General features: G+C 38.2%; 46 protein-coding genes (1 of these 46 running past the window's edge). 22 read left to right on the forward strand and 24 right to left on the reverse strand.

Translation table 11 applies throughout. From position 1 onward, the window contains the following. The first annotated feature begins 954 nt into the window (after window positions 1–954). On the forward strand, window positions 955–1377 hold the full coding sequence (locus ACVWYN_RS14725; RefSeq protein ID WP_457289634.1) for a hypothetical protein: 423 nt from the start codon (window positions 955–957) through the stop codon (window positions 1375–1377). Here the strand turns inward: ACVWYN_RS14725 and ACVWYN_RS14730 are convergent. Genes ACVWYN_RS14730 through ACVWYN_RS14745 form a run of 4 tightly spaced genes read right to left on the reverse strand, consistent with a single transcriptional unit; the run spans window position 1374 to window position 4035 of the window. Then, window positions 1374–2444, reverse strand: coding sequence for a carboxypeptidase-like regulatory domain-containing protein (locus tag ACVWYN_RS14730; RefSeq protein ID WP_457289635.1), 1071 nt, complete (start codon window positions 2442–2444; stop codon window positions 1374–1376). The genes ACVWYN_RS14725 and ACVWYN_RS14730 overlap by 4 nt on opposite strands. 2 nt (window positions 2445–2446) lie before the next feature. Next, window positions 2447–3151 carry a DUF92 domain-containing protein gene (locus ACVWYN_RS14735; RefSeq protein WP_457289636.1) on the reverse strand — a complete coding sequence of 235 codons (705 nt, stop codon included), beginning with the start codon at window positions 3149–3151 and terminating at the stop codon, window positions 2447–2449. An 8-nt stretch (window positions 3152–3159) separates the two neighbouring features. Then, complete coding sequence (locus tag ACVWYN_RS14740; RefSeq protein WP_457289637.1) at window positions 3160–3588, reverse strand: DUF6526 family protein; 429 nt, start codon at window positions 3586–3588, stop codon at window positions 3160–3162. Between the two features lie 39 nt (window positions 3589–3627). Continuing rightward, window positions 3628–4035, reverse strand: a complete 408-nt coding sequence (locus ACVWYN_RS14745; protein ID WP_457289638.1) for a hypothetical protein — start codon at window positions 4033–4035, stop codon at window positions 3628–3630. 362 nt (window positions 4036–4397) lie between these two features. Here ACVWYN_RS14745 and ACVWYN_RS14750 point away from each other — a divergent pair, with 362 nt between their 5' ends. The 8 genes from ACVWYN_RS14750 to ACVWYN_RS14785 all read left to right on the forward strand — a co-directional run bounded on the left by ACVWYN_RS14750 (window position 4398) and on the right by ACVWYN_RS14785 (window position 12843). Continuing rightward, window positions 4398–5324 carry an outer membrane protein assembly factor BamD gene (locus ACVWYN_RS14750; protein WP_457289639.1) on the forward strand — a complete coding sequence of 309 codons (927 nt, stop codon included), beginning with the start codon at window positions 4398–4400 and terminating at the stop codon, window positions 5322–5324. Then, a complete protein-coding gene (locus ACVWYN_RS14755; protein WP_457289640.1) occupies window positions 5324–5650 on the forward strand; it encodes a DNA-directed RNA polymerase subunit omega in 327 nt (108 codons plus the stop codon). The genes ACVWYN_RS14750 and ACVWYN_RS14755 overlap by 1 nt, the downstream gene beginning before the upstream one ends. Window positions 5651–5691: 41 nt before the next feature. Next, window positions 5692–6891, forward strand: a complete 1200-nt coding sequence (coaBC, locus tag ACVWYN_RS14760; RefSeq protein ID WP_457289641.1) for a bifunctional phosphopantothenoylcysteine decarboxylase/phosphopantothenate--cysteine ligase CoaBC — start codon at window positions 5692–5694, stop codon at window positions 6889–6891. Continuing rightward, the gene (gene porD / locus ACVWYN_RS14765; protein ID WP_457289642.1) at window positions 6888–7829 is read left to right on the forward strand and encodes a type IX secretion system protein PorD; all 942 of its coding nucleotides are present in this window, start codon (window positions 6888–6890) and stop codon (window positions 7827–7829) included. The genes coaBC and porD overlap by 4 nt, the downstream gene beginning before the upstream one ends. 9 nt (window positions 7830–7838) lie before the next feature. Continuing rightward, a complete protein-coding gene (gene recN / locus ACVWYN_RS14770; protein WP_457289643.1) occupies window positions 7839–9497 on the forward strand; it encodes a DNA repair protein RecN in 1659 nt (552 codons plus the stop codon). 73 nt (window positions 9498–9570) lie between these two features. Beyond that, complete coding sequence (locus tag ACVWYN_RS14775) at window positions 9571–10392, forward strand: enoyl-ACP reductase FabI (RefSeq protein ID WP_457289644.1); 822 nt, start codon at window positions 9571–9573, stop codon at window positions 10390–10392. A 100-nt stretch (window positions 10393–10492) separates the two neighbouring features. Continuing rightward, window positions 10493–11728: a carboxypeptidase-like regulatory domain-containing protein gene (locus tag ACVWYN_RS14780; RefSeq protein WP_457289645.1), complete on the forward strand. Its 1236-nt coding sequence runs from the start codon at window positions 10493–10495 to the stop codon at window positions 11726–11728. Window positions 11729–11769: 41 nt separating this feature from the next. Further along, on the forward strand, window positions 11770–12843 hold the full coding sequence (locus ACVWYN_RS14785) for a PA0069 family radical SAM protein (RefSeq protein ID WP_457289646.1): 1074 nt from the start codon (window positions 11770–11772) through the stop codon (window positions 12841–12843). Between the two features lie 19 nt (window positions 12844–12862). Here ACVWYN_RS14785 and ACVWYN_RS14790 read toward each other — a convergent pair whose 3' ends face one another. Then, entirely contained in the window at window positions 12863–13798 is a 936-nt protein-coding gene (locus tag ACVWYN_RS14790) for a hydroxypyruvate isomerase family protein (protein ID WP_457289647.1), read from the reverse strand. A gap of 507 nt (window positions 13799–14305) precedes the next feature. Then, entirely contained in the window at window positions 14306–16846 is a 2541-nt protein-coding gene (locus tag ACVWYN_RS14795; protein ID WP_457289648.1) for an ATP-dependent Clp protease ATP-binding subunit, read from the reverse strand. Window positions 16847–17030: 184 nt separating this feature from the next. Between ACVWYN_RS14795 and ettA the strand changes: the two genes are divergently transcribed. After that, the gene (gene ettA / locus ACVWYN_RS14800; RefSeq protein ID WP_457289649.1) at window positions 17031–18710 is read left to right on the forward strand and encodes an energy-dependent translational throttle protein EttA; all 1680 of its coding nucleotides are present in this window, start codon (window positions 17031–17033) and stop codon (window positions 18708–18710) included. Between the two features lie 47 nt (window positions 18711–18757). Here the strand turns inward: ettA and ACVWYN_RS14805 are convergent, their stop codons facing one another. The 5 genes from ACVWYN_RS14805 to ACVWYN_RS14825 form a co-directional block, all read right to left on the reverse strand. Then, window positions 18758–19684, reverse strand: a complete 927-nt coding sequence (locus tag ACVWYN_RS14805; RefSeq protein WP_457289650.1) for a TIM barrel protein — start codon at window positions 19682–19684, stop codon at window positions 18758–18760. A gap of 2 nt (window positions 19685–19686) precedes the next feature. Further along, window positions 19687–20505, reverse strand: coding sequence for an alpha/beta hydrolase (locus tag ACVWYN_RS14810; protein ID WP_457289651.1), 819 nt, complete (start codon window positions 20503–20505; stop codon window positions 19687–19689). Between the two features lie 3 nt (window positions 20506–20508). Beyond that, complete coding sequence (locus ACVWYN_RS14815; protein WP_457289652.1) at window positions 20509–21375, reverse strand: ROK family protein; 867 nt, start codon at window positions 21373–21375, stop codon at window positions 20509–20511. A gap of 127 nt (window positions 21376–21502) precedes the next feature. Next, the gene (locus ACVWYN_RS14820) at window positions 21503–21748 is read right to left on the reverse strand and encodes a DUF1456 family protein (RefSeq protein WP_457289653.1); all 246 of its coding nucleotides are present in this window, start codon (window positions 21746–21748) and stop codon (window positions 21503–21505) included. A gap of 1 nt (window position 21749) precedes the next feature. Next, window positions 21750–23057: a DEAD/DEAH box helicase gene (locus tag ACVWYN_RS14825; RefSeq protein ID WP_457289654.1), complete on the reverse strand. Its 1308-nt coding sequence runs from the start codon at window positions 23055–23057 to the stop codon at window positions 21750–21752. A gap of 170 nt (window positions 23058–23227) precedes the next feature. Here ACVWYN_RS14825 and ACVWYN_RS14830 point away from each other — a divergent pair, with 170 nt between their 5' ends. Then, the gene (locus ACVWYN_RS14830; protein ID WP_457289655.1) at window positions 23228–23701 is read left to right on the forward strand and encodes a ribonuclease H-like YkuK family protein; all 474 of its coding nucleotides are present in this window, start codon (window positions 23228–23230) and stop codon (window positions 23699–23701) included. A 23-nt stretch (window positions 23702–23724) separates the two neighbouring features. Here the strand turns inward: ACVWYN_RS14830 and ACVWYN_RS14835 are convergent, their stop codons facing one another. The 3 genes from ACVWYN_RS14835 to ACVWYN_RS14845 all read right to left on the reverse strand — a co-directional run bounded on the left by ACVWYN_RS14835 (window position 23725) and on the right by ACVWYN_RS14845 (window position 26848). Next, window positions 23725–24306, reverse strand: a complete 582-nt coding sequence (locus ACVWYN_RS14835) for a hypothetical protein (RefSeq protein ID WP_457289656.1) — start codon at window positions 24304–24306, stop codon at window positions 23725–23727. Between the two features lie 70 nt (window positions 24307–24376). Then, window positions 24377–25441: a porin gene (locus ACVWYN_RS14840; RefSeq protein WP_457289657.1), complete on the reverse strand. Its 1065-nt coding sequence runs from the start codon at window positions 25439–25441 to the stop codon at window positions 24377–24379. 36 nt (window positions 25442–25477) lie between these two features. Then, the gene (locus ACVWYN_RS14845) at window positions 25478–26848 is read right to left on the reverse strand and encodes an ammonium transporter (protein ID WP_457289658.1); all 1371 of its coding nucleotides are present in this window, start codon (window positions 26846–26848) and stop codon (window positions 25478–25480) included. Between the two features lie 263 nt (window positions 26849–27111). Between ACVWYN_RS14845 and ACVWYN_RS14850 the strand changes: the two genes are divergently transcribed. Beyond that, window positions 27112–27597: an SRPBCC family protein gene (locus ACVWYN_RS14850; protein ID WP_457289659.1), complete on the forward strand. Its 486-nt coding sequence runs from the start codon at window positions 27112–27114 to the stop codon at window positions 27595–27597. On the opposite strand, the gene ACVWYN_RS14855 is transcribed toward ACVWYN_RS14850, so the two are convergent. Together ACVWYN_RS14855 and ACVWYN_RS14860 are read right to left on the reverse strand one after the other, a co-directional pair. Next, the gene (locus tag ACVWYN_RS14855) at window positions 27573–28532 is read right to left on the reverse strand and encodes a TIGR01212 family radical SAM protein (protein WP_457289660.1); all 960 of its coding nucleotides are present in this window, start codon (window positions 28530–28532) and stop codon (window positions 27573–27575) included. The two genes, ACVWYN_RS14850 and ACVWYN_RS14855, sit on opposite strands and share 25 nt — an antisense overlap. A gap of 43 nt (window positions 28533–28575) precedes the next feature. After that, entirely contained in the window at window positions 28576–31230 is a 2655-nt protein-coding gene (locus tag ACVWYN_RS14860; protein ID WP_457289661.1) for an ATP-binding protein, read from the reverse strand. Window positions 31231–31487: 257 nt separating this feature from the next. Between ACVWYN_RS14860 and ACVWYN_RS14865 the strand changes: the two genes are divergently transcribed. From ACVWYN_RS14865 to ACVWYN_RS14890, 6 genes are all read left to right on the forward strand, one after another. After that, the gene (locus tag ACVWYN_RS14865) at window positions 31488–32438 is read left to right on the forward strand and encodes a hypothetical protein (protein WP_457289662.1); all 951 of its coding nucleotides are present in this window, start codon (window positions 31488–31490) and stop codon (window positions 32436–32438) included. A 97-nt stretch (window positions 32439–32535) separates the two neighbouring features. Further along, window positions 32536–34008 (forward strand): PP2C family protein-serine/threonine phosphatase, encoded by a 1473-nt coding sequence (locus ACVWYN_RS14870; protein WP_457289663.1) that lies wholly within the window; start codon window positions 32536–32538, stop codon window positions 34006–34008. Window position 34009: 1 nt separating this feature from the next. Then, window positions 34010–38041, forward strand: coding sequence for an FtsW/RodA/SpoVE family cell cycle protein (locus ACVWYN_RS14875; RefSeq protein WP_457289664.1), 4032 nt, complete (start codon window positions 34010–34012; stop codon window positions 38039–38041). A gap of 22 nt (window positions 38042–38063) precedes the next feature. Further along, window positions 38064–38846 carry an FHA domain-containing protein gene (locus ACVWYN_RS14880; protein WP_457289665.1) on the forward strand — a complete coding sequence of 261 codons (783 nt, stop codon included), beginning with the start codon at window positions 38064–38066 and terminating at the stop codon, window positions 38844–38846. 7 nt (window positions 38847–38853) lie between these two features. Next, the gene (locus ACVWYN_RS14885; protein ID WP_457289666.1) at window positions 38854–40128 is read left to right on the forward strand and encodes a serine/threonine protein kinase; all 1275 of its coding nucleotides are present in this window, start codon (window positions 38854–38856) and stop codon (window positions 40126–40128) included. 12 nt (window positions 40129–40140) lie between these two features. Next, window positions 40141–41727 (forward strand): serine/threonine-protein kinase, encoded by a 1587-nt coding sequence (locus tag ACVWYN_RS14890; RefSeq protein WP_457289667.1) that lies wholly within the window; start codon window positions 40141–40143, stop codon window positions 41725–41727. A 133-nt stretch (window positions 41728–41860) separates the two neighbouring features. Here the strand turns inward: ACVWYN_RS14890 and ACVWYN_RS14895 are convergent, their stop codons facing one another. Next, a complete protein-coding gene (locus ACVWYN_RS14895; protein ID WP_457289668.1) occupies window positions 41861–43276 on the reverse strand; it encodes an APC family permease in 1416 nt (471 codons plus the stop codon). A 242-nt stretch (window positions 43277–43518) separates the two neighbouring features. Between ACVWYN_RS14895 and ACVWYN_RS14900 the strand changes: the two genes are divergently transcribed. The 3 genes from ACVWYN_RS14900 to ACVWYN_RS14910 all read left to right on the forward strand — a co-directional run bounded on the left by ACVWYN_RS14900 (window position 43519) and on the right by ACVWYN_RS14910 (window position 48126). Then, window positions 43519–45807: a sodium-translocating pyrophosphatase gene (locus tag ACVWYN_RS14900; protein ID WP_457289669.1), complete on the forward strand. Its 2289-nt coding sequence runs from the start codon at window positions 43519–43521 to the stop codon at window positions 45805–45807. A gap of 130 nt (window positions 45808–45937) precedes the next feature. Next, window positions 45938–47449: an amino acid permease gene (locus tag ACVWYN_RS14905; RefSeq protein ID WP_457289670.1), complete on the forward strand. Its 1512-nt coding sequence runs from the start codon at window positions 45938–45940 to the stop codon at window positions 47447–47449. 107 nt (window positions 47450–47556) lie between these two features. Beyond that, window positions 47557–48126 (forward strand): MarC family protein, encoded by a 570-nt coding sequence (locus ACVWYN_RS14910; RefSeq protein ID WP_457289671.1) that lies wholly within the window; start codon window positions 47557–47559, stop codon window positions 48124–48126. Window positions 48127–48179: 53 nt separating this feature from the next. Here the strand turns inward: ACVWYN_RS14910 and ACVWYN_RS14915 are convergent, their stop codons facing one another. From ACVWYN_RS14915 to ACVWYN_RS14935, 5 genes are all read right to left on the reverse strand, one after another. Continuing rightward, complete coding sequence (locus ACVWYN_RS14915; protein WP_457289672.1) at window positions 48180–49343, reverse strand: RsmB/NOP family class I SAM-dependent RNA methyltransferase; 1164 nt, start codon at window positions 49341–49343, stop codon at window positions 48180–48182. Beyond that, entirely contained in the window at window positions 49340–50572 is a 1233-nt protein-coding gene (locus ACVWYN_RS14920; protein ID WP_457289673.1) for an ABC transporter substrate-binding protein, read from the reverse strand. Before ACVWYN_RS14920 ends, ACVWYN_RS14915 begins: the two co-directional genes overlap by 4 nt. After that, window positions 50529–52058: a glutamine-hydrolyzing GMP synthase gene (gene guaA, locus ACVWYN_RS14925; protein WP_457289674.1), complete on the reverse strand. Its 1530-nt coding sequence runs from the start codon at window positions 52056–52058 to the stop codon at window positions 50529–50531. Before guaA ends, ACVWYN_RS14920 begins: the two co-directional genes overlap by 44 nt. 8 nt (window positions 52059–52066) lie before the next feature. Next, window positions 52067–52519 carry a deoxycytidylate deaminase gene (locus ACVWYN_RS14930; protein ID WP_457289675.1) on the reverse strand — a complete coding sequence of 151 codons (453 nt, stop codon included), beginning with the start codon at window positions 52517–52519 and terminating at the stop codon, window positions 52067–52069. Window positions 52520–52584: 65 nt separating this feature from the next. Beyond that, window positions 52585–54201, reverse strand: a complete 1617-nt coding sequence (locus tag ACVWYN_RS14935) for an MFS transporter (RefSeq protein ID WP_457289676.1) — start codon at window positions 54199–54201, stop codon at window positions 52585–52587. A gap of 593 nt (window positions 54202–54794) precedes the next feature. On the opposite strand from ACVWYN_RS14935, the gene ACVWYN_RS14940 reads away from it, so the two are divergent. Further along, the gene (locus ACVWYN_RS14940) at window positions 54795–55421 is read left to right on the forward strand and encodes a LysE family translocator (RefSeq protein WP_457289677.1); all 627 of its coding nucleotides are present in this window, start codon (window positions 54795–54797) and stop codon (window positions 55419–55421) included. A 6-nt stretch (window positions 55422–55427) separates the two neighbouring features. On the opposite strand, the gene ACVWYN_RS14945 is transcribed toward ACVWYN_RS14940, so the two are convergent. Together ACVWYN_RS14945 and murI are read right to left on the reverse strand one after the other, a co-directional pair. Then, a complete protein-coding gene (locus ACVWYN_RS14945; protein WP_457289678.1) occupies window positions 55428–57329 on the reverse strand; it encodes an amidophosphoribosyltransferase in 1902 nt (633 codons plus the stop codon). A gap of 92 nt (window positions 57330–57421) precedes the next feature. Then, on the reverse strand, window positions 57422–57671 hold the 3' portion of the coding sequence (murI, locus tag ACVWYN_RS14950; protein WP_457289679.1) for a glutamate racemase. The gene runs 572 nt beyond the window's last position; only the last 250 of its 822 coding nucleotides appear in the window; its start codon lies beyond the right edge, outside the window — the gene reads right to left on this strand; it ends in the stop codon at window positions 57422–57424.

Here is a 57671-nt window from a genome sequence, read left to right on the forward strand (position 1 = left end):
AATCTTTTTATTCTTTATCAAACTCCGTTCGATAAATCCCCGTTTTGTTGGGACTGCAAAGGTAAGAATCTTTTTGAATCTGTCAAGCTTTTTTTTATCTTTTTTTAAAGCCCTAAAACCCTAAAAAATAAAACCTCAACATCTCCATCCTTATCCCCCCAGCTTATCAATGTACTAACCCTAACTACACCCCTTATCCTAATCCCTTTCCTCTGTAGCGGGTTGCAAAAGTAGAAAAAAAATCAACCACACAAAATATTTATAACAACTAATTTGTATCAAAAACTTAAACCCCTAAGAAACAAGTACAAAAAGTTTGAAACGAAACAGTTTAATTTAATGAAAGCCGTTTAAAGAAGGTAAATTGTTAATCCTTGCTTCCATACAAGGAGTGCAAAAAGATCTTGTAGGTGCGGTTGAACCTATATTGAAAATAAATAGAATCAAAAATATCTTTGTCACCGTATTTCAGTGTGATATATATAGTGTAGTGAAATACAAAAATTCAATGCTGCTTTATTCTCAAACCTTTTCTATACACTAGTCCTCCAGCTTTATCAAGCTTGGTTTAACTACTACAGATTCTATAAATAGATATAAATGCTCATCAGTCCGGGTCCAAATGCTAATGACTCTGCAAGGATTCGCTCTTCGTTTACACCTAATATAGCATTAATTGTAATTTAATTAGGAGTTAATAAGGAGTTACCAGGGATTTTGTCCCTGTTACCTCCCTGTTAGGTCCCTGTTACCTCCCTGTTACCTCCCTATTAGTTATTAATCAAATATTAACTATACCCAACCATAGGATTAACTTATGATTATCTTTATCAATTCAGAATAAGTAAATATAAAAGGTTTTTCCTGCTAAATTACCAAAGCTCGCTATTTTTGTACTTTGTATAATCCTGCAATAGTAGCACCGCAATTTTAACAACAATTTTCAATAGTCTCATGAGCATAAAAAAACCGTTCTTTAAAAGCCGCAATGGCATATTTGTGATCATTGTAGTGGTACTAGCCTCCGTTATAATTTGGAAAACGTTTACACAACCGGGTACTGAGAGCTTAAAGGGAAACTTTAAACAGGTAGCCTTTTTACGTAATGAGCAAAATACTGGTCCCGTAATAAGGGTATATGCGGTAACCGTAACAGATACTGTTTGGAAAGAAATGGTAGATTTTGGCAATTATATGCCCTACAATAAGTACGGGAATACTAAGGTTTATTACTTTCTAAACAGCAAGCCCTACCCTACCGCCTTGCAGTTGGGCAAAATAAATTTCAACAAACTATTTAATGTGCATTGCCTGGGTATGTACCAAAAGGATTTTATGAGTCAGGTAACGTTTCTACGTACAGATTCTATAAATTAATCTCCAGGATGGTACTCAAAGGGAAGCTGATCGCCAATTCTCTTTTTGGCCCAATAACCCTGTATATAGAAACTGCGGTAATCTACATAGCTTCCTTTTTCATCTATTACTGCATTTTTCAAATAGAGTTGCATAACAGAGCCATCTTTACCCATTTCTTTGGTTATTGCATCCTGCTTGGAAAAATCATCTGCAACAGCGGCCGCTTTAACGTTATGATAGATATAAAGTCGCTGTTTAAACTTTAGCTCTACAAAACTACTGTCTATAGTAAAAAGAAATTGCTCCATGTTAACCGGATTTGGATCTAGCGTTAAGGGATCAAATCGGTTGGTAATATTATATGTTAAGAATCCTTCTGCTCTTGTTGTATTCAAATAGAGAGATCTAAGGTAATGCATTAAAGATCCGTCGTAAGCTTTCTTTCGGTTAACCTTCCATACTGCCTGCTGGTTTTCATCGCCTTGCATGTTCTCAAAAATAGATTCGCCGTCATAGCTTGTAATACCTGTACCACTGTTGAAACGGAAATTTCTTAACAGGTACCTAATCTTATAACCCAGATTTTTATTCTCGATAATTAAAAAGTCGCTGGTTGTAGCCTCCAATAAAGTTTGTTTGGTACTAAATTCTAGCAAATCCAGATTGGTAATCTTACAATTTCTGGCATTTTGAGATTCGCCAAGAAAATTTTTGATAAAGGTTCTGATTTGAGCAGCGCGCTGCGAACCATTACCAATCACTACCTCGGCAAGGATAATCTGCTTTTCTGACAATGTAATATTTACTGCGGCAGACTTATCCTGGATGAGTACATTCTTTTTAACTGATGCAAAGCCGATCATATTGACCACTACCTGGTAAGTACCCGGACTGAGTTTTGGAAAACTAAAACTACCCAAACTATCCGTCTTGGTTATCCTTTTAGAGCCATTTAAAAATACTGTTGCAGCTTCAATTAACTTGCCATCAGCAGTTTTAACCACCCCATTAACAGAAAATAATGTTTGAGCTTGTGCAGCAAAAGAGCCGAAGACTACCGTGAGTAAGCAAAAAAATAATCTCATACTTATATCGCTTTGTAAAAAAAAGCCATTACAACAGCAGCAAAAAACGTGCTTAAAAAGTTAACGAAATTATTGCCCACTCTGCCGCTTCTTTCTAGCCATGCCCCTAAAAATGAATCCATTATGTTACCAGCTAAACCCGCCAGGGCAACCAACAAAGCAATTTTGTTAAAACCAGAAAAAGCCAATCCGACTAATAAAGACCCGATAAAACCAATTAGTGTTCCTTCCAGACTAACTACACCATCTAAACCACGGAGGTCTTTTTTAAATGTGAGCACATTAAAAAATCGGCTTCCGTATACAGTACCCAGTTCTGAAGACAAGGTATCACCAAGCGCGGATGCCAAACTAGCAGCCATCATTGTAAAAAATAGTGGGGCTTGTGGGGGAAAAATTAGCGTACAGGTTGCGATAATAGCTGACATTCCCCCATTAGCAAAAACTTGCCCGGCGGTTCTACCATTTGGATCACCAATGCCTGACTCATATTTTGCTTTAAGTCGCTTTTTGTGACTGGTAGCAACCACGCTTAAAATAAAAAATAACAGCAATAAAAAGACACCTTTTAAATCTGCAGCCAGAAAAACGACAATACCAATTATAGCAGCAAGTGCCGAAGCTAAAGGCGTAAGTTTCTTTATTTTAAGACTGGCTATAATGAATACTACCAACAATGCCGCGAGAAAAATTTCCTTATGCGCCATTTGTAAACCTATACCCGTTTAAGATCCGGCAACCAGTTTACGATAGACCTCTTTATTTGATCGGCAGAAAGACCTTCTGCAACTGCTTTTTTTACAAGGGCAGGAAGTTCATCGTCTGGTGCGAAACGCAAGGCTGCTATTTTGCCGAAGGAAAGCTGGTCTTCAATGGGTTCAAATCTTTCTTTAGTTAACACATAATACCGAAACCTCATTTCTAAAACTATAATTCTGTTTTGCCCAATTAGCGCATAATGCTGTCTAAGCATAAAAGAAAGCCAACCCACCATAAACACTAAAGCAGCAATAAAAATCCATAGCAATTGATTCTCTCCGGAAAATGCTTGGTAAATAGCAATGGCCAGTAGAAATCCTACAACGGGGAAGAAAACAAAATGGTGAGGTGTGTAAAAACGGGTGTGGTTCTTATAGTTTTGCATTACAGCTAATGTTTTAATAAAAATTATTGCTAATATAGATTATATCACCTCGTGTAAGCCCTTTTTTAATACTTTTTGGTCGATTTGTTTTTTAGGATCATTAAGAATGATCTGAACCTTACCATTATACTCAGTAAGTTTACCAAATACGTTAATTTTTTTATGAAGGAATAACTTCAATACATCATCAGCGAAATTTGGGTAATCCTTTTTATCAATAAAAACGGTAAGCAATTGGTTTGGAAACGAACCGCCAATATTTAAAAGCGTATGACTATCAAAAGATCTACCGCTATAAACAGAGTCGACCACGTAGATTTCTTTGCCGACCAATGTTTTCAGATCTTTGTATTCCCTTTTTGCAGTGTTGTTTATAGGAACTGGTTTCTGCGCTTTAAGATTGGTAAAAGCAATTAACAGAAGGACTAAAACTAGTGTAGATTTCATAAAAATTTTAATAAAGATATTAAATTCTTCACTTTCGAATTGACAAAGAATAATAAGAAACCCGAAAGATAAAATCTCCCGGGTTTCTTCCCTTTCCCCTCTTTTCCGTCTCATGTGTGTATCAACCTCACGCCATCCTTCCAAAACCCACCGTCGCCTCACCCGCTTCTGTTTAACAAACGAGAGAATTGAGTAAACAGATGTGGGTTGATATCGCATTTACTTTTCAATGACATAGGATCGGCCTGTACATTTTCATTTGTTAAATAATGTTAACTGCCAAACTGATTATGTAGCTTTTACATAGCTTAGCGTCCTACTATTTTAATTGACGTTATCGTATTATTACTTATCTTTGCAGAATGTTTAAAATTAAACACATAACACTATTAAGTTTTACCATCATTGCGCTTACCATTGCGGGCTGTAAAAGTCAGTTCGAAAAAATAAGAGCAAGTAATGATGTTGCTAAAAAAAACCAGGAAGCAATGCGGCTTTATAATAAGAAGAGCTATAGCAAGGCTTTGATCTTGTTTGAAGACCTATCACAAAAATACAGGGGAAGAGACGGTGCGCAACAGTTAAATTACTATTATGCAATGACCCTTTATAAGTTAAAGGATTACACTACTGCAAGGTACCAATTTAAGGTATTTGCAGATACCTACCCAACCAGTGAGTATGCAGAAGAATGCCGCTACATGAGCGCTTATTGTTACTACCTGGAATCACCAGAGCCAAGTTTAGACCAGGAAAACACCTACAAAGCAATTGATGCACTTCAGCTTTTTATTAACTTTTACCCGAAAAGTGAACGTGCAGTTGAAGCAACTAAATACATAGCAATTTTGCGCACAAAGTTAGAAGATAAAGCATTCGCAAATGCGAAGATGTATTATGAGCTTGGGGGTTATGATATTACCAATTACAAATCGGCCGTAATTGCATTAAAAAATGCGCAGATTGAGTTCCCTGATATTAAATACGCGGAAGAAATGGATCTTTTGATCATAAAATCCCAGTACAATTATGCTAAAAATAGTACAGAAGAGCGCCAGGAAGATAGGTTTAACGAAGCGATAACTTACGCAAATGAGTTTATTGAAGCTCACCCTAAAAGTGAACTAATTGCTGAAGCAAATGTTCTTAAAAAAGATAGTGAAGCAGGCATAGTAACTGTAAAAAACTATTTAGCTACCCAAACTTCAATTAACGAGAAATATAAAGCTCAGCTTTCTAAAGAATCAAAAAATAAAAGAGATACGACTATTAAAACCCCAATAAAATAATGAATACGAATAAACCTGCAATTCCAAATACTACGGTTACAAGAAATGTTAATGATCTTGATCAGAAAACAGGCAACATCTATGAGTCTTTAGTAATTATTTCTAAAAGGGCTAACCAAATTTCAAACAATATGAAAGAAGAATTACATGGCAAATTAGCCGAGTTTGCTTCTTCAAATGACAATTTGGAAGAAATCTTTGAAAACAGGGAACAAATTGAAATCAGCAAGCATTATGAGCGTATGCCTAAGCCTAGCCTTATAGCTGTTGACGAGTTCCTTAATGATAAAATTTATCACAGAAATCCTGCTAAAGAGCAACAATAACACTTTGCATTGGATTAGATTGCATCTATGCATTAATAACCATGCTAAAAGATAAAAAAATATTATTGGGCGTTTGCGGCAGCATTGCAGCTTACAAAGCGGCAACCTTGGTTAGGTTGCTTATAAAAGCTGGCGCAAACGTTAAAATAATTCTTACTGCCGATGCGGCGAATTTCATTACGCCACTTACGCTTGCTACCCTCTCAAAAAATCCAGTATATACCCAATACTTTGAAGCCGAAACAGGTGTTTGGAGTAATCATGTGGAATTGGGGTTGTGGGCTGATTATATGATAATTGCCCCTGCAAGTGCAAATACGATTGCTAAAATGGCAAACGGTTTATGCGACAATCTCTTAACAGCTGTATATCTTTCTGCAAAGTGCCCGGTATTTTTTGCACCAGCAATGGATCTGGACATGTGGAAACATGAAAGTACGCATCAAAATGTGGAAACACTCCGCTCCTACGGAAATACATTGATCTCTCCGGGAACAGGTGAACTTGCCAGTGGTTTATACGGAGAAGGAAGAATGGCAGAGCCTGAAGAAATTGTAAATGCTTTAACGGCATGGGTTCGCAAAGGATTACCATTACTTGGGAAAAAGGTTTTGGTTACTGCCGGCCCAACTTATGAAGCCATTGATCCGGTTCGTTTTATAGGAAATCATTCCACAGGGAAAATGGGCTTTGCAATTGCACATGAATTTAAAAGGTTGGGTGCTGATGTAACTTTGATAAGCGGACCAACAGTCGAAAAAAATGAATCAGGAATAAAGCGGATTGACGTAGTCAGTGCTGCACAGATGCTGGAAGCTTGCAAAGAACAATTTGTGGATGCCGCGATTACCGTTATGTCTGCCGCAGTGGCAGATTATACACCTCGTATCGTAGCAGAACAGAAAATAAAAAAATCTGCAGATGAGTTTAATGTGGATTTAAAGAAAACGGAAGACATACTGGCTACCCTCGGCATGCTAAAAGCGCCGGGACAGCTACTTGTTGGCTTTGCATTGGAAACCAACAACGAAGAAGCACATGCCATTGCTAAGTTGAAGAAAAAAAACCTAGACTTTATTGTACTGAACTCCTTAAATGATAAAGGGGCAGGCTTTAAATCAGAAACCAATAAAATAACTATCTTTAATAAGGCATTTGAAAAGAAGGTATTTGGCATAAAATCAAAAATTGAGGTTGCTAAAGACATCTGCGCTGAGGTGCTAAAGATTGTTTCCCAATGAAATACTACTACGCTTTAATTTTCTTATTGATACTTTGTATTCCTTCTGGATTAAAAGCCCAGGAACTAAATGCAAAGGTGCAGATTTTGGCACCCACCGTACCAAATATTGATAAAAGGAACCTTGAAGTACTGCAAAAAAACATCAGGGAATTTCTGAACAACAACAAATGGAGCAATGAGAATTACACCCCTCAGGAAAGAATTGAATGTAATTTCGTAATCACCATTACAGAATGGGACGGCAACTCCTCCTATAAGGCAGAGGCACAACTCCAATCCAGCAGACCCGTTTATGGCTCTGCCTACAATAGCACCTTATTAAATTTAAGCGACAAAGACTTTGATTTTAATTATACAGAAGGCCAATCATTGGACTTTTCAGATCAAAACTTCATATCGAACTTAAGTTCACTATTGGGCTTTTATGCGTACACAATAATCGGCCTTGATAAAGATAGTTTTAGTCCGCTGGGAGGAACTACTTATTACAAAAAGGCATCCACGCTGCTTAATAATGCACAGGTATCCGGAAATAAGGGTTGGAAGGCTTTTGATGGCTTAAGAAACCGATACTGGTTAAATGAGAACTTGTTAAATAAAGGATTTGAAGAGCTTAGGGTGTTTATCTATGATTACCATTTTAATGGACTTGACAAATTGCAGGACAATACTGGCAGAGGTATAAAGAAGATGATTGGCCTAATTGGGGGTTTAAAACAGATGGACAAACAAAAATTGGGTTCTATTTTTCCGAATTTCTATTTTGCCAGTAAAGCAGATGAAATAGTAAATATTTTCTCCATAGTTACTGGTGATCCTTCTGACCGCCTTAAAGCATACAACATTCTTATTGAGGTAGATCCTGCAAACATTAATAAATATGAAGCTTTGAAAAAAGCCCCTATCCCAATAAACCAAGACAACAAAAACAATTAGTCAGCTATTATGCTCCAAAAACTCACTATCCGTAATTATGCGTTGATTGACAGTGTTGATATTGAACTTGATAAAGGTTTGAACATTATTACCGGAGAAACCGGTGCAGGAAAATCAATTATGCTTGGTGCATTGTCTCTAATATTAGGTCAGCGTGCCGAAACTAAATACTTTTATAATCAGGATAAAAAATGCATAATTGAAGGCCAATTTAGATTAACAGATGATTCCTTAAAAGTACTTTTTGAGGAAAATGATGTAGATTTCTATCAGGAAGCAACATTAAGGCGGGAGATCTCCACAGATGGGAAATCGAGGTCATTTATCAATGACACACCTGTTAACCTGACTGTTATGAAAGCAGTAGGTGAGCAATTAATAGATATACATTCTCAGCATGCCACATTGGAAATAAATGACCCGGCATTCCAACTGTCTGTTGTAGATACTGTTGCCAGTCACGCTGTTTTACTAGGAGACTACCGTAGTCTTTTCAAATCGTATAAGAAAGCCCAACAACAATTGGGTTTAATGAAGACTGCTGCAGATGAGGCCAGAAAAAAACAAGATTATGAACAATTCCTTTTCAATGAACTGGAGGCTGCATCCATAAAGGAGGAAGAACAGGAAAAACTAGAAGCAGAACTTGAATTATTAAACAATTCTGAAAGCATTAAAAGGAACCTACTAACCGCAGCACGGCTACTTGACGATCAGGAGGCTGCAGCTACCTCCTTAATAAAGGATGGCGTTAGTCAGTTACAAGCAATTGAAAATTTTAGTGCAGACTACCTAGCTTTAAACGAGAGACTTAAATCTGTATTAATTGAGGTAAAAGACATCACCGCAGAAATTACCACGCTGGAAGAAGACATTATATTTAATCCAGGTAGGATTACAGACCTCAATAGCCGATTAGATACCATTTACGCTTTGCAACAAAAGCATAAAGTAAATACAACAGTTGAATTAATTGCAGTAAAATTAAAGCTATCTGATAGCCTGGCTGATCTTTTAAATAGTGATGAATCGATTTTAAAACTGGAGAAGCAATTGATTGAGATGATTGCAAAGCTTGAAAAAATGTCTGTTATACTATCTGCAAATAGAAAACTGTCTATTAAAAAAACGGAACAACAGGTTGCAGCAATATTGGTGAATGCAGGGATGCCAAATGCAAAGATTAAACTGGAGCAGCAAGAAATGCCGGAATTTAATAAGGATGGTAAAGATGCTATCAGCTTGCTTTTTTCAGCAAATAGCGGTCAGCCGCCAGCACCTGTTGGCAAAGTTGCTTCAGGAGGTGAATTATCCAGACTAATGCTATCGATCAAGTCTATACTTGCCAAACATACTGCACTTCCTACATTGATATTTGATGAAATAGATACCGGTATATCAGGCGAAACCGCAGTTCGTGTAGGAAATGTTATCGGGGACTTAGAGCAAAACATGCAGGTGATTTGCATTACCCATTTACCGCAAATTGCTGCAAAAGGAAATGCACATTATTTTGTTTACAAGGAAGAAGGCAACAAGCGCACAACAACAGGTATTAAAAAGCTACAAGCAAATGAACGCGTGGCAGTTATTGCAGAGATGTTGAGTGGTAAAAATCCTGGAGATTCTGCCTTGCAAAACGCAAAGGAACTGCTAATGGCAAACTAATTCTTTATCGGTCGTTTCCTCATATTTTTCTTATTTTCGCCAAATTGATCAAAGCATAACAAAACCAACATATATGTACAATTTATTAAAAGGTAAACGTGGTATCATTACAGGTGCATTAGACCAGAATTCTATTGCTTGGAAAGTAGCCGAAAAAGCGCATGAAGAAGGGGCTACATTTGTATTAACCAATGCGCCAATTGCAATGAGAATGGGAGAGATTAATACACTTGCTGAAAAAACAGGTTCGCAAATTATCCCTGCTGACGCTACTAATGTGGAAGAACTAACCAACTTGTTTACCCAATCTCAGGAAATTTTAGGCGGAAAGATCGATTTCGTTTTACATTCTATAGGCATGAGTGTTAACATCCGTAAAAAAATACCTTACACGGAATCGAATTACGATTATTTTATGAAGGGGATTGATGTATCTGCATTGTCGCTGCATAAAATGCTTGCCGTAGCTAAAAAACTGGATGCAATTAACGAAGGTGGTTCTGTTGTAGCATTAACTTATATGGCTGCTCAAAGAACTTACCCATTCTATACAGATATGGCTGACATTAAAGCCATGTTGGAATCCATAGCAAGAAGCTTTGGTTACCATTATGGTGTAGATAAAAAAGTTCGTATAAATACAGTTTCTCAGTCTCCTACTAAAACAACAGCGGGTACAGGTATTAAAGGATTTGGCGATTTCTACGATTTCGCAAATTCAGTTGCACCGCTAGGTAATGCTGATGCCGCGTCGTGCGCTGATTACTGCATTACTTTATTCTCTGATCTTACCCGCATGGTTACCATGCAAAATCTTTTTCATGATGGTGGCTATTCCTCTACAGGCGTTAGCGATAACGTAATGAAAAGATTAGGAGTAGATGCTGACGCATAAAACTAACTTGTAAACTTTCTAATAACAATACTTGATCCCGACGTAAAAAACCGGGATCTTTTCTTTTTGCAGACAACGCTTATTTGGTTACATTAGTACAATGATCCGTCATCTGTTAATGCTTTTTATTCTTGTCGGTTGGTCTTTTTACTGCTGTGGTCAGGAAACTTATTCTATAAAAGGAATAATTAAAGATAAAAAGGGAGAGACCCTGCCTGGTGCTTCCGTTTATCTAAGCGGATATAAGATGGCTACAGTTGCCAATAATGATGGTAAATTTGTTTTGGAAAACCTTAAAGCCGGCAATTACGACGTATTGGTACAGGTAATTGGCTTTCTGCCTCAAACCAAGAATGTGATCATTTTTGATAAATCTGTAAACGTTGAAATCGTACTTGAGGAAAATGTAATGCAGTTAAGTGAAGTTGAAATCAAAGTTGATCCCAACCGGGGATACTACCTCAACCTTTTTAAGAAATCATTTATCGGTGGAACGCCAAATGCTGAGCAATGCATTATAAAAAATCCAGAGGTAATCCGTACAGATTATGATAAGGATACTAAAATACTAACCGTAACTGCAACGGATTTTCTAATTATAGAAAACAAGGCCCTGGGGTATCGGATCAAATACTTATTAACCTATTTCGAGAATGATGGTCGTGAAAATTTACTATTCTATGCCGGACACCCACATTTTGAAGAAATGGAGAAATCTGAGTCCAGAAGAAAGCGGTATAATAAATTAAGAGAAGAAGCATATTTAGGCTCATCACAACATTTTTTTAATTCTCTGTATCACCATCGGACCAAAGAAGATGGATTTATTATCCATAAGGTGGCAAAAGTTCCAAATAAAGACCGCCCTAGTGAGGCAGTGATAAATGCCAATTTAAAACGCTTTATTACCCCCTATACCCGTGGTGCTAAAGTGTCTGATACACCAACAGATTCCGTTAAATACTGGCGTGCGAAAAAGAATGAGCCTTTGATATTGTCTGTTTTAAACAGATCTGAAGTATTGGTAGATACCTTGGTAAAAGATATGTTTAGCGATGTAAAATCCATCAACTATAATGATGCACTTTACATCATTTATACTAAAGAAAAAGAATCAAAAGAGTACACACAGTTTTCAGGAAATAGCGTAACCCGACCAAATGATATTTCAAATTATCAGGTCTCTGTTGTTTATCAGCTTCTCAGACCAGCTAGTTTTTATGAGAATGGTAGCATCTTTGACCCGAGATCACTTTTATATGAGGGATTTTGGGCTTATGAAAAAGTAGCTGATATGGTACCCATGGACTATATTCCTCAGGCAAAAAAGCAATAACTTATTCGTCGAAATACTAATATTATTAGTATTTTTATGGCATGAGCTTGGATAATGATCTTTCAGAAAACTACCATAAAGGCCGTGGTGCCCAATTTAATCCCCACAACAGGTTTGCGAAAAATGATTACGTGAAGGAACATGATGAAGGTATAGATGATTGGGAAGAGGTGGCTCAGAAAACAACATTCATACTTGGACAGTCAAAATCTATCGTAAATAAAGTAGCCAGTCCGGATGTTGGTATGGCCTATTCATTAAATCCTTACCAGGGTTGTGAACATGGATGCACATATTGTTACGCACGTAATACACATGAGTATTGGGGTTTTAGCGCCGGGCTAGATTTTGAACGCAAAATTATTGTTAAAACTGAGGCGCCTGAATTATTTAAAAAGTTTCTTGAGCGAAAAGGATGGGATGCAAGTACCATATCGCTTTCTGGAAATACCGACTGCTATCAACCTGCGGAAAGAAAATTTAAAATAACCCGTCGGCTACTTGAAATTGCCCTGGAATATAGGCAGCCGATTGGAATGATAACAAAAAATTCTTTGATATTAAGAGATATTGACCTACTAAAGGAACTGGCCAGCCTAAACTTATGTATGGTTTACGTATCCATCAACAGCTTAAATGAAGAGCTTAGGTCAAAGATGGAACCTCGAACAACAACGGCCAAGCAACGCTTAAAAGTTGTGGAAGAATTAAGTAAAGTGGGTATTCCGGTGGGTGTGATGGTTGCGCCTTTAGTACCGGGCTTAAGTGACCATGAAGTTCCTGCTTTGTTAAAAGCAATTGCAAATTCAGGGGCTATAGCTGCTGGATATACTATTGTTAGACTTAACGGTACAATTGGTGATATATTTAAAGACTGGTTAAAGAAAAATTATCCGGACAGGTTTGATAAAGTATGGCACATGATCCAGTCTTGTCATAGTGGCAACGTAAACGATAGCAGGTTTGGTGAGCGAATGCGGGGAGATGGGAACATTGCACGGCTGATTAATGACAATTTTAAGCTTCACTGCAGATTGAATCACCTCAATGAAAAAAGAACCGAACTAAACCATAGTCTTTTTAAAGCACCTAAAGTTCAGCTCAGCTTATTTTAAAGTCCTATATTCAATTTTATTAAACCAGAAAATTATCGCATTCCCGGTAAGCCTGAATTACCCTTAACTCTCCTTCTTTTCCCTGTTTCGAATTGCCGTGCTCCATACCCATTACACCTTTATAACCCTTCTCATACAAATGTTTAAAAAGACTCTTATAATTAATCTCGCCGGTGGTGGGCTCATTTCTGCCAGGGTTATCGCCAATTTGAAGGTAGGCAATTTCATCCCAACACCTATCGATATTAACCATTAACTGCCCCTCTGTTCTCTGCATGTGATAAATATCAAATAAAATTTTACAGGAAGGGCTTTGTACTGCTTTACAAACGGCGTAAGTTTCATGAGTTTGTTGAAGAAACAACTCAGGGGTATCGCTAAGCGTTTCCAATACCATCACCAAACCATGGGGTTCAAATATTTCAGCTCCAGCGCGCATCGCATCAATTACATGCGCAAACTGATTGCCATAAGGAAGTTTACGTTCGTAAAACCCGGGTACTACAGTGAGCCATTTTGCATTACATCTTTTTGCTGCTTCTACTGAGCGTTTACAGGTATCTATAAATTTATCTTTAAATTCTTTTTTACCCGTAGTGAGAGATATCTTCCAGTTATCTCCACCATCAACTACGAAAACTCCCATTCGCATTCCTAATTTGGCAAGGAGGTTGCCAATTTTTGTCTGATCTTCTACCGATCTGCCTAAAAACCCGTTGTCTTCTATAGAGCGGAATCCTTGATCGTACATATATTGAATCTGATCAAGAAAGCTATTGCCGGCATTGTTCCTGAACATGCCTTCATGCGGAGCATAATCTAGATTAAAGGCTTTTCCTGCCAGCTTTTCCAGATCAGGTTGTGCGTTAGTCGTAGCAAGTACGCTTGTAGTGGCCCCGGCAAGAACAGCTCCGGTGGCTACAAAACTGTTTCTTAAAAATTCAACTCTGTTCATATGTATGGTTTAAATTTTGGTTATTACTAATTTAAAAAATATTATTCATTCACGATCATCTTTCTAAATCCAGCCGTCATTATATCTTTAACCGCTCCGTGTTTATCGTGATATATCATATAAGCTTCAAGAACTTTTATAGATTTTACAAACTTCAGCCCTTCGTCAACATACATGGCCATAACAGCATTGTCGTAACCATCTGCAGTTATTGCATTCTGGGCATAAAGCGTTACAATATCATTTCATTTTGTAAAGGATATCCTGTTTTAGGATCAATTAAATGAGATATTTTACGGTTCCCTTGTTACAGGTATTTTCTATAATATTTAACCTAATCTAATTATCTGTAAAATAGAAGCAAAATTTCATAAGTCAAAATTTAGCAGGGCAAATTGTATCAAAATGTGTAAAACCAGCACTATGTCTAAAGTTATTGGAAATGAGGTTGTACAAAAAAGCCCTCTGAAAAATTAATTTCCAGAGGGCATATCATATAAAGTAAACTTATTCTACGCTTCCTTCTTCCTTTTTCTTCTTCTTACCCGGACTTTTATTGTCTACTACAATCAAATCGCTTTCTTTATCATAATCGATCTCAAGCGTATCACCATCGTGAATCTCTCCTTTCAGAATTTCTTCTGCAATTGGATCTTCCAGGTATTTCTGAATAGCTCTCTTCAAAGGTCTTGCACCAAAATTGATATCAAAACCTTTATCAGCTATAAAATCCTTTGCTCTATCTGTTAATTTCACTTCGTAACCCAAGTTATGGACACGGCCAAATAACGATTTTAGTTCTATATCGATGATTTTAAAGATTTCATCTTTACCTAAAGTATTGAAAACTACAACATCATCAACTCTGTTTAAAAACTCCGGAGCAAATGCACGTTTCAATGCACTCTCGATAACACCTCTAGAATGTGAATCAACCTGATTAACTTTAGCAGTTGTAGAGAAACCTACCCCCTGTCCGAAATCTTTTAACTGACGGGCACCGATATTAGAGGTCATAATAATGATCGTATTCCTAAAATCTACTTTTCTGCCCAAACTGTCAGTAAGCTGACCTTCATCCAATACTTGCAACAAAATATTAAATACATCAGGGTGTGCCTTTTCAATCTCATCTAGCAAGATCACTGCGTAAGGCTTACGGCGAACTTTTTCAGTAAGCTGCCCACCTTCTTCATAACCCACATAACCTGGAGGCGCACCAACTAAACGTGATACTGCAAATTTCTCCATGTACTCACTCATGTCTATCTGAATCAGTGAATCATCACTATCGAACATAAACCGTGCAAGTTCTTTAGCTAACTCTGTTTTGCCTACACCTGTAGGGCCTAAGAAGATAAATGAACCAATTGGCTTTTTAGGATCTTTTAAGCCTGCCCTTGTACGCTGAATTGCTTTAGTTAGTTTCTTAATTGCATCATCCTGACCAATAATTTTCTCTGCAACAGTTTCATACATATTTAACAATTTGATGCTGTCTGTTTGTCCTACACGCTGCAAAGGTATACCGGTCATCATAGATACCACTTCTGCTACATTATCTTCAGAGACAGTATATCTTTTTGATTTGGTTTCATTCTCCCAAGCAGCTTTTGCACGATCAAGTTCCTCCAACAAATTCTTCTCCGTATCTCTTAATTTAGCAGCCTCCTCATATTTCTGACTTTTAACTACCTTGTTTTTTTCAAGTTTAATTTCTTCAATCTTGTTCTCAATTTCGATAATGTTATCAGGAACATGAATATTTGTTAAATGTACTCTGGAACCAGCCTCATCTAAAGCATCAATAGCTTTATCCGGCAAAAACCTGTCGGTTATATATCTGGAAGTAAGCGCCACACAAGCATTTATAGCCTCATCAGTATAGGTTACACCATGATGGTCTTCATATTTCTCCTTAATACGGTTAAGAATCTCTATAGTCTCATCAGGCGTTGCAGGCTCAATCATTACCTTTTGAAAACGACGATCAAGCGCGCCATCCTTCTCAATATATTGACGATATTCATCAAGAGTAGTAGCACCAATACATTGTATTTCGCCCCTTGCTAACGCAGGTTTAAACATGTTTGATGCATCCAATGATCCTGATGCTCCACCCGCTCCAACAATGGTATGAATCTCGTCAATAAACAGGATAACATCTGTAGATTTCTCCAGCTCATTCATAACAGCTTTCATTCGCTCTTCAAACTGCCCGCGATATTTAGTTCCGGCCACTAATGATGCCAGATCAAGTGTAACCACTCGTTTGTTAAACAATACTCTTGAAACTTTTCGCTGTACGATTCTTAATGCCAATCCTTCTGCAATTGCAGATTTACCAACACCTGGTTCACCAATTAATATTGGATTATTTTTTTTACGACGGGACAAAATTTGAGATACACGCTCTATCTCTTTCTCACGACCAACAATTGGATCTAATTTACCTTCTTCAGCAGCCTTAGTTAAATCCCTGCCAAAGTTATCCAATACAGGCGTTTTAGATTTAATGTCTGATACCTTTTTAGGGCTACTGAATGTTTCATCCTCACGGTAATCATCATCACCACCAGTAGAGGAACTATTTTGCGGATCATCCCTGAAGCCATTTTTATTCACCTCAACTTCCTGTTTGAATACTTCGTAATTAACGCTGTATTGCAAAAGTATTTGAGAAGCAATATTGTCATCATCCCTCAAAATAGACAACAATAGATGCTCAGTACCTATTAAATCACTCTTGAATATTTTGGCTTCTAAATAAGTAATCTTCAGTACTTTTTCAGCCTGCTTTGTTAAGGGGATATTTCCAAGATTAACAGTAACACTTGAAGTTCCTCGTACAGAATCCTCAATTGATCTGCGAAGCTTTGACGTATCAACGCCTAATGATTTTAATATCTTGATGGCCATACCATCGCCTTCGCGAATTAGGCCTAACAACAGGTGTTCTGCGCCTATATAATCGTGACCTAATCTCAGGGCTTCTTCCCTGCTAAAAGATATCACGTCTTTTACTTGTGGAGAAAATTTCGCTTCCATATATACCTTTATAAATCCGGACTGCTCTAAACTATAAAATTTGTTTTATAAATACACCCCTGATTTTTTTATTTTATCAACAATTACGCCATCCAATACCAAATAGATGTACCGACTGCCGTAATTTCACAAATGTTACCAATTTTTGACTTATTTGCTGATATTAGCAGGCTAACAAGCAAATATGTCAGACGAAAAAATAATCTTTTCTATGGCGGGGGTAAATAAGATTTATCCACCCCAAAAACAAGTTTTAAAGAACATATACCTCTCCTTTTTCTATGGCGCAAAAATTGGTGTAATAGGTCTGAATGGGTCGGGTAAATCCTCCCTTTTAAAGATCATTGCCGGACTAGATAAATCCTTCCAGGGCGAGGTAGTTTTCTCTCCGGGATTTACTGTAGGTTATCTTGCCCAGGAGCCTGAGCTTGATGAAAATAAAACCGTAAGAGAAGTTGTTGAAGAAGGCGTTGCCGAGATCACCGCGATCTTAAAGGAGTACGAATCTATCAATGAGCAATTTGGTCTTCCTGAAGTTTATGAGGATGCTGATGCTATGGATAAATTAATGGCTAAACAAGGCGAGCTTCAAGATAAAATAGATGCTTTAAATGCTTGGGAACTAGATAATAAACTAGAACGCGCAATGGATGCATTGAGATGCCCTGATCCAGAAACCAAAATCGGAGTTTTATCCGGAGGCGAACGCAGGCGAGTAGCTATGTGCCGCTTGTTACTTCAGGAGCCTGATGTTTTATTATTAGATGAGCCTACCAATCACCTTGATGCAGAAAGCATCGACTGGCTGGAGCAATTCTTAAAGAACTATAAAGGTACGGTAATCGCAGTTACACACGATAGGTATTTCCTTGATAATGTAGCTGGCTGGATCCTGGAATTAGACCGTGGCGAAGGTATTCCATGGAAAGGAAATTACTCTTCATGGCTTGATCAAAAAGCTAAACGTTTAGCTCAGGAAGAAAAAACTGAAAGCAAACGCCAAAAAACATTAGAAAGGGAGCTGGAATGGGTACGTATGGCACCTAAAGCGCGTCATGCAAAATCAAGGGCACGTTTGTCCAATTACGATAAGCTGGCTTCTGAAGACTCAAAAGAAAGAGAGGACAAATTAGAGTTATTTATCCCTGCTGGCCCACGTTTAGGGAATGTAGTGATTGAGGCTGAGAATGTTACTAAAGCATACGGAGATAAATTGTTATTTGAAAACCTTAGTTTTTCTCTTCCACCAGCGGGTATAGTAGGTATTATTGGTCCAAATGGTGCTGGTAAAACAACCTTATTCCGCTTGATTACACAACAGGAAACACCTGACACAGGAACCTTCCGCGTTGGAGAAACAGTTGAACTTGGATATGTTGACCAGATGCACAATGATCTTGATCCGGCAAAGACTGTTTATGAGAACATTACAGATGGATTAGACAATATTCAACTGGGTAACAAAGCAGTTAGTGGTCGCGCGTATGTATCTAAGTTTAACTTCAATGGCGGAGATCAGCAGAAAAAAGTAGGCGTTTTGTCAGGCGGAGAAAGAAATCGGGTACACTTGGCCATTACACTAAAGAAAGGTGCTAATGTATTGCTTCTGGATGAGCCAACAAATGATATTGACGTAAACACTTTACGAGCATTGGAAGAGGCATTGGAAAACTTTGGAGGTTGCGCCGTTGTGATTAGTCACGATAGGTGGTTCCTTGACAGAATCTGTACCCACATACTTGCTTTTGAGGGTAATTCTCAGGTCTATTTCTTCGAGGGGAATTACAGCGATTATGAAGAAAATCGCAAAAAACGTCTTGGAGATGTTACTCCCCACAGACTGAAATACAAAAAACTGGTTTAAAAAAATAGGGTGCAAATAAATTGCACCCTTATTTTATGTTCCTGTTTTTAAGCGTATTGCTTTAATATTTTCTCTAGTAGCACCTTAGTTTTTTTGATACCTTCTTCTTCAGAAAACCCATCTCCCTCAAATTCAATTCCAACAATACCTGAAAATTTAGCATCGTGAATGATCTTGAACATTTTTGTGTAATCAATATCTGGCTCCTCACCCCTTTCATCAAACTTGAATGTTTTAGCGCTAATTCCTTTTGCAAATGGAGCCAAATCCTTAACACCTTGGTAAATATCATACTGCCTGTCTGCGCTAATCTTAAAATTACCAAAATCTGGTAACGTACCACAAAAGGGACTATTTACTTGTTTCATTACATCAGATAGCCACTTACCATCAGAGGAATATCCACCATGATTCTCCACAATAATATTGATTTTACTCTTCTTAGCATATTCCGTTAACCTTCCCAAACCATCAACAACAGCAGTTTTAACTTCCGCTTCTGTACCATTACCAGCAGCATTAACGCGAACGGTTAGACATCCTAATGTTTTAGCAGCATCAACCCATTTGTAGTGGTTTTCAATTGCCATAGTTCTTGCCTTTTCATCAATATTCCCTAACTCTCCTTCACCATCAACCATAATAAGGTGGTTTTGAATCCCTTCGCCCTTTGTTATTGTTAGTAGCTCCTTCAAATAAGCAGGATCTGTTTCCTTTTTATTGAAAAAGGGACTCACATATTCTACTATATTAATTCCAAATTCCTTTTTTGCCCTCATGGGAAAATCAAGGTTTGTCATTTTTCCTGCAAATAAAGCTTTATGGAAAGACCACTCTGCTAAGGATATTTTAAAAAATTCCTTCTTGGCGCCAGCCAGTACATCAAAGGGAAGTAAAGAACCTAAACCGACTGCTGCACCCAGCATACCCAGGTCACGTATAAAACTTCTGCGGTCTTTTATGTTAGTAGACATACTTATTTTTTATTAAAATTATTATGAAAAAACATCAACTGGAAACCAATGGCATTTGTCCAATATTCCCAATTGTGCGCGCCTGGTCTAATCGTAAAATCGTGAGGGATATTATTATAAACTAATTTCTCATGAAGCTTTAAGTTTACATCATAGAAAAAATCGTCTCGCCCACAGTCAATATTAATTGCAAGGCGATTGGGTATCAGCAAATAAGTAAGATTGATTACCGAATTCTGTTCCCATCTTTCAGGATATTTATCCTCTGCACCTAGCCTCTTAGCAAGATCCCAATTTAAAGGAAAAGGTCTGATATCAACGCCACCACTCATACTACCGGCAGCTCCAAAAGTATCCTGATGTTTAAAAGCCAGGTAAAGTGCTCCATGACCACCCATACTTAATCCAGTAATTGCCCTTCCTTTTCTGTCTTTAATGGTTTTATATTTCTTGTCTATAAAGCTTACCAGTTCAGTACCAACATAGGTCTCGTATTTCCAGGCAGGATCTTCTGGGCTATCAAAATACCAGCTAGTAACATTCCCGTCCGGACAAACGATGATCAGTTTAAAATCATCAGCGTATTTTTTTATCAAAGGAACCTTATCTACCCAACCAGAATATTTGTCTCCAGCCCCATGAAGTAAGTAAACAGTAGGATAATCCTTTCCTGCTTCATATCCTTCGGGTAAAATAACAACCGCTTTGATATTCTTTTTCATTGCAGTACTATAGGTATTCACGGTATCAACCTGAGCAGAAAATGCGCAGTTTGATAACAAAAATATGGCTATAGCAATTAAGAATAGGTATTTTCTCATAAGTTAAACCCAGCTACAGGCTGCCCCAACTAAAGCGGCATCTTCCCACATTTCTGTTCTTCTGATAACTACAGATTTGTCCACTATTTGTTCCTTAAGCTTCACGATAAAATGATCCCAAGTCCTTGCTATATTTCCTCCAATAACTAAAACCTGAGGCTTTTCTTCAGCTATAAAGTCATTTAAAAAAGAAGCGAGATTATTGGCAAATTCATCAAATATCTTTGCCTTTGTATCGGCGCAATCCGTATTCAAAAAAAGCTCAACGTTTTTGATTTCTTGACCTGTAAGTTCTTTATACCGCTTTAAAAACCATCTAGTTGAAATGTATTCTTCTGCTATGCTATCAAGAAATGGTACAAAAGCCCTATTCACATCCTTTACTTCACCACTGCAGTTACTAGTAGAGCCTAATCCTGTACCAAGGGTTATACCAATGGCACGATCAAAATCAGCAGCTGCACCAGAAGCCAGCTCACCACGCAAGAAAGCTTCCGCATCGTTTATAAAAAGAATATCCTCACCTGGAATCCCAAGGCGTTCAGCAAGTATTTCACGAATGTTCATACCATATAAAGCATCGTATTTCTGCATCCCTTTCATTAAAGAGATCCCCTCTTTATAGTCAAACGGACCAGGCATAGCTATGCCTATTTTGGTAGATTCGTCTCCTGATTTAAGGATTAGAGAAGAAAGTGCCTCTACCCAGGAAACAAAAATTGTCTCAGCCTCATCCATGGATGAAACGCGTTCACGCTTCATACTATGGTCAATAATGGTATAAGATTTGCAATCTACATGTGCTGCCGTGATGTGGGAGCCCCCGATATCTACACCAATAAATGGCAGCTTAGACGGATTAGAGTTCATAGTATCGTTTTATTCTTGGTTTAGGAGAATCTAAAAGATTCGATTTCTAAATTAAGGTTATTTAAACCGTTTTAGCAAGCCTTTACCAAAAAATAATTTAACGGTATCTATTCATTTGTTACTACTTTTAAAGATTGGCAGTATCTTCCTTTGGAGGTCGTGGTCCACGCTTATGAATTACCAGGCCATTTAAGAAGTTTCTAAGAATCTGGTCTCCGCATTTCTTAAAGTTGGGGTGTTCATCCTTCCTAAAAATATCACCAAGCTCACTCTTAGTCACTATAAAACCTACAAGTGCCATTATCTTCATAATGTCATCGTTTGTTAATTCAAGCGCTACACGTAATTTCTTAAAAATATCGTTATTACTCATATTACATTGCTATTTCAATTTTTACCTTTTTGTTTTTTATGCGTTCATTGGCCAGTGCTTTCAACACCTTGTTAACCATCTTACGCTTTACAGCCACATAGGAGCTTTGATCTTTAACTTCAATTAAACCCACATCTTCTTTCTGCAAACCACCTTTCTTTAGCAGAAGACCAACTATATCAATCTTATTTACCTTATCCTTCTTCCCTGCAGCTATATATAAAGTCTGCCATTCACTGTCTGCGGGTATCTTAAAATTGCCTTTTAAATTTTCAGTTTCTATATCAACTTTAAGAAAAGGATATTTCTCATCGTCTGCAATAACTAAATAAGCTGTCCCTTTTGCATTCATCCTCGCCGTCCGACCGTTCCTATGCAGAAATGCATCTTCTGTATAAGGCAATTGATAGTGTATAATACATTCCACTTCTGGAACATCTAAACCTCTGGAGGCTAAATCTGTTGTAATCAGTATTTTTATACTTCCATTCCTAAATTTCAGCAGGGCACGCTCCCGCTCATCTTGTTCCATACCACCATGAAAAATATCATGTGCCAAATCCTTATCAATCAGTAAATCACTAATACGATCAACTGTTTCTCTATGGTTACAGAAAATCAAGGTACGTTTATCGCCAATCTTACAGATCAACTGAAAAAGTGTATCCAATTTATCAGCAGCAGTGGTCAATACCTTTTTAAGCTTTAAGTCGGGCGCTACTTTAACGTCCTTTAAAAAATCTATTTCTACCGATTTCCCTATCCCCGTAAAATCAGGGATTGCTTCCATAGCAGTCGCAGAGGTAAGTATCCTTTGTTTAAGCGACAATAGTTTCTTTATAATGTAAGACATATCTTCCTGAAAACCAAACTCAAGGGCTTTATCAAATTCATCCAGCACCAATGTGGTGATACCAGATTCATCAAAGTTCTCATGTCTTAAATGATAGGCGATCCTACCCGGTGTACCTACCAATACCGCAGGCGGCTGCTCAAAGTTATTGCGCTCCGTTTTAACCGGATGACCACCATAACAGCAGTTAACTTTAAATCCGGTCGACATCAGCTTAAATACTTGCTCAATCTGCAAGGCTAGTTCTCTTGAAGGAACAAGTATGAGTGCCTGCACACGGTCCTTTTCAAGACGTTCTAAATTATCAAGCAACGGTAGCAAAAAAGCCAATGTTTTTCCAGAACCTGTAGGCGCAAGTAAAACAATATCCTGCCCTTTTTTGGCAGCATTTATTGAAGCCAGCTGCATATCATTCAGCGCAGTAATTTTTAATTTCTCAAGGATCTTTTCCAACATAAGTGGTCAAAGATAAGATACAAACGGAACAATGAAAGTATGCAAGCTAAAAGAGAGGCATAAAGTGTTGACAACAAGACAATTGTTAGCAATTAAACAACATCTTTTTAACCTGACTTTAATTTAATAGCCTTAATTTTAAAAAACATCATACCTTAAACTAACATGGAATGACCTGGAAAAAATTTAGCGGTGAGCTGATTAGTTCATCAATTCTTGAAGAAGTTGAAAATGCCATCATCAGAGAAACCGAAAATGGTTACAAATTAAAAGTTTGCATCGGAACAGATTCTCAGGTAAAGGGAATCCTTACTGATTTTGCCACTGTTATTGTTTTGCTTAGAGAGCATCATGGGGGGTTTATGTATATTCATCAGGAAAAAACCCCACAAAAAATGAGTATTAAAGAGCGTATGCTCGTAGAAGTTCAAAAATCTATTGAAACAGCATACTCAATCTGCGATTTACTTGATCTTTACGATGTAGATTTAGAAGTACATGCAGATATAAATACCAACCCTATGTTCAAGTCTAACAAAGCGCTAAATGAAGCGATGGGCTACATCTTAAGTATGGGATTTATATTTAAAGCTAAACCAGAAGCATTTGCCAGTTCAACCTGTGCAGATAAAATGGTGCACTAAAGCATTACCATATTTATTGCAAATTACCATTTTGTGGTTGAAACGACCTCAGGCTTTTTGACGTCTTTTTTAGGCTCAGCAACAGTATTTCCAATTATTAATTCAAGCTTGTCTGCCACTTTTTTACAACCCAGCATTACTGCAGCCATATTAGATTCCCATTCAGAACGGTTTATTTTGCTAGGTGTTTGTTCAAGAGGAGTACTTACAGTTCCTGGAACAAAGTTACTAAACCTGTCACGCACATAAGGAGTAAGTGAAAAGTTGGTAAGAATCAAACGATATTTACCCTCACGCAGTGAAACCGAAACGCTGTATGTGGCATCGCCAGAAGGGTGACCAATACCTACCAGTTCTTTTTGAATGATCATTTTCCCTTTCCCAGAAAATAGGGTATCATTTTCACTATTCTTCAATTGTAAAGATTTTGAATTCTCTTTAAAAAACCGCTTTACATTAGCAGCCATTACAGCCTTATTTACAAGTTTAAGCTCCTTAACTTGCACAAAGGCATACTTTCCTTCCTCATCAACAGGGAGTATTTTCTCTTGAGAATAAGAATGAAGGCTGAGCATCAATAAGGATACAAAAAGGGTAAATCTCATAATTAGTAATATAAAAAGGCTGTCAGAAATGCTCCTGACAGCCTCAAATTTAAATAATAAAGTTCAGTTATTAGAATGCGTATACCGCAGCTAAAGAGAACTGAGAAGCACTTTTAGTTGGCGCTCCACTACTTTTTACAAAAGTAGTAGGTGTTGCAGCTCCATTGAAAATACCTGTTGTAGAGCCATTATCAAATCTTATTTCAGGAATAAAAGTTAAGCCACCTGCTTTAACATTAGCAGATATTGTAGCAGCAAAAATACTTTCACCAGCAAGTGGACCGAAAAGTACACCACCGTTATCTTTGGTTTTAAAATACTCGCCTCTAACGCCCAATGCAAAAGATGGAGTGAATGCATATTGCGGATAGAGTGCAGCACCAGTAAACCCAGTTTTGTCTGCCCCTAATCCTGCCGACCAGTCAGCAACGTTTAAGCCCAATTTGAACTTTTCAGTAACTTGATAAGCAGTAGTTAAATCAACTTCAGTTCCTGAAACATAACCAGTAGCAAGGTTCAAATATGCAGTCCAACCTTCAACAGGTGACACCATTAACTGAGCTCCGAAAGTTGACACACCGAATTTAGGGCTAGCCGTGTAATTGTTCCAGGAATCATTAAACGCTCCTACCATTAGGCTTACTTTTGGAGTAAATGCGTAAGTAGCTTTTATGCCTGCATTTTGGAATGGTCCATTGGTAAACAAGTAAGAAGTAGAATAATTAAAGTTAGCAGCTGGAGAAATAACTTCATAACCGATAAAAGTTCCCATGAAACCAGCAGTCATTGTTAATTTGTCTGTAAAAGCATAATTAACGTATAAGTTTTGAATATGAAAAGACTCAGTACCACTTGAAACTATAGACTGAGCTTGGCCACGCGGACCGAAAGACAATTCTCCAACAAAAGAAGCTTTACCAGTAGTTTTTTTCAAAGCCAAATCAATCATACCTATTGATACAGAGTTATGATCGGAAGCAAAACTCGTTGGAAGGTTAGAAACCTTACCAAAATCGTATTTGTAATACGTATCAACGGAACCAGAAATCTGTAGTGGAGCTTCTGTTGCTTCTTGAGCGAAAGCTGCAGATGTAAAAACAAAAGATGCGATGGTTAGTAGTGATTTTAATTTCATAATAATGTTTTTTTTGAGTGAATTTAGATGTATACTTTAAAATTTGTTTTCTACTTCTTGCCCTTCAACGATCAGTGTACCTTGAGAATATTTCTCATTATGCTGACTAGAATCTAATCCTTCTTCTTCTTCTTCTGAGGTAACTCTAATTGGTTGAATCAGGTTAATAATTTTGAAAATGATGAATGACATGACAAAGCTGAACACTACAACAATTACAACACCTTTTAATTGGGTGATAAAAAATGCAGGATTACCGTAAAACAAGCCATCAACACCAGCACTGTTTACAGTTTTTGTTGCAAACACACCGGTTAATAGCATACCAACAATACCTCCAACACCATGACAAGGAAACACGTCCAATGTATCATCTAAACTTGTTTTTTGTTTCCATGAAACAGCAAGATTAGAAATGATTGCCGCTATTGCCCCAATAAAAATACTTGAAGGAATGCTTACAAACCCTGCGCCAGGAGTGATTGCAACTAAACCAACAACAGCACCGATACAGAATCCAAGTACAGAAGGTTTTTTACCTCTTGATACATCAAAGAACATCCAGGATAAACCAGCAGCACCGGCAGCAGTATTTGTTGTTAAGAATGCAGATACAGCAAGACTATTAGCTCCAAGTGCAGAACCTGCATTAAAACCGAACCATCCAAACCAAAGTAAGCCAGTACCAATCAATACATAAGGAATGTTTGCAGGCGGCACTTCTTGATGCTCAATATGAGACTTTCTACGTTTTAACACCAATGCACCAGCTAATGCAGCCATACCTGCAGAGATGTGTACAACTGTACCACCGGCGAAATCTAAAACACCCATTTTAAACAGGATGCCATCAGGATGCCATGTCCAATGTGCTAAAGGTGAGTATACAAATATTGCAAACAATACAATAAATAAGATGTAAGATGTAAAGCGGATACGCTCAGCAACAGCTCCAACAACTAGTCCTGGAGTGATGATAGCAAACATCAATTGGAAAACAGCAAACAAAGAAAGAGGAATTGTTGCAGCAAGACTCCATGACGGGCTTGAGTTTACTCCTTGAAAGAAAAAGAATGTTTTAGGATTTCCAATAAAACCGCCAATCGTTTCTCCAAATGCAAGACTAAAGCCAACTACTACCCAAAGAACAGTAATTACACCTGCTGCTACTACACTCTTAATCATGGTGGATAGGATGTTCTTACGATGAACCATACCTCCATAGAAAAATGCCAGACCTGGTGTCATAATAAATACCAAAGCTGATGCTATTAATATAAATGCAATATCTGGTCCGCTGTATTTGCCCTCATCAAAATTAGGAAGCAAGGGAATAAAGAGAGCCGCAACCGCAATTATTAATAGAACTGCAAGTGGGCCCCATTGTTTGAATAAAACTTTCGCCATAAATGTGTGCTTTAACTGTTAGTAATTATAGTTTATTTGATTTTTTGATAAAACTAATAAATATTTTCATAAAAACCATTCTAAAACAAACTTTTAATGTAAAAAAGTACAAAAAAATCTAATTTAAATACTTTATAGCAACAAAAACACACTGATTATCTTATTTTTACTTTAATTAACAACAAAACAACATAAAAATATATGCTTTTTTAATAAATGAATAAAAATCACTGGAAACAATAAAAGCGTATATTTAACTACTTATGAGACCTTATCAATTCACATTTTCACAAAAATTACCTATTCCACTAAAAGAATGCTGGAACTTCTTTTCTTCACCAATGAATTTGGCTAAAATCACTCCACCTGAAATGGCTTTTACCGTCACTTCAAAAAAGGAACACCTTAAAACTATGTACGCAGGGATGCTAATTACTTATAAGGTCTCGCCAATGTTTAATATTAAACTGAACTGGATGACGGAGATTACTCAAGTGGAGGACGAAAAGTATTTTATAGATGAACAACGCTTTGGACCTTACCAATTTTGGCACCATCAGCATCATTTTAGAGAAATTGAAGGTGGAACGGCAATGGATGACATCCTTACTTATGGCTTGCCAATGGGTTTTGTTGGAAGCATAGCCAACAGTTTATTTGTAGAGAAAAAAGTTAAGGACATTTTCGAATTCAGACGAAAGAAAGTTATCGAACTGTTTGGCGATTACACAACAGCTACCGATACATAGGCAGATCCTTGCACCACGCCTCTTCTTTCTATCTCCTTATCTATATAGGTTTGTATTGCAGATTTGTTTAATCCCCAGTTAGGAGCAATCAACAAATCCCAATCAGATATTCCAAATAACCGTTGTATAACAACATCTGGCCGCAGCAGCGGAATAAGTTTACAAAGCAAATCGGTGTATTCCTCTAATGAAAATAATTTAAAAGGCTCCTTTTTGTACTTTGCTCCCATTATAGAGCCTTCAACTATATGAAGGTGGTGAAACTTTACAAACTTAATTTGCGGAAACCGGTTTATCTCATGGATATATCCCAACATCATCTCTTCTGTTTCCCAGGGAAAACCAAATATAGTATGCACACAAAGATCTAGTTTACTATTGTCCAAAAGCTTTACGGCCTCTACAAATTCAGCATGACTACAGCCCCTGTTAATTTGATTTAAGGTCTCGTCGTAGATAGACTCCATACCCATTTCCAGATCTACATCAAACCGGTCTGAATAGCTTTCCAAAAGCGCTACCTTTTCGGCATCTATACAATCGGGCCGTGTCCCAACAGAAAAACCTACTACATCTTCTGGATTAATAGATAGGGCTTCATCATACATCATCTTTAAATAATGTACCGGTGCATAGGTATTGGTATTGGGTTGAAAGTAAACAATAAACTTATCTGCTTTATAAAAACCCTTACCTCTCTCCATACCTTGTTCAAGCTGCTCACGTATGGTTGGAAGCTTACGGGAAAGTTCTGGAGTAAAAGAATCTACATTGCAATAGGTACATCCACCATAGCCTTTACTGCCATCGCGATTGGGGCAGGTAAAACCACCATCAACAATTACTTTAAATACACGCTGTCCTTTGTATTTTTCTTTAAGATGCGTACCGTAATTGTTATAGCCTTTAATTCCCTGATCTAGTAGTGTTCCCAATTCGATTGTATTTTTTTACAAAAATACAAAAAAATAAGTCATGTTATCGCCCGTCAAGCCACTGGCCTGCAAGCACTGTATCTGTAAAAAATTGAGTTACTACATCGCCAATTGCTATATCTACACTTCTTTTTGCGGCAAGTCTGCTAAACACACTGGGCGAATACACCCAGGCAAAGTACTTAAGACCAGCTCGTTCCATCATAGGAAACCACTCGTTGCCTGCCCAGTCTGCCGCTTCAGACCATGAGCCCAGCACATGCGTATTATCGTTCAACACTTTAGTACATTTATTCTTCTCCAGCATTTCTAACATAAGCATTCCACCTCTTTTTACAGTTTCCATGTTCTGGTAGCCTGTCCAATCAACTTCCAGCATCTTTGCAGCGCTATTGTAGGTGATTGCAATGTGCTCGTCCTGGTAATAGGTATCAGTTTTTACCTTCTTACTAATCAACTCATCTGTATGCAATGGCAGCCTAAAAAAGAAATTAGCCCCGTTGCCCGGTTCACTCTCTATCCAAAAACTACCCTCATGTCTTTTTAATATTTCTGAGGAGATGAACAATCCTAAACCCAAACCCTCAAATTGCATTGCAGTATTGTCTACCCGGTAATACCTGTCAAATAAACGATCCAAGTTGTTTTCTGCAATACCAATCCCAAAATCTTGTACAGACACAACAATATTATCCAGCTCTATCCTGCTGTTTACGATTACTTTTTTACCCTGCGGTGAATATTTGATAGCGTTTGAGAGGAAATTTTGCACTACTTGCTCTAACCTTAGCTGATCGCCAGTATAGCTAATCTGCTCATTATTTTCCAAAATAATCTCATGGGTAGTTGTGGTATGCTGCACACTTTCTATACTTCCAGAAACCATTGCTGCAAAATTAAATGGCTCCATGTTATAGTGCATCTTGCCTGCATTGATCTTCGTTACGTCCAACAAATCTCTTATCAGCATTTCCAGTCGGTGCACCTGCTCTGACGACTTTGATATGAAGTTTTTCATGCGCTCCGGATCTTGTGATCGCTGCATTAACTGATTAAATGCTTTTATGCTGGTTAGCGGTGTTTTTAACTCGTGACTGGCAATAGAAATGAATTCGTCTTTTTTGCGCTCGCTTATAGCAAGCTCTTCCATTGAAACGGCAAGTTCCTCGTTAGTCGCCGACAATTCTTCATTAAGCGCCTGCTGTTCCTGTTGGCTTTGCTCTAATAGTTTACGCGATTCCACAATTGGGGTGATATTAATAACCGAAGCCATAATTGCTTCAATATTTTTTTCAGCATCATACAATGGAGAATATTGAAAATCTACATACATTCTTTTATTACCATCTGTAGTACTAATAACTACCTCTATTTCAGAGATAGATATTGATTTTCCTGTATCATAAACCTGCTCAAACAAATCTAAAAATGGCTGATCAATTTGTTCAGGAAATACCTCAACAAACTCTTTTCCTATTACCTGGTCTCTAGTACGACTCCACATCTCAAGCATCGGCTGGTTCACTATTTCTATTTTCAGGTTCCTACCTTTAAAAACACCTATGCCAACTGGTGATGTCATCACCATACTTTGCAACCTATTCTCGCTTTCTACCAAGGCCTTAGTCCTGTACGCAACCCTTCTTTCCAGATCGTTGTTTAAAGTAGACAAATTTTCTTGTGCCTGTTGAAGCTCTTCATTGGTAGACCTTAACTCTTCATTTGCCACAGCTAATTGTTCATTCAATGCCTGCTCATAATCAAACAGGCCTTCTTGTTCAAAAGCAAATGAGTTGTTAAGGATATTCCCAATATGTAATCCAACTGAATCCAAAAAATGTTTGTAATCATCATCCAATCGTTTCCTTGGTGATACCCCGATAACCATATAGCCGCTAACTTTAGCATTAGAGGTATTGACTGGCACTACACATACTTCTCTACAAACCTCTCCTCTAACATTCACAGGAAGCTGTTCAACAAATTGACTAATGTCATCTACATATACCGAATTGTTTCCCTCTTTAAGTTCAGGTATAGGCCATTTTGCTTTTATAATTTCTTTAGTTACCGTTCCAGTAAATAAAGAAATTTGACCTCTTATCTTGTAATTTTCAGAAAATGTAAATAAAAGGCTAAAAGGAATATCCTCAGTAGCAGCCCCTATTAACATTTCTATATTTAACAAGCTATCAGCTGTAGTTCTGGATAAATTAGCCATCAATAATTGATACAGCAACTGTTTCCGCCGCTCATTGATCACTCTGTAGGTGGTTTCTATAACCACATTAAACACACCGCCAATTTGATTGTTGGCGTCCATTATTGGCGAAAGTGTATAATCGAAATAGCATTCCTCCACATAACCGTAACGGTTCATCAGCAACAAGGCATCTGGTTGCCTAATAGACTCTCCCAAATTTAGTACGCTATTAAATTCTGGCGCTAAACCATCCCAGATCTCCGGCCATACTTCCGGGCCTGGCTTACCAAGCGCCATAGGATGTTTATCACCCGGAATACTGCTCCAGGCATCATTATAGATTAATGTAAACTCCTTGCCCCAGTACAAGGCTATTGGAAACCCTGAATTCAGACAAATATTTACCGCCAATTTTAAGCTTTCCGGCCAGTCTTCACGTCTCCCAAGTACAGTGTTAGACCAGTCTTTAGTTTGTATTAGTTCAGCTAACTTCATTAAAGATTTTCACAACAAAAGATATGCCCATTTATTTGATTCCGTTCTTGCTTAGTATATCTCCTATATTTATCCCATGCTTCTCCCACATTTGTCCCACTAAAAGCACCTATATCGGCACTTATGTGGGACAAATACCAGATAAAGTACGATTATATACCTTAAACATCATACCCAAAAATTAAGCTATACCAGATTCCATGTCAAAACAGGCAACATTATTGCTATATTCACACCAAATAACTTTGACACATTAAATGATTGAAAAAACCTCTTTTTGGCAACGAATTGGCGTTCAGGACTGGTTTCTGACCAATAATGAAGGCACTGCGGCTGCAAAAGCAAAATCCCTTACTCCTAATATTGTTTTTAAATACATTATTGAGAAGTTCGAAGAATCTATGGCAGAACTTTCTTTTGCAGAACGTATTGTTTTTTACCATGAATACATTATTTGTCTCAATGCAGATGACTATCGTGAGTTTATGGACAACAAGAAAGGTATATTGGGATTAATTGCTCAGGAATCTGTTAAGAATTTTTACGAAATATTGAATCAAAAAATCAATGATGGTAAAAAAGCAGAGCCATCCAGTAATAAATGGGTATTCCGTTTTGTATCTCACCCAGATTACAAACCTGGTGATAAAGGTTTCATAGGCAAATTGCTTCCAGACAATAATAAAAAAGAGGAAAATTTAAGGGTCACGTTTATTCCTCGCCAAACGGGTATGGCGCAGACGTTTGATATCAATAATGACATCCTCAAAGATTTTATATTCTACAGTGAGGGGTATTATGAAATACCTTACGTGAGCACCTTGATATTCGACTCTAAAACTCCGCTTCAAAAAGAAAATGAACTGCTAGCAAGATTTGAAACTACCCTGCCCGATAGGGCTTATTCTGGGAAAAAAGTAGAATTTTTAATGAAAAAAGAAGAGATCATTGTAACAGGCGAGGAGGATTCAAGAGCTGAGGATTTTATATTTAAAATACCTTCAGAATGGGTTAATTCACCTCACCTTAAAATAAGATACAGCAATGCAGATGATAAATTTTACCTGGCATCTTTTGGAGAAAAAACGATAGTTAATGAAAATCTGATTGAACGAAGCGACATCAATGGCCCAAAATGGACAGAGTTGCCGCTTAACTCCAGGATCATTCTAAATGGAATTATAGGTATGAACATTTTTAAATCGTAATTGAGTATGTCACATATTCTTTCCATAGCATTCCTCGTTCTCTGTTTGGCAATACTTATTTCACACTTTAGACACGTTAAAAATTCACCTGAATAAGATGAGTAAAAATTATTTTGGAATAACAGATATTGGCAAGGTTCGAAGCAATAATGAAGATACCTTTATTGCAAAAGAAACCGCTTCTGGCGATTTTATAATTGCCTGTGTAATTGATGGCGTGGGTGGTTACTCCGGTGGAGAAATTGCTGCAGAGATTACTAAACTATCAGTATTAGAGCATTTGAGTAAGCCTGAGGGTGACATTTTATCACTCATGAAAAAGGCAATATCAGAAGCGGATGCAAAAATTGTTGCAGAAAAACAGCAGGTAAAAGAGCTGGAAAATATGGCTTGTGTATTAACATTGGCTATTGTAGACCTGAAAAAAAATATTTTGCATTATGTTCATGTAGGCGATACAAGGATGTATCTGCTACGAGACAATTCTTTAGTTAAGATTACACGTGATCAGTCTTTTGTGGGTTTTATGGAAGATAGTGGACGCTTAACAGAAGCAGAAGCCATGAAACATCCCAAACGTAATGAGATCAACAAAGCATTAGGCTTTGGGACGAATCTGAAGGATCAGGAAGATTATATAGAAATGGGCCAATCGCCATTTTTACCCGGAGATCTATTGTTGCTCTGCAGTGATGGTCTATCTGATATGCTCAATAAAAATGAGATCATAGCTACGCTAAGCGAAGGTAAGGATTTAGCTGAACAAGGAACAAAGCTTGTTGCCGCAGCAAATAAGAATGGTGGCGCAGACAATATTACCGTTGTACTGGTAAAAAATACAAATCCTCTTGCTAAACATGAGGCCACTAAACCAGAGCAGCCAGCCAAACCATTAGTTGCATCTCAGTCAGCACTTTTTGATGAAGTACAGCCGACAACCAAAGTTGTCGCAGAAGAGAGAGTAGAAATTCCTATTCGGGATGTTACACCAACAATTGTGTACAAATCACGATATGGCCTAACTCTTTTACTTTCTTTAACCGCCCTTATATTTATGATTAGCACAGCATATTTAGTTTGGTTTTATGATATCCACCCAGCTCGCCAAGTGAAGCAACAGCCGCTTACAGAGGTCACAGAAAAAAGAAATACCAAAGAAATTATGCTTCAGGACACCCTCAACAAAATGAAGGGCCAAACACTGGTATTGACAGATTCACTCTTTTCATCGCCCATTATTTTACATCAGCCGCTGGAGTTTAATAGGGATACCATTTATTTAAAGTCTGATAAAGAGTTGGTCTTCATTAGTGATTCTCTTTATAAGGGGGTTGCAGTAAATGTAAGACCGGCCAGCAAGTTTATACAATTAAATAATATTGCCTTTGAGAATTTCAATACGGCCATCTTAACAGCAAATAATGCATTGGTATTAAAAAACGTACGTTTCACCAATTGTCCCAATACGATACAAAGCACATTTAACCTGTCGCAAAAGAAATATATTAATGGTAAGATTCCATTTAGCTCTTTTACAGCAGATTCGTTATCTCTGAAGGCCATTGATTAGCATGAATAGAAGGACTGAACGCATCTTTATTTTATTGATCACCATTGTTTTAGGTGCATTATTTTTTACACTTTTCAGTGTGTTGCAGCATAGCTTCTCTGATGTAAATTCCCGTTTGGAGAGTGGAACAATGATTAACTTAAACAATAAGCATGCTGGTGCCTACATGACCCGCCTTTTACAAAAAGGGTATTATTTTGAAGATAAGCGCGACATCGCAATTATTGAAAGTGTGGTTACTAAAGGCATAAAATCATTCGCTGAACCCATCGACAATGTTGGAGAATTAAATAAAAACAAGTTTTTTGTTGATGCAGATGTTGCCTATTCCTCAGGTGGGGAAGTATTTAAAAAGCGTGTTGCAGATTCAAGAGCATTATTAGGTTACACAGGTGATGATGAGCAACGCTTTTATCAGGAACTAAAGAGCCCCCCGTCATTACCAGCGGTAAAAGATCTTGCGCTTGGCGAATTCAATATTGAAGGCAATATTATAAACAAGGAAAATAAAGCAGTTGCAGGTGTGCTGATCAAATTATCAATGATCTTACCTCAGGATAGTGGTTATGTAGAGAACGATTCTATACCGTTAAAGCCTGAACTGGTTTCATACGTCCGTACGAATGCTGACGGTCATTTTACTTTTCAGCATTTACCCTCTGGTAAAGGTTTTGAAATTTTACCCCTAAAGCCTGGCTACCAGTTTGGCAGATCTCAGGGCGTACAAGAATTGAGCAGCGATGCCAGTTTTACCTTTAGGCAATCGCCACATACCATACGGCTATTTTCTACGCGCGACTTTAAAATTCTAAAGAAAGAAAAATCACTTATCGTACGAAGCATTTCTGAGTACAACCAATGGTTTTGGATTATTGTAGGTAGCTTTTTTATTGGCTTCTGGTTTTTACACTTGGTAATGAGCATTAAATTCCCACAAGCAGACCAATTGGTACTGCCGCTGGTCATGCTCATGACAGGTATTTCTTTTATAACGTTATTAAGCTTGCAGGATCCGCTAAGAGATCGGTTTTTGGCTAGAGATTCGCTCTTCTTTTTTGGAATTGGCATCATAGGTATATTAATTGTCCTATTGATAAATTTTAGAAAATTCACGGTGGATTCCCGTTTTTATCGGATGTTGGTATTAACCAATAAAAGTAACAAGGCTAATGGCTGGCAATGGGCAGTAGCAGCACTTGGTCTTTTGGCATTGACTATTGTATTTGGCAGTGGTCCTGAGGGTAGCGGGGTAAAAGTAAACCTATTTGGTGTACAGCCAAGTGAGATTGTAAAGTATGGCATTATTCTCTTCCTGGCAGGTTTTTTTGCCAGTAATGAAAAATTTATAACAGAGTACCGCAGCTGGAAAAAGAGGTGGTACTTTTTCTCTTTTGCTTTGGCAGCAATGCTTATCGCTATTTTATTGTATCTCGTTTTGGGAGATCTTGGTCCTGCAATGGTAGTCTGCTTTACCTTCATTATTCTATTCTCCTTTTCAAGGGGTGATTTTATGATGATGCTGATAGCGATTATAGTTTATAGCTTATCAGTTTGGTTTCTGAATATATGGATTGCCAGCCTTGCAACGGTTATTGTTATTGGCCTAACCATGTTCTTTAATAAGAAACAGACCAGCGAATCGGCTGTGATGGTAATTATGGTGATGGCGGGCTTTCTTTTGATAGACCAAATCCCTTACTTGGATAAGTTGATACCAGGCCCCGTTAACAGGCTTTCTGAAAGAAAATCTATCTGGCAGGATCCATGGAATAATGAAGTTTATGGTGGCGACCAGGTTGCTAATGGAATTTGGGCAATGGCGGGTGGTGGCCTTAGTGGTCAAGGTGTAGGTGAAGGGTTTGCCAAAACCATTCCCGAAGCACATACTGATATGATCTTGCCTGCAATTGGAGAGGAGTTTGGCTGGGCAGCAATAACAGGTATATTTATTTTATTCCTCGTTTTACTAAATCGTTCCATTGTTATAGGGCGACGAACGGGTACACCATTTCTATTCTACCTTTCAGCAGGCGTTGGGATCAGTCTCTTTGTACAGTTCCTCTTAATTGCAGGAGGATCAACTGGTGCTTTACCCCTTTCTGGTGTGGCATTACCCTTTATTAGTTATGGAGGCTCGTCACTTGTTGCAAATATGCTGGCCGCGGGTTTTCTCATTTCTGTCTCTAAAGTTAAAGGAACAGCCTTACAGATGGAATTCATCACTAAACAGCAAGATAAGAATTTGGTCCCTGCTCTACTTTCGGCCAGTATCGCTGTGCTCCTTTTAACTGTAACCGTTTCTAAATATGTAATCGATAATAAGAAATGGGTAGTGCAGCCTGCACTTGTAGCAGATAAAAGTGGCGCCAGGATGTTTAGTTACAACCCTCGTATTGCCATATTGATGAACAAATTGGAAGCTGGTGAATTGTATGACCGAAACGGTAAAATACTGGCGACTAGTAATCCTGATAAGATTAGAAAACAGCTTAATGTTTTAAATAAGGCTGGTATTAATTACAACCTTGATTCTGCAATGCATAAAAGAGTTGATCGTTATTATCCTTTTGAAGCGCAAACATTTTTCTGGACTGGCGATGTAAACACAGGCGTATTTAATGGTAGTACCAATGGTTATTTTGGTGAATATGAACATGCCGCTGAACTTAGAGGTTTCCACACGCCTATTACTTCATTAAATACAAAAGCAAACAAGTATAGAGAAGACCGTTTCTTGCCCCGTGGTGTAAAAGAAATGACTGTTGGTAAAAGAGATTATTCAGAGTTAGCACCTTTACTGCTCGCTGGTATAAATAGTGTTGAAGTTGCAGCATTTAAAAAACGAAATAGGGATGTTAAGCTGAGTTTAGATGCGCGATTACAAACCGCCATTCAGCATTCTATAAGTCAGGATGATTCTTTAAAAAACAACCGGGTTTCAGTTGTGGTTATGGAAGATATTACTGGTGATGTGCTAGCTTCGGCTGTTTATCCATTGCCACAGGTTAAGGATTGGGAATTGTTGACCATGACGACTGCCGAACAAAATAAACTGGCAGGTTGGTACACCAATGTTGATCTGGGTTTTACCTACGCTACCCAACCAGGATCAACAGCCAAGGTACTTACCGCAATGGCATCATTTAACAAACTGGGGTTAGCCGCCATACAGAAGACTTTTAATGTAAGCATGAACGAAAGGATCCGGACCAAAGGGATTGAACCTGATGAGACAGGAAAAATCAATCTGGAACGTGCTATTGTAAAATCCAACAATGTGTATTTTATAAAGTTAGCCAATCAAGAACACTTGCAGGAGGATATGGCTACGCTGTACCTAAAGACGGGCATGTTTTTGCGCGGCGTTGGTGGCTACTATTTTGATAAAGCCTTGAACAACGAAAAGCAGGAAGAGAAATGGATGGACCTTTGGCGACGAACCGAGTTCAATACGAAGCCTAAATATGATCCTGAAAATATAAGAAGAACCAGGGCGAAAGGTATTTCGGGTATGGCATGGGGCCAGGGTGAGCTTATTGCTACACCCGCAGCAGTAGCACGATTAGCTTCTGCGGTAGCAAATAAAGGAATGCTGGTCCCAAACAGATATGTATTGAAAATTAGCGACTCTACAGTAGCTGTAAAACCAGGAATAAAGCTGGCAAACGATCCTAAGTACGCCGAGCTATTGACAGATTTTATGCTGAAGCAAAGTGCAGGTAAATCTTCTACGCTTGGATTGACTGTTGCAGGTAAAACGGGTACCCCAGAAAGGGTTTGGAAAAAGGAACGCATAAATGATGGTTGGTATGTATTCTTTGCACCTAAGAAAAATGGTAAAGGACATATTGTAGTTTGTGTAAGAATAGAATCTACAAAAGGTTCAAGCAAGGCTGTATTATTAGCAGGCCAACATGTGGTACCTGTTCTGAAAGCGCTAGGGTATCTGGAAGAAACAATAAAACCTGCTGTAGTGGCGGCTATGAAAAAAGTTCCTGCAACTGTTGCAGCAGAAAACCAGGTCATTAATTGATTGTTGATTTAAAAAAGAAGAGATGTTTAATTTATTTAATAAGAATACGCCGGAAAAACCTCAAGATGTGAAAGCTATAAGGGAATCCCTTCTGGTTTTCATTAAGCAGGAATTACAAAAGATGGAAGGTGGAGAAGGCAGGAATATAAAGGGTTTTCAGCTATTCATTTGCTGTTTATCTGCAGAACAATTTATGTACGATTCTGCATTGTTTTCTGCAGAGCAAGATCGTTTTAAAAATGAGATTCAGCGCATTGCGGATGATTTTGCTATAGATCTGCCAGAGGCCTGGACAATGGAAACGCTCTATGTTGATGTGTTACCAGAAAGTGCAATTAAGATGGCAAATCTGGATGTGGCATTCTACATCAAGACACCAGAGCATGTTGCAATCCAAAAACTGGAGACTGGATACATCAAAATACTTGCAGGTGAAGCTGAACAACTAGTTTACACAATAAAATCTGGAGACGGAAGAATAAACATTGGAAGAGGGCGACAAGCGCAGGATACAGATGGTTTTTTCAGGAATAACGAAATTGCTTTTCCAGACGAGAGTACAAATGAATGCAATAAATACATTAGCAGGCAACATGCACACATAGAATGGAATAATGAAGCGGATGCGTTCATGCTTTTTGCCGATGATGGCGGTGTACCACCAAGAAATAAAGTTAAAATTCGTTCTAAGTCAGATCATAATCCTGTTAAGTTGACTTTTACAGAACTTGGATTTGTACTGCATGAAGGCGATCAAATTATATTAGGAGAATCTGCTGTACTAGTGTTCAGCTACAATCAATAAACAGTAAATGGCAAAGGTATTCACAATAACAGATGGATTAGAAAATATGGGTGCGCTGAGTACTGGCGGCCAAGGCTCTGTTTATAAGGGTAAACGCATGGGTGCCATTATCTCTGCTGTAAAATTATTACCTACACCTATTTACACGGAAAATGCAGAAGATAAAAACTTCAGGGACTTTCAGAACGAGGTAGAGAAACTGAAAAAAGTTAATGAAGACCCTAACCCTAACGTGGTAAAAATCATTAACTCCGGACTAACAGAAAGCGGGTCTTTTCCATTTATAGAAATGGAGTACATAGAAGGTCCAGATTTGGAGCAATTGCTAATAGCACCACATCCACCGGTTTTCAGCATAAGGGAAACAATTAAATTGGCTACTCATCTTTCAAATGCGCTATCACATTGTCATAGAGCTGGTGTAAAGCATGGGGATATTAAAAGTAATAATGTAAAATTCAATACTGATACAGGTAATTATATCTTGTTGGATTTTGGTCTGGCAGTCATGTCCGATGAGCAGCGCAGGTCTAGTCTTCGCCATGCGGGCGCCGTTGAGTTTATGGCACCAGAACAGCATGAAGGTGAAATGTTATTCCAAACGGATATCTACAGTTTTGGCGTTATCGTTTATGAATTACTTGCGGGTGTTGTACCTTTTCCATTGATCAGCAAAGGTGAGTCTAACCGTAATCAGGTGATGTTGGCACACATAGAAAGAGATATACCTGATCTTATGCTGCTCCGAAAGGATAAGCTACCAGAAGAATGGAATGAGGAAAAGAAGGCGGCAGAGATGAAAGTTCCTGAATGGTTACTCGAAATAGTTGCAAACTGCCTAAAGAAATCACCATCAGATCGTTATCCAAACGGAATCACATTGCATGAGGCAGTATGTAACCAACTGGAAAATAATATAGTTGTAAATACAACTATGCCTCTTATTGAGAAAGATAGGGAAGCTTTAAGGTTAGCAGAAGTAAATGAGCAACTAACTGCAGAAGTAAATAAATACAGAACATACTTTAAAAATAGATCTATTTATATAGGTATTGCAATGGTATTGGTTTGTTTGGTAACTTTAGCATTAAGTTCATTATTTAACAGTGGGAAAAATTCGGAAACTGTATTGCAGGAAAGGGCAGTAATCGCTAAAGCAGATAGTCTTAAAATAATGAAGAGCAAAGACGCGGAAAGTAAAAAAATCAATATACCGGCAAAGAAGAAAAAAGTACCGGCAAAAACTAAAGATGGTCTAGTAAATGATGTTCCTGAATTTTAACAGCGCTAAAAAATGAGTAAAGTATTTACTATAACAGAAGGATTAGAAAATATGGGAGCCCTGCGGACAGGTGGTCAAGGCTCAGTGTACAAAGGAAAAAGAATTGGTGAGATCATCACTGCTGTAAAAATATTACCCACACCTATACATACAGAAAATATAGATGATAAAAACTATAGGAACTTTAAGAACGAAGTAGAGAAACTTAAAAAAGTAAATGAGATTCCTAATCCCAATGTGGTAAAAATAGTAAACTCAGGCCTTACAGAAAGTGGTTCATTTCCTTTTATAGAAATGCAATACATAGAAGGGCCAGATTTGGAAGAACTACTTCAGCCGCCACATACGCCTATTTTCACTATCAGGGAAACAAAAAAACTGGCACATCAACTGGCTAATGCACTGGCACACTGCCATAGAGTTGGTGTAAAACATGGTGATATTAAAAGTAACAACGTAAAATTTAATACAGATACAGGCAACTACATATTGCTTGATTTCGGATTGGCTATCATGTCTGACGAACAGCGCCGCAGCAGCATACAGCATGCAGGTGCTGTAGAATTTATGGCACCCGAACAACATGATGGAGAAATGTTTTTCCAGACCGACATTTATAGCTTTGGAATAGTATTATACGAATTGCTTGCCGGCCAGGTGCCTTTCCCATTAACGAATAAAGGAGAGGCTACAAGAAATGCTGTAATGGTATCTCACATGGAGAAACCTGTTCCTGACCTGCTGGTACTGCGTAAAAGTAAAATACCAGAGAACTGGTCTGCAGAGACAAAAGCAAGGGAAATGAACATCCCATTTTGGCTAACAGAGGTAATTAAGAAGTCTCTGGAAAAAAATCCGGAAAAACGCTATGCCAATGGAACGGAACTTCAGGAAGCAATCTTGCATGAAAATATTGAGCAAGCAAGTGTTCCTTTGGTTAAATCAGTGAAAGTATCAATAGCAACACCCGTACCACCTACATTAGACATGGGCACTATCAATCCTGGTGAATTACGATCGCCAGATACGATGGAAGTATCCAAGCCATTATTTATTTCACTTATTTTATTACTCTTAGCCTCAGTTGGATACTCTTCGTATTCCTTATTTTTTACAAATACAGACAGCAAACAGGTTGTTTATCAAGACTCTCTTGCTAGCCATCCGCCTGATACTCCTGCATTAAATAAACCCTATCCGGTTCATCCTGACACTACAAAAATCATTACTCCAAAAGTAGTGATAGACACAGCAAAACGAAGTGCAGAAGTTGATAGTTTAAAAAAGGCATACATAGCGCAAACGGGCGACAAAAATGTGAAGATTGATCCCCCTGTTGTTCCTGTAGACAATGGAATGGAACCTGTGTTGGTTAGTGATGGCAAGAAGTATAAAATGCCAAAAGGTGCTGCATATTTTTATGATGACCCAAGTGCCGAATCGGTAAAACATGGTGTGGCAATAATCGGGGTAAATTATAAGATTAGTGTGCTGGATGAGCAAAATGGCTTCATTCTAATTACCCATACCAACAACGCTGGAGAGGTAACAAAGGGATGGCTAAATAAGAATGACTTAAGAGAAATTGTACAGCGTTAAAAAAAATAAAACTTTTTCAAACTATCCGTGTTATGTTGATAGTTTGTTTGGTTTTGTTGATCTGTGGTGGGTCAACATCTATTAAAACAGGGATGGCCTTCTAGCTTATCCCTGTTTCTTTTTTAGTCCGGCCCTAGCTTTCCTTTTCCTTTGTTAGATAATAAATTGGAATCCCTACAATCATAATAAGTACACCCCATCCACAAGTTGCAAACTTGTACCTAAGTAGTCCAATACACAGTGCAGAAGCAAGTATGATGTATAGTGCCGGTAAAACAGGGTAACCAAAGGCCCTGTAAGGTCGCTCAGCATTTGGCATTTTTCTTCTAAGAATGAAGATTCCGTAAATGGTAAGGATATAAAAGATCATCACTATGATGACTACAAAATCAAGTAGATCTCCATACCTGCCAGTAAGACAAAGTGCCGAAGCCCATATTCCTTGTATCCATAAGGCCCATTCGGGAACGTCAGACTTATTTAACTGAGCTGCCTTTTTAAAAAACAAACCATCTTTAGCCATTGTATAATATACACGTGCACCTGCCATTATCAAACCGTTGTTACAAGCAAATGTAGAGATCATAATCATTACAGCGATAATAATTGTACCTGCCTCACCAAAAATGTACTGCGCGGCAACTACGGCAACCCTATCAGATTTAGCTGTTGCAATGACATCCAAAGGCAATACAGCGATATACATCAAGTTTGCAAGTATGTAGATTACTGAGACAATAAATGTTCCAAGAAAAAGACTTAAACCTACGTTGCGCTGCGGGTTTTTAATTTCTCCGGCTATAAAGGTAACCCCGTTCCAGGCATCACTAGAAAACAATGAACCTACCATAGCTGCAGATATGCCTGAAAGCAATAGCGAGCCGTTGATGTTAGTCCAACTCATTGTTGTGGTATTGAATGCTCTTGGTGTCCATACGTTGGCCCAGTTGGCATTCCATATCTCCGCTTTTGCGGCAAGCGTAAACCCAAATATAATTAAGCCAAACAAAGATAATATTTTGATGATGGTAAGGATAGTTTGCAGGATTTTACTGTCCTTAACGCCTTTACTATTTACGTAGGTAAGAAATACTATGGTAATAATTGATACAATTTGCGCAGCATTCAATTTAAAACTACCCAACTCATATAGTATGTTTTCATTACTCAATGGTTCATAGAGGTACGCAGCAAACTTGGAAAAGGCTACGCCTACTGCAGCAATTGTTCCGGTTTGGATTACCGCGAAAAGACTCCAGCCATAAAGAAATGCAATCAGTTTATTGTAGGCTTCTTTAAGGTATACGTACTGCCCTCCAGCTTTTGGAAACATCGCACTTAGTTCTCCATAGCTAACTGCAGCTATCATGGTAATTATAGCGGTAACCACCCAAATGGCAATAAGCCAGAAGGCAGATCCAACCTGTCTTGCAATGTCTGCACTCACAATAAATATTCCTGAACCGATCATTGATCCAACAACGAGCATTGTACCGTCCAGCAGACCGAGTTCCCGCTTAAATGAACCGTCTTGAATTTCCTTTTCCATTATATTATGAGTTAGTTTTGCTTGGTTCGCTAATATATTTAAAATTTGCAACTTATGTGAAAAACTACTTTATATCGGGTATATAATGAATAACTTGATAAAATATTTGGTAATTTCATAAACACCGTTATTTTTGCATCCCCCACTATATTTTACCTGGCAATAAAAGTCGCCATAAAGAAATAAATGTAGTGGAGGAACTAACCAAATACTAAAAGCTAAAACTAAACAGAACATCAATTATGGAGTTTTTACAAGACAATTTAATTTATTTGATCCCCGTGCTGGGATTGATCAGCCTCATTGTGATGGCGGTCAAAAGCGCATGGGTGAACAAACAGGATGCAGGCGACAAAAATATGCAGGAACTTGCAGGCTATATTGCGGATGGTGCCATGGCATTCTTAAAGGCTGAATGGCGCGTGTTAAGCATATTTGTACTTTTTGCGGGAGCACTTCTTGCCTATTCTGGAACCATACACGAAATAAACGGCAGGCCAATTCATTCCAGTTGGATCATTGCTGTTTCTTTTGTAATTGGTGCGGTTTTTTCTGCAACTGCCGGTTACATTGGTATGAGATCTGCAACAAAAGCAAACGTACGCACAACACAAGCAGCGAGAACAAGTTTAAAGCAAGCTTTAAAAGTTTCTTTTACTGGCGGTACAGTGATGGGACTTGGAGTTGCCGGACTTGCAGTACTTGGCTTGGGCAGCTTATTTATTGTCTTCCTTCATTATTTTGATGTCATAGGTGTTGATGGTGTAAATCGCATCAATATGAGAACAGCCATTGAGGTATTGACCGGGTTCTCTCTGGGAGCTGAATCTATCGCTTTATTTGCGCGCGTTGGAGGTGGTATCTATACTAAGGCTGCCGATGTAGGCGCCGATCTTGTAGGAAAGGTAGAAGCTGGAATTCCGGAGGATGATGTGCGTAACCCTGCAACTATTGCCGACAACGTAGGTGATAACGTAGGTGATGTAGCCGGAATGGGAGCTGATCTTTTTGGCTCTTATGTAGCTACAATTTTAGCTACTATGGTGTTAGGACAAGAAATCACTGTTGTGGATAAATTCGGAGGCATGTCTCCAATACTGCTGCCAATGGTAATATGCGGACTAGGTATTTTATTCTCTATTGTAGGAACATGGTTTGTAACCATAAAAGATGAAAATTCAAGTGTACAAAATGCTTTAAATTTAGGCAACTGGTCATCCATTTTAATCACAGCTATTGCTTCTTACTTTATTGTAATGTGGATGCTACCGGACACCCTAAGTCTTAGAGGTTATGAATTCTCAAGTATCAATGTATTTTACGCCATTATGGTTGGCCTAATCGTTGGAACCATTATGAGTGTGGTAACAGAGTACTATACTGCAATGGGTAAAGGCCCTGTTAATTCAATTATTCAACAATCATCAACAGGACACGCCACCAATATTATTGCTGGGTTATCTGTTGGGATGAAATCTACGGTAATTCCTATTTTAGTTCTGGCAGGAGGTATTATGGCGTCCTACCATTTTGCAGGATTATATGGTGTTGCAATTGCAGCAGCTGGTATGATGGCTACAACTGCCATGCAACTGGCTATTGATGCATTTGGACCAATTGCAGACAATGCCGGTGGTATTGCAGAAATGAGTCAGCTACCTCCTGAAGTTCGCGAACGCACCGACAATTTAGATGCAGTAGGAAATACTACGGCTGCTACAGGAAAGGGATTTGCAATCGCATCAGCAGCGCTAACATCTCTCGCACTTTTTGCAGCATTTGTTGGTATTGCGGGCATAACAGCAATCGATATTTATAAAGCACCTGTATTGGCAGGATTATTTGTAGGTGGTATGATACCATTTGTTTTCTCAGCACTATGTATCCAGGCAGTAGGTAAAGCCGCAATGGACATGGTACAAGAAGTACGCAGACAGTTCCGCGAGATCCCTGGAATTATGGAATATAAAGCAAAGCCTGAATATGACAAGTGCGTAGCGATTTCAACCAAAGCATCCCTCCGTGAGATGATGCTACCAGGTGCAATTGCATTGATTACTCCAATTGTTGTAGGTTTCATCTTTGGCCCAGAAGTACTTGGTGGTTTACTTGCCGGTGTTACTGTTGCAGGTGTTCTGATGGGAATTTTCCAGAGCAATGCCGGTGGCGCATGGGATAATGCCAAAAAATCATTTGAAAAAGGTGTAGAAATCAATGGTGAGATGTACTACAAAAAATCTGAGCCGCATAAGGCTTCTGTTACTGGCGATACAGTAGGAGATCCTTTTAAAGACACTTCAGGTCCGTCAATGAACATTTTAATTAAATTGATGTCTATTGTTTCCCTTGTTATTGCTCCTTACATTGCAATTAGCAGTACTCCGGGTGTTTCTGAAACAGCACCAGAAAGAAAAGCCACTACTATAATGGTAGATTCAACTTTAAAAGTAATAAAAACTGTTGATGTACAAGGAAACACCAAATTAGATACAATTAATAATGCAAGTGACGCCACAAAAGTTATTGAATAACGATAAACTACTTTATTAATTACAATTGTTACGAATAAAAGGGATTTTGAGATAAAATCCCTTTTATTTTTAGACATATTTTCTTTACGTTTGATTTTCGTAATTCATTTTAAAAAACTAAACTAAACTTATGGGTCTTTTTACAAAGAAATCAATTACACAATTACTCGCCGATGCCTCGGAGTCTGAGAAGACTTTAAAGCGGACGCTTACCGCAGGATCGCTGGTCGCTCTCGGTATCGGTGCAATCATTGGTGCAGGTTTGTTTGTGCGTACTGCTTCTGCTGCTGCGCAAAATGCTGGCCCTTCTGTAACCATCGGATTTATAGTTGCAGCCATAGGCTGTGCTTTAGCCGGCTTATGTTATGCTGAGCTATCTTCTTCCATTCCAATTTCAGGCAGTGCTTACACTTACACTTACGCCACAATGGGTGAGTTATTGGCTTGGATTATAGGATGGGATCTAGTACTCGAATATGCAGTGGGTGCTGCAACTGTGGGTATTGCCTGGAGCGAGTACCTAAATAACCTGTTGGTCAACGTCTTCAATGCCAGTCCCATTCCTTATGAATGGTGCCACTCTCCATTTGAAACATCTTTGGCAGGGGTAACAGGTATTATGAATTTACCAGCACTATTTATAGTATCGTTATTGAGCTTATTACTAATTAAAGGAACTCAGGAATCTGCATTTGTTAACGGAATTATTGTAATCACAAAAGTAGCTATCGTTATCCTGATTATAATTTTTGGATGGGGCTTTATCAATCCTGCCAACCATACACCATATATTCCTGAACCATCTGTTTTTACAGACAGCGAAGGAATCAACCATAATTTTGGAGGTATAATGGGTATCCTCGGTGCTGCAGGAACAGTATTCTTTGCCTTTATTGGTTTTGATGCGGTAAGTACTGCCGCTCAGGAAACAAAAAATCCTAAAACAGCCATGCCGATCGGTATTCTTGGATCTTTGGCCATCTGTACTGTGTTATATATACTATTTGCTCACGTATTAACCGGACTTGCGCCAGTAGAGTTTTTCAGGACTAATGGAAAAGAAGCATCTGTAGTAGCTGCCATTCATAGTTTCATGCCTGGTTATGAATGGCTTGGTAAATTAGTTACAGTGGCTATTCTTGCTGGATTTTCTTCAGTAATACTAGTAATGCTATTAGGACAGAGCCGCGTATTTTACTCAATGAGTAAGGATGGATTATTACCTAAAGTATTTAGCGACTTGCACCCTAAATTTAAAACACCTTACAAAGCCAACCTAATTATCCTTGTACTTGTTGCATTATTTGCCGCATTTGTTCCGGGAGATATCGTAGGAGACATGACAAGTATTGGTACATTATTCGCCTTTATCCTGGTTTGTGCTGCAGTAATTGTGCTTAGAAAAACCGAACCTAATTTGCGAAGGGAGTTTAAAACCCCATGGGTGCCTTTCCTTCCAATCCTTGGTATTATTGTTTGTTCGGCCATGATATTTGGTTTACACTGGACAAACTGGCTTAGATTAATTGGCTGGCTTGCTATTGGTTTTGTGATCTATTTTGGTTACAGCAGAAAGCATTCTAAACTTGGTAATGAAGGAATAACAGTTGATCCAGTTGATCCTCCAGCACCAAAACTATAATTAAAATTACTTCTAGCAGCCCCTTCCAAAAATCTGGAAGGGGCTTTTTTTTACCATTTAATTCTGCAAAAGCTATACCTTTGAGCAATTAATCGAATTGTTCAGCTATGGAATTCAACTTCAGCCAGATCCTGTCTACCTCAATGGTGCTGTTTGCAATAATTGATATATTGGGCTCTATACCAGTTGTTATCGAACTACGAAGGAAAGCCGGCCATATACAATCAGAAAAGGCATCAATAGTTGCTACAATCCTAATGATCATTTTCTTATTTGCCGGAGAAACTTTACTAAAAGTGATTGGTCTTGATGTCGAATCTTTTGCAATAGCCGGATCTATAGTCATCTTCTTTATTGCTATGGAAATGGTACTTGGGTTGACCATCTTTAAAGATGGAGATGCGCCTGAAACTGTTTCTATTGTACCTCTTGCCTTTCCACTTATTGCCGGAGCAGGAACCATGACTACTTTACTTTCATTGAAAACCGAGTACGCTACGCAAAACATCATCATCGGTATTTTGATAAACATGGTTTTTGTGTACGTGGTATTAAAGAATACAGAAAGACTGGAAAACCTACTAGGTAAATCTGGCTTAAACGTACTTAGAAAAGCATTTGGTATTATCCTGCTTGCTATTGCAATTAAGTTATTCAGGAACAATACAGGACTTTAAAAAAAGCTTGATAAATATTAACAACTCAAAGCCGGTATGCCAGTCAACAGAACTTATTGTTTGATTAGTCTTGCTGCAAACATGGTATCAGCCTTATCATTATAGCCCTTTATCACATCCATCCTTTCCACTTTTAATGGTAGATTTTCCGTTAACCATTTAACTACTTCCTCATTTTCTTCAGTAAAAACAGAACAAGTAATATAAATAAGTGGTTTTCCCTGCTTAAGATACTTCACCACATTAGTGGCGATTGACTTTTGAAGCTTAGAAAAATAAGTCACCTTCTGTTCATCAAAATAATAGAGCATTTCAGGTGTCCGGCCCCATGTTCCCGAACCAGAGCAGGGTGCATCAAGAATAATCCCGTCAAATTCATAGTGATGAAGCTCCTGATCATTGTTTTTCAGTAAATCAAGAACCTTTTTTTGATACTTCTTTAATCCAGCCTCTTGAAAGCGCTCGTCAAGGTTGTTTAAGCTATTTTCTCTTACATCGCTTACAAGTAGCTGTATCTGCGGTTCCAAATCATGCAGAAGCAGTGATTTTCCACCAGAGGCCGCACAGCAGTCCCACCAATAATCCCACTTTTCAGGTGCAAAGAAATCCCCGGTCTTTTGAGAGGAAAGATCCTGTACCTGGTAGTATTTTTGACTTTTTAATAAGTGATCTAATTTTGTACCGTTTGGTAAAGCAATGGTCTTTTCTGAAAGTTGAGTGAAAGGAACATCTACAGCTAGTAATTCATCGGTAACTACTTTTAAATGCGCCGCTTTTATTCTTAGAAAAAGATCAGGCTGGGTTAAATAAGAAGTATAAAAATCATCTTTCTCAATAGCACTGCTAATTGCTGCGTTAAAATCAAATAGGTCTTCCAGCTTAAACTCTGGATACGCTTTCTCTATCAGCTCAACTTTATGCACAACACTTTCAGCTACCTGATCTTTAAGATCTGGCAGGTAACTATCAATTATTAAACTGGAGGTATGATTACAAAGAAAGTCTGCAATAGCTAATCTCTGCAGTTGACTTTCATTCTTCAATGCATTACCTAGTCTAAAAAAACTATAAATATAACGGGTAGCCCAGCGCCTATCGGAGGAACCCATTTGTTTGTTCTGCTTAAAGTAAGCAAATAAGAAACGATGAAGTGGCAATACACCATCATAACTTTTAAAAATTTGTTCAAAAGCTCTAACCTGATGTTCTACCCTCATTTAACTACAGTTAATGCGAAATTGTGATATTTCAATAGCATTACGCTTGTATTGATGTAGCCTTGTTTAGGATCATACTTAAATGTAAAGTTATTTTGCAAGCCACTATATTTTTCTTTTGTTAAAAACTGTTGATAATTTTTTCCATGTTCGCTTATCAGCTTTGCAAAATAATAACCTGAATCAAATCCTTTAAACGCATATTCACTAGGTTCAAAATGAAATGCCAAACGATATTTCCTAATAAATTGAGCTACTTCTTTGCGGGTATAGTCTACTTTATAGGAAGAACTGACAATGGTATTCAATGCCTGCAGCTTATCTGTGTTGTAGCTCTGCTTAATCCAATCCGGATTTCCGTACAAGTCTATTGAAAGTCCTGCATTCTTTAATTTGATCAATTTATCAATGGTTGCAATAACAAACTTTTTATTAGAAGAACTGAGCAGGATAACGTACTTTTTGTTCTTGATCAGTTTAAGTTCCATCGTATATACCGATGCAAATTCCTGGAAAAAGAAGGATTTATTGGGATCTTGAAAGAACTTCCTTAAAGGAGCTGCCATTAATTCATTGTCTGATGTTGCAGGATTGATAAGGACCACTACCGTTTGAACAGGATTATATTGTTGAGATACGTACTCGGCTATTTTCTCTGCATGCAAATCAACATTACTGCTCACCGAGATCATGTTCGGATTATTGAATTCCTTAGGATGGGTGGCCGCAAGCGGACTAACAATAGCTATATTTTTCTCTATAGAATAAGACCTGATGTGTTTCAACCCATCCGGAAAAATAGGGCCTACAATAAGGTTACTTGAAAGTAATTTACTGTTTTGTATTAAGCCATCTATCTGTGAATTATTATCACGGGTATCGAATACATTAAGCTTAAAGTTTAAGCCGGATGTAGCTGCAGAGTCCATACCCAACTTAAAGCCCTGGTAAAAGTCAATTGCCATCGCAGATTTTTCAACCTCAGCTTTTGTTGCAGTTTTCAAATTTATGCTGTTTAGCCTAAATGGCAACAACAAGGAAATAACCCCCTCGTTAAATTTGGCTACAAGCTTTTCAGGCTGTTTCTCTACTGCCTTAGGCATGTTCTTCGGTTTGGTAACCACGGGTATAACCTTTGGAGAACAAGCTGCTAGTATTAATCCAAGAAGAGCAACGAGCCAGAATTTACTCCCACTCAATAGTTGCCGGTGGTTTTGAGCTAATATCATATACAACGCGATTTATCCCTTTTACTTTGTTAATGATCTCATTCGAAATTTTTGCCAGTACAGGATACGGAAGGTGACACCAATCTGCTGTCATCCCATCTACTGACTCTACTGCCCTCAGACATATTACATTTTCATAGGTACGTTCATCACCCATTACTCCTACAGACTGCACAGGTAAGAATATAGCGCCTGCCTGCCAAACTTGATCGTATAATCCTGCCTCTTTTAAGTTGTCTATGTAAATCGCATCTGCTTCCTGAAGTATGGCTACCTTTTCTGCCGTAACTTCTCCAAGAATCCTGATGGCCAGACCCGGACCTGGGAAAGGGTGACGACCTATGATGAAATGTTCTAAACCTAAAGATTTACCAACCCTTCTTACTTCATCTTTAAATAAAGTATTCAATGGTTCAACTAGTTTCAGTTTCATGAAATCAGGCAAACCGCCTACATTATGGTGAGATTTTATGGTAGCCGATGGACCTTTTACTGAAACAGATTCAATTACATCTGGATAAATAGTTCCCTGAGCAAGCCAGATCACATCCTCTACATCATGCGCCTCATCGTCAAATACCTCTATAAATACCCGTCCAATTGCTTTACGCTTTAATTCAGGATCTTTTAATCCAGCAAGCTGACTTAAAAAACGATCTTTAGCATCAACACCTTTGATATTTAAGCCAAGATGTTTGTACTGTTCCAATACAGCCTCATATTCATTTTTACGAAGTAGTCCGTTATCGACAAAAATGCAATGCAAGTTCTTTCCAATCGCCTTGTGTAGCAAAATGGCTGCTACAGAAGAGTCTACCCCACCAGAAAGCGCTAGAACAACTTTATCGTTACCCAGTTTTTCTTGCAACGCGGCAATTGTTGTTTCAACAAATGCATCGGCCGTCCATTCCTGCTTACATCCACAGATGTCAACAAGGAAGTTTTCCAGCAGTTGCTTTCCATCCGTGCTATGTGTTACTTCTGGATGGAATTGTATTGCATACGTCTCTGAATCTTTAACCTGGAAAGCAGCAACCTTTACACTATCGGTGCTTGCAATTAGTTCAAAGTTTTCAGGAACTACAGTAATGGTATCTCCATGAGACATCCAAACCTGAGATCCTTTGCTAATATTTTTAAGTAATTTGTTTTCTGTAGCAACAAAGCTTAGGTTAGAACGACCATATTCTCTTGTTGAGGATTGCTGTACTTCGCCACCCATTTGCTGAGCGATGTATTGAGCACCATAACATACGGCTAGTACTGGATAATGGTGATGAAACTTTGCAAGATCTATTTGTGGAGCATCTTCCTGACGAACAGAAAAAGGGCTTCCAGAAAAAATGATTCCTTTTACGTCTGCTGTAAGTTCAGGAATGTTATTGAAGGGATGTATTTCGCAATAAACGTTTAACTCGCGTACCCTACGGGCAATTAATTGTGTGTATTGAGAACCAAAATCGAGAATAATGATTTTTTCTAGCATGGCCAAAGTTAAGAAAATTTAATGACCTCCACACCGAACCTTCGCAAAAAATCCACCCCTTCATCACTTGGTAAACCTTTATATGCTGCATAGGAATCCCTATATAGTACAATTTTAATACCTGAAGATAAGATCAGCCTGGCACAGGCAATACAGGGAGAAAGTGTGGTATAAAGCGTGGCACCGGAAATCTTTGATCCATTTTTAACCGCATATAGGATTGCATTTTCTTCAGCGTGCAAGGCAAGCGAGCAGCTCCCTTTCGAATCTCTGTCGCAACCCGTATCTGGCCATTCCTCATCGCAGTTATGCGTACCTGCAGGTGGCCCGTTATAGCCAATTGAAATGATTCGGGTATCTTTTGCCAGCACAGCACCTACATGCGCACGAACACAGTGTGAGCGCGCCGCAAGGTCTGATGCCAGGTTCATGAATATGTGATTAAAGCTTGGTTTACTCATTTTTTACAATAAAAAGGCTGGCTAACTCCTGCAACAGAACCAGCCAGCCTTTTGGTGAAACTTCTTTAGTGACCTCCCTCGGCCTCTATTTTTTCTATGTCAATTCCTTGTTTCCTTAATTCATTACTTACCTTCCAGGCAAAGAAAATCAAATAGGCAAATCCTATTACAGGAACAATATAAGAACTATGTATACCTATGGTATCAGCGAGCTCTCCTTGGATAGGAGGAATAATTGAACCTCCCAAAATCATCATGATTAGAAATGCAGAACCCTGACTGGTATATTTACCAAGACCAGTGATCGAAAGTGCGAAAATTGATGGCCACATGATCGAACAGCATAATCCACCACTAACAAAAGCAAAAATGGCAATATGCCCTTCCGTGAACAATCCGATTAGCATAGCTAAAGCACCTATTGTTCCAAAAACAGCAAGAGTTTTTGCGGGTTTCTCTTGACCAATAAAGAATGCCACAATCATAACAACAATACATATTGCGTATGGGAATAGGCTATTTATATCTGTTCCTGTTGCATGATTTACACCTAAAATAACAGCAAAAGCTATGAAAGGCACTATGATAGTAAGTGCAGTCTTAACAGATTTCGGCAGACTAAAGGCGCTAATTGCTCCCGTCCATCTTCCAACCATCATACTGCCCCAGTAAAGAGAAATGTAAGGCTTAATTGCTGAATCTGCCAGCCCACCAAAATTAGGTTCTTTTAGTAAGGCGCCCAAGTTACTTTGAATCGTTACCTCAGTTCCAACATACATAAAGATGGCCAACATACCCAATATCATTTGCGGGTACTGCATTGCACCCCACTTAGGCAATGTTGCCTGATCTTTTTTGGTAAAGTAGGCATAAAACAAGGCACCAAGAATAATGGCTAATGATGAATAAACAAACACTGATGCTGTAACGCCAGTAAGGGTAGAAAGAGGTCCGGCAGCAGCAACCATCAGAAAACCGAGTATCATCACCACCAATGGACTGTTAGGCTTTGGACTTGCTTCCACCGTTTCATTGCTGGTCACATCTGGCAACTTAGAGATCGAATAAAAAATTGCAACAGCAATAAAAAGCCCTGCTAGTATATAGTATAAATTGTTTATAGACGAGATTTCTACAACTTTTGGAATCGCATCACTCGCACTCCCAAACAATACCACACTCACAATTACCGGCCCAAATAAGCCACCGAGGTTATTTACCCCACCTGCCAGATTTAGACGATGTGATCCACCTTCAGGAGCCCCTAAGGCAACAACAAAAGGATTCGCTGCCGTTTGTTGCAAGGAAAATCCAATTGCGATAACAAAGAAAGAAAGTAAAATAAATACGAAAGATCCAGAACCTACCGCAGGAATCATCAGTAATGCTCCTCCAGCAGAAAGTATAAGTCCGAATATGATACCTTTTTTATATCCTATTTTATTAAGGATATCTACGCGGCTTGCCTGAGAAGCAAAATATAAGATTAGAGACCCAATAAAGTAACCACCATAAAATGTAAAGTCAATTAATTGCGATTCAAATTGGGTTAAGCTAAAATGCGTTTTGCAAAACGGAATAAAAATTCCATTTGATGCTGCTACAAAGCCCCAGAAGAAAAACACTGTAATAATTGTATACAGTGCCGTTCCATAATTCTTTTGTGTCTGTTCTGAACTCATATTTTAATTTAGTTTTTAATGTGATAAACATAAATAAAAAAAACTGTACACGAAAGTAGAATAAATACAAATACACTTTAAAGGCTGGCTTTACACTAAGACCATACAAGAACCATATTTAGACCATACTTCTACACAAAACAGGTACCTTTTTGCGAAGGAGTATGGTAATTGTATCGAAGAAGTATCGAACCAGTACCGAGTCTATCCACATCCTATCCTGCTCTTGTCTTTACGCAAAGCCTGATCAAGTCACAATTAAATAAGCAACCTGCAAGCCACTGACAATGTGCTGTTAGTACCCTTTTCCGGTCAAATGACGTACTAAAAAAGGTCATATGATGTACCAACTGATGTCATATGACCTTTTTTAGTACACCGCTATTGGGTAAATTTGTAGTACACAACGCGATGTTAGCAAGCAGTGATGCATGTGAAAAAGTTCTTTGACATATTTTTAAAATTGGGCGGTTTAACCAGTGGGTTAAGACTGCTCTAATTATTTCGGCTTCTAAATCTTACTAGAACTGGTTTTAAAATATCACTGTTTATGTTTAAAATTGCATATTAGCATAATATATCTATTGAACTGAATGTTTGAAGCAATATTACAAGGGATAGGTGCAGGGGTTTTATTTTCGTTTTTAACGGGCCCTGTATTTTTTTCTATGATCAAAACAAGTATTGAATCGGGCTTCAAAGCAGGGTTTGCACTAGCTATTGGTGTAATATTCAGTGATATAATTTTTATCTCCTTAACCATCTTCAGTTCTCAGTTTGTTGATTATAATTCGGAGTACAATCAATACATAGGTATTATCGGTGGTTTGTTTCTGTTTGGTATTGGCACTTATTATCTATTCCACAAAGTAAAAGTAAACTACGAGATTGCGCATACCATTAAAGTTCGCAAACGTGGATATATATTGAAGGGATTTTTAATGTGCCTGCTCTCTCCATCCACACTCATGTTTTGGATCATGGTTGGCGGGGTTATTTCGGTACAGCTTCATTACGATATGGCCGAGAAAGTCGTGTTTTTTGCAGTTGCCATGACAACCCAGCTATCGGTAGATTGTGTTAAAACCTATTACGCTGCTAAGCTCAGAGACAAAATCAAAGAAAAAAATATACAGGCATTAAATAAAATAGCCGGAGCAGTGATCTTGATCTTTGCTATCCGGCTATTTGTACAAGTAATATTAAAACACTACCACTAATTCTTTTTAATAAGCTCTTTGGTTATTTCCTTCTTTCCAGTTCACAAAAGCTTTATTAACCACTTTATTTCCACCTGGTGTTGGGTAATTTCCAGAAAAATACCAGTCGCCACTATGATTAGGGCATGCAATATGCAGATTATCTAATGTCTGGTAAATCACCTTTACTTCTGCATTGATATTTTCAGGGGTGATAATCTTAGTAATCTGATCTGATATCTCCTGTTGTTTAAACGGTCTGTAGATATCTTTCACATGATTCACAATTTCTTCTTTGGGAAGCAATAATGAAGCTTTACATTTCTGATAAACTTCTTCAATGATGTGCTCCATTCCATTCGCCTTTAAAAGCTGGATTGCAGCCTCAAATGCAACAAATTGTCCCATTTTAGACATATCAATACCATAACAATCCGGATAGCGAATTTGGGGAGCAGATGATACAATGATGATCTTCTTAGGATGCAACCTATCGATGATTTTGATAATACTTTGTTTAAGCGTAGTACCTCTAACAATAGAATCATCAATTGCAACTAAAGTATCTACATGATTTTTAATTACTCCGTAAGTAGTATCATAAACATGCGCTACCATATCCTGCCTGTCAGCATCCTGGGTAATGAAAGTCCTGAGCTTAACATCTTTGATTGCCAACTTCTCCACTCTTGGATTCATGGACAACAACTCGTCCAACTGCTCATCTGTTAATGTCTCCTTTCGGTGAAGTAAGGTCTCTTTTTGAATATTCCTTATATAACTGTGCAGACCTTCAACCATTCCATAAAACGATACTTCTGCCGTATTTGGAATAAATGAAAACACCGTATGCTTTAGATCTGAATTTACTGCTTCAAGGATCTGATCACACAACAGTGCCCCAAGATGCTTACGTTCGCGATAGATCTCTGCATCGCTACCCCTGGAGAAATAGATACGCTCAAATGAACAAGCTCTTTTCTCTTCAGGCTCCCTGAATATTTCCTGACTAACAGTCCCATCTTTCTTTACAATCAAGGCGTAGCCTGGTTGTATTTCTTTAACATCTCTAAATGGAATGTTAAACGCAGTCTGGATTGCCGGTCGTTCTGAAGCAGCTACAACAATTTCATCATCCTGGTAATAAAACGCAGGCCTGATACCAGAAGGATCTCTTAAAACGAAAGCATCACCATTACCCACTATTCCAGAGATCGCGTAGCCTCCATCCCAGTTCTTTGCAGAACGTTTCAGTATTTTAGCGATGTCCAGGTTATCAGATATTTTATGGGTGATATCTATATTATCCAAGCCCTCTCTTTTATATTCGTCAAAAAGAGTTTGGTTCTCATCATCCAGGAAGTGACCTATTTTCTCTAAAACAGTTACCGTATCTGCCTGTTCCTTAGGGTGCTGACCAAGCTCATACAGTTGTTCTAATAACTCATCAACATTGGTCATGTTAAAGTTACCAGCAATTACCAGATTCCTGGTCATCCAGTTATTCTGACGAAGAAAGGGGTGACAGTTCTCAATGCTGTTCTGCCCATGCGTACCATACCTAAGATGACCCAACAAAACTTCTCCAATAAAACTCACATTTGCTTTAAGCCATTCGGCATCCTGCATAAGTTCCGGTGTATTATTCTGAATATCAACAAACTTGTTCTGTACATAGCCAAAAATGTCTGCAACAGCATTCTGAGCCATGGATCTGTACCTACTAATGTAACGGTGCCCGGGCTTCATATTTAGCTTAATGGTAGCTATACCCGCGCCATCCTGACCACGGTTATGCTGTTTTTCCATTAAAAGATAAAGCTTATTGAGTCCGTAAAGTGCAGTACCGTACTTTTCCTGGTAATACGAAAGTGGTTTTAAAAGCCTGATAAAAGCTATCCCACATTCGTGTTTTATCGAATCACTCATTGGTCTCCTAATTGAGCCGCAAATTTAGAGTTAATAACTTTCAGAACCTAGAAAGAAATGCAATGTAAATTCAGATTACAGTCATAATGAACTTACACGTCAACATGCTCAGATTTGACCTGTTTATTGAAAAAAACAGAGGCATGCTCATCAAATGTTTTAGCCTCTCCAGAAGTAAAAAAGCTTCTTTTACCATTCCTACCCAGCTTTAACTCCATTTCCGGATGCTTCTCTAAGTAAATAGCAAGGCTGTTTGCCACAATCTCCCCTTGCCCAACTAGTTTCACATTTGCAGGAAGCACCTGTTCAATCTTGGAAGCCAACAGCGGGTAGTGGGTACAA

The organism is Pedobacter sp. UYP24, from assembly GCF_054057295.1.

Excerpts from the sequence above, each read along its gene's own strand:
- porD (WP_457289642.1), top strand. The coding sequence starts at position 6,888 with ATGAAATACTACTACGCTTTAATTTTCTTATTGATACTTTGTATTCCT.
- ACVWYN_RS14845 (WP_457289658.1), bottom strand. The coding sequence starts at position 26,848 with ATGGCGAAAGTTTTATTCAAACAATGGGGCCCACTTGCAGTTCTATTA.
- ACVWYN_RS14865 (WP_457289662.1), top strand. The coding sequence starts at position 31,488 with ATGATTGAAAAAACCTCTTTTTGGCAACGAATTGGCGTTCAGGACTGG.
- ACVWYN_RS14735 (WP_457289636.1), bottom strand. The coding sequence starts at position 3,151 with ATGGCGCATAAGGAAATTTTTCTCGCGGCATTGTTGGTAGTATTCATT.
- ACVWYN_RS14820 (WP_457289653.1), bottom strand. The coding sequence starts at position 21,748 with ATGAGTAATAACGATATTTTTAAGAAATTACGTGTAGCGCTTGAATTA.
- ACVWYN_RS14895 (WP_457289668.1), bottom strand. The coding sequence starts at position 43,276 with ATGGAAAAGGAAATTCAAGACGGTTCATTTAAGCGGGAACTCGGTCTG.
- ACVWYN_RS14775 (WP_457289644.1), top strand. The coding sequence starts at position 9,571 with ATGTACAATTTATTAAAAGGTAAACGTGGTATCATTACAGGTGCATTA.
- ACVWYN_RS14825 (WP_457289654.1), bottom strand. The coding sequence starts at position 23,057 with ATGTTGGAAAAGATCCTTGAGAAATTAAAAATTACTGCGCTGAATGAT.
- ACVWYN_RS14900 (WP_457289669.1), top strand. The coding sequence starts at position 43,519 with ATGGAGTTTTTACAAGACAATTTAATTTATTTGATCCCCGTGCTGGGA.
- ACVWYN_RS14870 (WP_457289663.1), top strand. The coding sequence starts at position 32,536 with ATGAGTAAAAATTATTTTGGAATAACAGATATTGGCAAGGTTCGAAGC.
- ACVWYN_RS14780 (WP_457289645.1), top strand. The coding sequence starts at position 10,493 with ATGATCCGTCATCTGTTAATGCTTTTTATTCTTGTCGGTTGGTCTTTT.
- ACVWYN_RS14810 (WP_457289651.1), bottom strand. The coding sequence starts at position 20,505 with ATGAGAAAATACCTATTCTTAATTGCTATAGCCATATTTTTGTTATCA.
- ACVWYN_RS14910 (WP_457289671.1), top strand. The coding sequence starts at position 47,557 with ATGGAATTCAACTTCAGCCAGATCCTGTCTACCTCAATGGTGCTGTTT.
- ettA (WP_457289649.1), top strand. The coding sequence starts at position 17,031 with ATGTCAGACGAAAAAATAATCTTTTCTATGGCGGGGGTAAATAAGATT.
- ACVWYN_RS14785 (WP_457289646.1), top strand. The coding sequence starts at position 11,770 with ATGAGCTTGGATAATGATCTTTCAGAAAACTACCATAAAGGCCGTGGT.
- ACVWYN_RS14755 (WP_457289640.1), top strand. The coding sequence starts at position 5,324 with ATGAATACGAATAAACCTGCAATTCCAAATACTACGGTTACAAGAAAT.
- ACVWYN_RS14730 (WP_457289635.1), bottom strand. The coding sequence starts at position 2,444 with ATGAGATTATTTTTTTGCTTACTCACGGTAGTCTTCGGCTCTTTTGCT.
- ACVWYN_RS14890 (WP_457289667.1), top strand. The coding sequence starts at position 40,141 with ATGAGTAAAGTATTTACTATAACAGAAGGATTAGAAAATATGGGAGCC.
- ACVWYN_RS14840 (WP_457289657.1), bottom strand. The coding sequence starts at position 25,441 with ATGAAATTAAAATCACTACTAACCATCGCATCTTTTGTTTTTACATCT.
- ACVWYN_RS14920 (WP_457289673.1), bottom strand. The coding sequence starts at position 50,572 with ATGATATTAGCTCAAAACCACCGGCAACTATTGAGTGGGAGTAAATTC.
- ACVWYN_RS14750 (WP_457289639.1), top strand. The coding sequence starts at position 4,398 with ATGTTTAAAATTAAACACATAACACTATTAAGTTTTACCATCATTGCG.
- ACVWYN_RS14935 (WP_457289676.1), bottom strand. The coding sequence starts at position 54,201 with ATGAGTTCAGAACAGACACAAAAGAATTATGGAACGGCACTGTATACA.
- ACVWYN_RS14860 (WP_457289661.1), bottom strand. The coding sequence starts at position 31,230 with ATGAAGTTAGCTGAACTAATACAAACTAAAGACTGGTCTAACACTGTA.
- ACVWYN_RS14815 (WP_457289652.1), bottom strand. The coding sequence starts at position 21,375 with ATGAACTCTAATCCGTCTAAGCTGCCATTTATTGGTGTAGATATCGGG.
- ACVWYN_RS14805 (WP_457289650.1), bottom strand. The coding sequence starts at position 19,684 with ATGTCTACTAACATAAAAGACCGCAGAAGTTTTATACGTGACCTGGGT.
- coaBC (WP_457289641.1), top strand. The coding sequence starts at position 5,692 with ATGCTAAAAGATAAAAAAATATTATTGGGCGTTTGCGGCAGCATTGCA.
- ACVWYN_RS14725 (WP_457289634.1), top strand. The coding sequence starts at position 955 with ATGAGCATAAAAAAACCGTTCTTTAAAAGCCGCAATGGCATATTTGTG.
- ACVWYN_RS14930 (WP_457289675.1), bottom strand. The coding sequence starts at position 52,519 with ATGAGTAAACCAAGCTTTAATCACATATTCATGAACCTGGCATCAGAC.
- ACVWYN_RS14795 (WP_457289648.1), bottom strand. The coding sequence starts at position 16,846 with ATGGAAGCGAAATTTTCTCCACAAGTAAAAGACGTGATATCTTTTAGC.
- ACVWYN_RS14740 (WP_457289637.1), bottom strand. The coding sequence starts at position 3,588 with ATGCAAAACTATAAGAACCACACCCGTTTTTACACACCTCACCATTTT.
- ACVWYN_RS14940 (WP_457289677.1), top strand. The coding sequence starts at position 54,795 with ATGTTTGAAGCAATATTACAAGGGATAGGTGCAGGGGTTTTATTTTCG.
- ACVWYN_RS14745 (WP_457289638.1), bottom strand. The coding sequence starts at position 4,035 with ATGAAATCTACACTAGTTTTAGTCCTTCTGTTAATTGCTTTTACCAAT.
- ACVWYN_RS14905 (WP_457289670.1), top strand. The coding sequence starts at position 45,938 with ATGGGTCTTTTTACAAAGAAATCAATTACACAATTACTCGCCGATGCC.
- ACVWYN_RS14790 (WP_457289647.1), bottom strand. The coding sequence starts at position 13,798 with ATGAACAGAGTTGAATTTTTAAGAAACAGTTTTGTAGCCACCGGAGCT.
- recN (WP_457289643.1), top strand. The coding sequence starts at position 7,839 with ATGCTCCAAAAACTCACTATCCGTAATTATGCGTTGATTGACAGTGTT.
- ACVWYN_RS14945 (WP_457289678.1), bottom strand. The coding sequence starts at position 57,329 with ATGAGTGATTCGATAAAACACGAATGTGGGATAGCTTTTATCAGGCTT.
- ACVWYN_RS14880 (WP_457289665.1), top strand. The coding sequence starts at position 38,064 with ATGTTTAATTTATTTAATAAGAATACGCCGGAAAAACCTCAAGATGTG.
- ACVWYN_RS14885 (WP_457289666.1), top strand. The coding sequence starts at position 38,854 with ATGGCAAAGGTATTCACAATAACAGATGGATTAGAAAATATGGGTGCG.
- ACVWYN_RS14850 (WP_457289659.1), top strand. The coding sequence starts at position 27,112 with ATGAGACCTTATCAATTCACATTTTCACAAAAATTACCTATTCCACTA.
- ACVWYN_RS14830 (WP_457289655.1), top strand. The coding sequence starts at position 23,228 with ATGACCTGGAAAAAATTTAGCGGTGAGCTGATTAGTTCATCAATTCTT.
- ACVWYN_RS14915 (WP_457289672.1), bottom strand. The coding sequence starts at position 49,343 with ATGAGGGTAGAACATCAGGTTAGAGCTTTTGAACAAATTTTTAAAAGT.
- ACVWYN_RS14875 (WP_457289664.1), top strand. The coding sequence starts at position 34,010 with ATGAATAGAAGGACTGAACGCATCTTTATTTTATTGATCACCATTGTT.
- ACVWYN_RS14835 (WP_457289656.1), bottom strand. The coding sequence starts at position 24,306 with ATGAGATTTACCCTTTTTGTATCCTTATTGATGCTCAGCCTTCATTCT.
- guaA (WP_457289674.1), bottom strand. The coding sequence starts at position 52,058 with ATGCTAGAAAAAATCATTATTCTCGATTTTGGTTCTCAATACACACAA.